The sequence below is a fragment of the Delftia sp. BGA-UO-ETr-SB1 genome, assembly GCF_059567865.1.
The window spans coordinates 724,636-779,085 of the sequence record NZ_JCAQOW010000005.1 but is presented as its reverse complement, the minus strand read 5'-3'; the positions used below and the strand labels follow the sequence as shown (position 1 = coordinate 779,085).

Sequence of the window (54,450 nt, the reverse complement as noted above, 5' to 3'; positions counted from 1 at the left end):
CCTGCAGCGCGTCCAGGTCGATGAGGTCGAACAGGTGCTTGAGCAGGCCCGGCAGGCTGGCGCGGAAGACCGGCGCGCCGACGATGAGGAAGTCGGCCTGCTCGATGGCCTCGATGGCCTGCAGCGTGGCCGGCGGCAGGTCGTTCTTGGACAGGGCCGCGCCCAGATGGGGCTGCAGGTCCAGCAGGTCGATGACCTGTGCCTGCAGCGGCAGCTCCTGGCCCAGGCGGGCATGCAGGGCGTCCAGCAGGACACGGGTGCGGGAGGGGCGGCTCAGGCTGCCATTGACGATGACAGTCTTCAGCGATCGGCTCATGGAAACTCCTTGGCGTGGGTTCCAGGAGGCAGCGCGGCATGCGGTTTGCGAAGACTGCCAGCCCGGACGAGGTGGGATGGATGCCTTCATTACAGGGCCGAACGCCGGTATGGCGAAAGAAACTTAACGCATTTGCTTATCGGTTTGGGTGCCTTGGCAAGTGCTTGTTTCTGAAAGGGATTTTGTGGCGCATGGCATGTGCTAATGCGTTCTGGCGATATGGGCACGGCCGCTGCGCCCGTCCCTGCGCAGCGCGGCCGCGCAAGGGCCTTCAGCCCGCCACGCCCGTCACGCCCACGTGCCAGTAGTAGATGGGGTCGGCGCCGTTGAGCAGGATGTCGCCCGCCGAGCGGGCCTTGTACAGCACGGGGTTGTGCGAGGCCAGGGTGCGCGCATTGCGCCAGTGGCGGTCCAGTGCCAGGTCTTCGGACAGGGCGCTGGAGCCGCCCACCTCGAACAGCCGCGCGGCCGCCTGCAGCACGGGATCGACCACGGCCACCTGGGCCTGGGCCGTGCGCAGCTCCAGGGCATGCAGCTGCTGCAGCGGCACCTCGCGCCCGGCCTCGCGCTCGCGCGCGATGCGGCCCAGTTCGGCGGCGACGTCGGCCACGGCCAGTCCTGCGATGTAGGCCGTGCCGGCCAGCTGGCCGACGATGTGCTGCACCAGCGGATCGTCCTTGGGCAGGGTGGCGCTGCCGTGGCTGAACACGCGGCGGCGCGCCTGCACATAGGCGATGGCATCGCGCTGCAAGGCCCGGGCAATGCCGGCCAGGGTGGCCAGGTGGGCCAGCTGGAAATAGGCCACCAGGGGCGTGGGCTGGGCGCGCGGGAAGCGGATCACGGCGTCGTCGGGCACGCGCACCTGGCTGAGCACGGTGGTGCCCGAGCCGGTCAGGCGCTGGCCAAAGCCGCGCCAGTCATCGAAGCGCTGCACGCCGGCCTCCGAGGTGGGCACGACGGCGTGCACGGTCTGGTCTTCCTTGCCCGGCTCCACCGCGCGCGCCACCACGGTCACCCAGTCGGCATACAGCGTGCCCGTGCTGTAGAACTTGCGCCCGTCCAGCCGCCACCAGCCGGGCTGCGTGTCGGGCACCAGGGTGGTCTGCAGCGTGCCCAGGGTGCCCGTGCCCACCTCGGTGGTGGCATTGCCGAACACGGCGCCGCGCGCGGCCAGCGGCAGCCAGCGGGCCTGGGTGGCGGCATCGCGGTCGATGAGCACGCGGTCCAGAAAGCCGAAGTGCGGGCGCAGGATCTGGGCGACGTTGGAGTCGGCCTCGGCCAGCTCGGTCCACAGCGCGAACAGCTGCTCCACGCTGGCGCCGACCCCGCCAAGGCGGCGCGGCACGCGCAGCGCGGTGAAGCCGCTGTCACGCAGCCAGGCGATGGGTTCATGGGCCAGGCTGCGCGTGCGTTCGCGCTCGGCCGCACCCTGGGCGATGCGGTCGAACACGGGGCGAAAGCGCGCCTGCAGGGATGGCAGCGAGGGCGCGTCGGGATCGGCGGGGCCGTCTGTGGTTGGGCCGGGCGCCGCGTAGGCTGCAGGCTCGGTGGCGCAGGGGAGGGTGGTGGTCATGGCTTTGCAAATTCAAAGGCCCGCCAACCCGGCCTGCCTGCAAGGCAGAGCCGGGCCACGGGCCGGTGGGAGGAGGGTGGCTAAGGACTTCAACGCCGCCAGCGCGCGGCGGCGTGGCTGGCGGGCAGGCGGTCGCCCTGGCCGAACAGGCGCTGGCGCAGCGTGGCGTCCTCGCCGTAGCTGGTGCGGTAGCGGCCCCGGTTCTGCAGCTCGGGCACGACCAGGCGGGCGAAGTCTTCCCAGGTCTCGGGCGCGACGATGCGGGTCAGGTTGAAGCCGTCGATCTCGCCCACATCGATCCAGCGCTCCAGCTCGTCGGCCACCTGGGACGGGTCGCCCACGATGGTGGCGTAGCGGCTGCCCAGCGTGAACTGCTCCAGCAGCTTGCGCCGCGTGGTCCAGCCCTGCTTCTGGGCGGCCTGGGCCGCCGACTGGATGGCGTTGGTGTTGCCGAAGGAGATGGGGTCGTCCAGCCCGTACTGCGCAAAGTCCACGCCGGTGCTGGCGGCAAAGTGGGCCAGCCCGCTTTCCGCGCTGGCATGGGCCAGGTAGTCGGCGTATTTCTCGCGCGCCTCGGCCTCGGTGCGGCCGGGCACCACGGCCACGCCGGCGTAGATCTTGATGTCCTCGGGACGCCGGCCCGCGTCCACGGCGGCCTGGCGCAGCTGGCGCGAGGCCTCGCGCGCGGCCTCGGGCGTGCGCGCGCCGATGAAGATGCCCTCGGCGTGCCGGCCCGCAAAGCGCAGCCCGCGCGGCGAGGTGCCGGCCTGGAACAGCACGGGCGTGCGCTGGGGCGAAGGCGCGCTCATGTGGATGGCGTTGGCGCGGTAGAACGGCCCCTCGTGCACCACCGGGTGCACCTTGCCGGGCAGGGCGTGGATGCGCCGCGCCTTGTCGGCGATCACGGCACCCTCTTCCCAGCTGCCTTCCCAGAGCTTGTAGGAAAGCTCCAGGAAGTCGTCGGCGCGGTCGTAGCGGCTGTCGTGCTCGGCCAGGCCGTCCTGGCCCAGGCCGCGCGCGCCGCTGTCCACATAGCCGGTGACGATGTTCCAGCCGATGCGGCCGTTGGTCAGCTGGTCCAGCGTGGTCACGTCGCGCGCGAAGGTATAGGGCTGGTGCGCGCCCACGGTGGCCGTGAGGCCGAAGCCGATGTGCCGCGTCACCGCCGCCATGGCCGAGACCAGCAGCCAGGGGTTGTTGACGGGCAGCTGTATGCCTTCGCGCAGGGTCAGGTCCACGCCGCCCTGGTAGACGTCGTAGTAGCCGACCACATCGGCGATGAAGATGCCGTCGAACAGGCCTTCCTCCAGCACCCTGGCGATGTGGGTCCAGTAGGCCAGCGTGCCGTACTCGGTGGAGCGGTCGCGCGGATGGGTCCACAGGCCGTGGTGTATGTGGCCCACGCAGTTCATGTTGAAGGCGTTGACGTGGATGTGGCGCTTGGCTTGCGTCATGGGGCGGGTCCTGCAGTCCGTTGCGTCAGTTCTTCAACCAGGCCAGGCGGTAGAGCTTCTGGTCGTTCAGGTAGAAGGCGTGGATGGTCTTGCGCACCACGTCGGAGTTTTTGTAGATGTCCAGGAAGCGGGCGATGCGCGGGTCGGCCGCGCGGTCGCTGCGGGCCACGAACTGGATGGCCCAGGAGTCGTCCTCGTAGCTGGTGTAGGCCAGGCCCTTGCTGGCATCGAAGGCCTTGGAGGCGATGATGAAATACGGAAATCCCTGGGCCAGGTCCACGTCGGGCGTGGTGCGGGCCAGCTGCGGGCCCTCGATCTCCACGAACTGCAGCTTCCTGGGGTTGGAGACGATGTCCGCCTGGGTGCCCAGCAGTCCGGTGTCGGGGCGCAGCGTGATCAGGCCCGCGTGCTGCAGCAGGCGCAGGCCGCGGCCCACGTTGACGGGGTCGCTGGCAATGGCCACCTTGGCGCCCGTGGGCAGGTCGGCCAGGGATTTGTGGCGCGTGGAGTACAGGCCCAGATAGGACAGGATGCCCGCCTGCACGCTGGTGAACTTGAAGCCCTTGCTGCGCGCTGCATTGGCCAGGTAGTTGCTGTTCTGGTAGTAGTTGAGGTCGATGTCGCCCGCGTCCAGCGCCACGTTGGGCGTGGCCCAGTCGGTGAATTCCACCACCTGCACGTCCAGGCCCTGCTTCTTGGCTTCCTTGGCGGCGGCTTCCACCGAGTCCGCGAAGATGCCCGGCACCACGCCGATCTTCAGGGGCGCGGCCAGGGCGCTGCCCGCGAGCAGGGCAGCGCCCAGGAAGGCGGCCAGCCGGGGCCAGAGGGTGGGGGAGGTCGTTGTCATCATTGCATTCCTGTGTCGTTGATAAAGGTCAGAGCGCGCCATGGCGCGGCGGGCGTATGCCGTTGAGCACGTAGTTGCCCACGGCGTGGTATTTCCAGCGCACGGGGTCGTGCAGGGTGTGGGTGCGCGCGTTGCGCCAGAAGCGGTCCAGGCCCTGTCCCGCCAGGGTGGAGGCCGTGCCTGCCAGCTCGAACAGCTTGCTGCCGGCCAGCAGGCTGGCGCTGGTGCTCAGCGCCTTGGCCTGGGCCACGGCCACCGAGGCGGCGGCCACGCTGTCGTCCGTGGGCGCACGCTGGGCGGCGTCCACGGCCAGGGCCGCGCGGGCCACCAGGGCATCGGCGGCGCGCAGGCGCACGTGGACATTGCCCAGTTGTTGCAGCAGCAGCGGGTCCTGCGTGGCGCTGGCCACGCCCGCGTCCACCCAGGGCCGCGCATGCTCGCGGATGAAGGGCAGGGCGGCCTGCAGCGCGCCGTGGCCAATGCCCGCGTCCAGGGCGGCATGGATGATCTGGGCAAAGGGGCCGATGGTGGTGGGTCGCTCGAAGGAACTGGTGAAGGGCACCACCCATTCGGGCTCCACGCGCACGCGGTCGAACTGCACCGAGCCGCTGCCTGTCACGCGCTGGCCGAAGCCGTCCCAGTCGTCGGTGACGGTGACGCCGGCCGCATCGCGCGGGATGAAGACCAGATACATGCGCTCGCCTTGCCCCGGCGCCTCTTCCTGCGCGCTGACCAGGGTGGGAATCCAGTGCGCGAACAGGGCGCCCGTGCAATAGAACTTGCGCCCCTGCACGAACCAGCCGCCGCTCTCGCGCAGCAGCCGGGTGCGGCGCTGGAAGTCGCGGTGGCCGATCTCGGCCAGCGCATTGCCCAGGCGTTCGCCGCGCAGCACACGGTCATAGAAGAAGGCCTTTTGCGCGGGCGATCCGCCCACGCGCAGCACTTCCAGCGAGTAGTAGTGGTTCTGCGGAATGTGGCCGAAGTTGCCATCGGCCGCCGCAATCAGGGCAATGGCCCGCGTCAGCGTGGCCGTGGACACGCCCGCGCCGCCGTACTCCCGGGGAATGGTGATGCCCCACAGGCCGCTCTGGCTGAACTGCTCCACCTCCTGCCAGGGCAGCAGGCGGTCGCGGTCGCGCGCCAGCGCGCCGGGGGCGATGAGGGCGGCAAAACTGCGGGCCGCTTCCAGGGCCTCGGCCTCGCTGCCGATGATGTGGGCGGGCCGGGCTGGAGGCGCTGCGGGAGCGGGCTGGCTGCCCGGTGTGGAGGCCAGGGCCTGCAGCTCTTGGGTCGATGTCTGTGTCATGGCGGTCAGTTCCACTGGTGGCGGCGCGGCAGGGCGCCGTTGAGCAGGTAGTTGCCCAGCAGGTGGTATTTCCAGCGCACGGGGTCGTGCAGCGTGTGCACGCGGGCGTTGCGCCAGTGGCGGTCCAGGCGGTGGGCAGCGCGGCTGGCCGAGGAGCCGGCCAGCGCGAACAGGTGCTCGCCGGCCTGCAGCGCGGCCTCGGTGGTGAGGATCTTGGCCTCGGCCACGGCCACCGAGGCCTGGGCGCTGGCCTGCTCGTCCACCGCGCCATCCGCCGCTGCAGCCAGCGCATCCAGCGTGCGCGCGGCCTCCAGCAGCACGGCATGGGCTGCGTCCACCTCGATCTGCAGCTGGCCGACCTCGTGGATGAGGTGGGGATCGTCGCTGGAGCGCGCCACGCCGGAGTCCATCCAGGGCCGGCTCTTGTCGCGCACGAAGTCCACCGCGTCGCGCAGCGCGCCCTGGGCAATGCCCGCGTCGATGGAGGCCTGGATCAGCTGCGACACCGGGCCGGACAGCGAGGGCGTGGCCTCGAACTGCCAGGCAGGCACCACGTCCTCGGGCTGTACCTGCACCTGGTCCAGCTGCACGCTGCCGCTGGCCGTGGTGCGCTGGCCGAAGGAATCCCAGTCGTCGAACACGGTCACGCCCGGCGCATCGCGCCGCACCCAGATCTGCACGATGCGGCCTTCCTCGTCCTGGGCGCGGAAGGGCACCCAGTGCGCGAAGGCCGAGCCCGTGGAGTAAAAGCGCGTGCCGCTGACGCGCAGGCCGCCTGCCGCATCGCGCGACAGGCGCGCCGTGGCCTCCAGCACATGGGCCGCGCGGCCCTTGCGCTCCGGCCCGGCATTGCCCAGGCGGTGGCCGGCCAGCACGTCGGCGAACCAGCGGCGCTTCTGGGGCTCGCTGCCCATGTCCCGCAGGTTCTGCAGCACGGCGAAATGGTTCTGCGGAATCTGGCCCAGCGAAGGGTCGGCCGCGCACAGCGTGACGAAGACCTGGGCCAGCGTCTCGTAGGAAGCGCCCAGGCCGCCGTAGGCGCGGGGCACGGTGATGGCGCCCAGCCCGCTGGCCGTGTGGCGCTCGATTCCCTGCCAGGGCAGGCGCCGCTCGTGGTCGCGGGCGGCTGCGTCCACGCGCCATTCATCGGCCAGGGCCTGGGCGGCCTGCAGGGCCTCGGCCTCGCTGGTGATGCGGTGCGGAGGGGAGGGCGGCAGGGGCAGGCGCCGCAGCGCCCCGCCCGGGGTGTGGTGTGTGTTGCCGGGCAAGGCTGCGCCCAGGGCATCCGGTGTGGTCATTCCGTGCCTCGTTGCTGAGTCGGTGGTGAGAGGGCCGCCAGGCGGCGGCCCCGGAGGGAAAGGCGTGGTGCCTGTTTTCAGCGTCAGCGGCTGCGCAGCCGGCGCACGTAGCGGTCGCCCAGCACCTGGACCACGGTGACCAGCGCGATCAGCACGGCAATCACCAGCAGCATCACCTGGGTGTCGAAGCGCTGGTAGCCGTAGCGGATGGCCAGGTCGCCCAGGCCGCCCGCGCCCACGGCGCCGGCCATGGCCGAGGAACTGATCAGCGCCACCAGGGTGATGGTGAAGCCGCCCACGATGCCGGGCAGGGCCTCGGGCAGGTAGACGTGGCGCACGATGTCCCACTTGCGGCAGCCCATGGCCTGGGCGGCTTCGATGAGGCCGGGATCGACCTCGCGCAGGCTGACCTCGACGATGCGCGCAAAGAACGGCGTGGCGCTGATGGCCAGCGGCACGATGGCCGCCCACACGCCGATGGTCGTGCCCGTCACCAGCCGCGTGAACGGGATCAGCGCCACCAGCAGCACGATGAAGGGCGTGGCACGGAAGCCGTTGATCACGCTGCCCAGCGCGCGGTGCGTGCGCGGCGAGGCCAGGAAGCCGCCGGGCGCGGTGACGATGAGCAGCACCGCCAGCGGAATGCCCGCCGCCAGCGCGATGCCGCCCGAGACGCCGACCATCATCAGCGTGTCGGCCAGCGCGTTGCCGTAGCGCTCAATGGGAATGGACAGATTCAGCGACATATCCGAGATCCTTGATGTCATGCGCAATGGCCGCCGGGCCCTGCGTCAATGTGTGCCAGTCATGCGCGGCCGTGCCGCCGCCCAGCGCGATCAGCAGCTGCCCCTGAGCATGGCCCTGGATGCGGTCCACGCCGCCATGCAGCAGGCGCACCCGGCCGCCCAGGGCCTGGGCGATGCGCGGGAAGTCGGGCTCCAGCCCGTCCTCGCCGCGGTAGGTCAGCTGCAGGATGCGTTCGTGGCGGCCTGCGGGCGCGGTGCTCAGCAGGCGCTGGCGCAGGTCGTCGGGCAGGCCGTGCTGCAGCGGTGCCAGCAGGGCGCGCGTGGCCGGGTGCTGCGGGTTGCCGAAGACCTTCCAGACCTCGCCCAGCTCGGCGATGCGGCCCTGCTCCAGCACCAGCACGCGGTCGGCGATCTCGCGGATCACGCTCATCTCGTGCGTGATCAGGACGATGGTGATGCCCAGCTTGCGGTTGATGGTGCGCAGCAGCTCCAGGATGGACTGCGTGGTCTCGGGGTCCAGGGCCGAGGTGGCCTCGTCGCACAGCAGGATCTCGGGGTCGGTGGCCAGGGCGCGGGCAATGCCCACGCGCTGCTTTTGTCCGCCCGACAGCCGGCTCGGATAGGTGCCAGCCTTCTCCTGCAGGCCCACCAGGGCCAGCAGCTCATTCACCCGTGCATCGATGCGTGCGCGCGGCAGGCCCGCCACCTGCAGGGGCAGGGCCACGTTGTCATGCACCGTCTTGGCCGACAGCAGGTTGAAGTGCTGGAAGATCATGCCGATGCGCCGGCGCAGCTGCACCAGTTGCGATTCGTCCAGCGTGCCGATGTCCACGCCGTCGACCCGCACCTGGCCGCTGCTGGGCTGCTCCAGCCGGTTGATGGTGCGCAGCAGGCTGGACTTGCCCGCGCCGCTGCGCCCGATGATGCCGAAGATGCTGCCCGGCGCGATCTCCAGGCTGATCGCGTCCAGCGCCTGTACGGGCCCGGCCGAAGACTGGTAGGTCTTGGCCACGCCGCTGAAGGCCACGGCGCCGGGTCCACGGATGGATTCCCGCGTGGTGCCGGCCGCTGCCGATGAGCGCCTGCCCGCGTCATGGGCCGGCCTGTCCGCCTCGTGGGCCGGCCTGTCCGCCAGGGGCTGCCTGGCTGCAATGCTGGTTGACATGGCTGAAGTCCTCCCCGTGCCGCTCAGGGCTTGACCCAGGCCAGGTTGTACAGGCGCTTGTCGTTGGAGAAGGCGCGCTGGGCCTCGGCCTTCACCGCATCGGAGTTCTGGTAGATGCGGATGAACTTCTGCACCACGGGGTCCTGCGTGCGGTTGGCCTTGACCACGAACTGGATGGAAAAGCGCGCATCCTCGATGCCCGAATATGCAAGCCCGCTGGACGGATCGAAGGCCTTGGCCGCCACGATGAAGTGCGGGTAGCCCTGGGCGATGTCCACGTCGCCCGTGATGCGCACCAGCTGAGGCCCCTCGACCTCGACGAAGCTGAGCTTCTTGGGGTTCTCGACGATGTCGTCCAGGCTGCCCAGGTAGCCCACGCCGGGCTTGAGCTTGATCAGCCCCACCTTCTGCAGCAAGAGCAGGCCGCGCCCCTGGTTCACGGGGTCGTTGGCAATGCCCACCTTGCCGCCCTGCGGCACCTGGGCGATGGCCTTGTGCTTGAGCGAGTACAGGCCCACGTTGGCCAGGATGCCCGTGCCCGCGCTGGCCAGCTTGTAGCCGTTCTTCTGGATGGCGTTGTCCAGGAAGGGCTGGTGCTGGAAGTAGTTGATGTCCAGGTCGCCCGAGTCCACGGCCACGTTGGGCGTGGTCCAGTCGGTGAACTCCACCACCTGCACATCGATGCCCTGGGCCTTGGCCTCCCTGGCGGCCACGGCCACCGAGTCGGCGTAGGCGCCGGGCACCACGCCGATGCGCAGCTTGTCGGCAGCGTGGGCGGAGAACAGGGCCAGGGCGGCCAGCGGGGCGATCAGGGCACGGGAAAGCTTCATCGGGATCTCCGGAAAAAAAGGTTCGAAAAAGACAGGAAGGGGCCGCGTCACGGCTTGCGCCACGGCAGGCTGTACAGCCTGTCGTTGGCGGCGAATGACTTATGGATCTGCGCCTGCACGGCGCCCGAGGTCTGGTAGATGCGCACGAACTGCGCAATGCGCGGGTCCCGGGCGTTGTCCTGGCGCGAGACGAAGCGGATGGCGTAGTACAGGTCGTCAATGCCCGAATACAGCAGCGCATTGCCGGCCACCTGCGGCCGCCCGGCGTTGACGAAGTGGGCCGGGTAGCCCTGGGCCAGGTCCACATCGTCCAGTGCGCGCACCAGCTGCGGCCCTTCGATCTCGACAAAGCGCAGCTTGCGCGGGTTGGACACGATGTCGTCCAGCCCCGCGCGCGGGCCCTTGCCTTCGCGCAGCTGGATCAGGCCGGCCTTCTCCAGCAGCAGCAGGCCGCGCCCCTGGTTGACGGGGTCGTTGGCCACGCCGACGCGCGCTCCCTCCTTCAGGTCGGCAAAGCGCTGGGTCTTGAGCGAGTACAGGCCGATGTTGGGCAGCAGGCCCGTGGCCACGCTGGTGAAGGCATAGCCGCGCTCGCGGATGGCGTTGTCCAGGAAGGCCTGGTGCTGGAAGTAGTTGAGGTCGATGTCGCCGGCCGCCAGCGCCGTGTTGGGCGTGGTCCAGTCGGTGAACTCGATGACCTGCACGTCCAGCCCCTGGGCGCGCGCCTCCTTGGCAGCGACCTCCACGGAGTCGGCCAGCGAGCCGGGCGTGACGCCTATCTTCAGTGCGGCGGCCGCCGCAAGGCCGGGCAGCGCCAGCGTGGCGGCGAGCGACCAGAGCAATGTGTTTCTGCGCGTGGGCAAGGCGTGGTTCCTCCAGCTCGGCCAGGCCCGGCGCCGGCGCCCACATGGCGCCTGCCGGCATGGCCTCTGAAGGCATTGCAACACCCGGCCCCGGCGCGCACCACGACGGAATTCACATTTCCTTATAGCGAGCCATGCGCGGCGCAAGGCATTGATCGCAAAGGAAATTTTGCACAGGCAAGATTGAGCTTATGCCCGCGCGAAATATGGCACCGTGCTGGCTGCGCAGGCTTGCGGCAGCCAGGGCGGCCTGCCGCGCTCCCAGGCTCAAGCGCCCTGTTGCGCCTTCATCCTCGTCCAGGCCTTGAAGAGGATGGACTGCAGGCTGGCACGCTCGCCCTCGTCCAGGTAGTCGACCAGGGACTCGCACATGCGCCAGAAGGCCGGCAGCGCGCGGGCCAGTACCTCGCGGCCCTGGTCGGTGAGCGCCAGGTCGAAGCTGCGGCGGTCTTCCTGGCTGAGGCTGCGCGCCAGCAGCGAGCGCTTTTCCAGCCAGTCCAGCAGGCCCGTCACCGACGAGCGCGTCACGCCGACGTAGCTGGCGATATAGGACGGCGTGACCACCGTGTCGCCCAGCAGCCCGCGCTCGGCCAGGCCGAAGATCATGAGCACGTCGAGCTTGCTCTCGGACAGGCCGAACGCCTGCAGCGATGCGTTGGCGCGCTGCTCCACATCGTCGGCCAGCCACAGCAGCAGCAGGCCCAGGCCGGCGGCCGGCGTGTCGGTGCCGGGCTGCGCGGTCTCGGCCATCAGGGCCAGGTGCGGGCGCAGCGCTTCGGGGGCGTTGGCGAGGGGGGTGGAATCGGGGGCCGGTGCGGCAGCGGTCTTGCGCGGACTCATGGGAGTGGATGGAAGCGGGTGAAGGCGCGTTGAAGGCGGGAGAAGAAAGGGCGGTTGATTTTACGGCTTTCATATATTACGCTTTGTGTATAGTACGTTAAGCGTATTATTTGGCGGCACACAAATCTGCAAGGACATCCCATGCCCATCAAAGTTCTGGAACTCCACCATGTCGGATTCGGCGTCAACCACGCCCAGGCCGACGCCATGCTCGACTTCTACCGCGAAGTGCTGAACCTGCCCCAGGACGCCGCGCGCTGGAAGATCCCCGGCATCTACGGCTCCTGGATCAACCTGCCCAACGGCAGCCAGTTGCACATCCTCGGCAGCGAGGGGCCGTCCCGCTATGCGCAGGGCCCGGGCAAGGACCCCGTGTCCAACCACATCGCGCTGGCCGTGGACGACATCCTCGGCGCCGAGCAGGAGCTGCTGGCGCGCGGCGTCGATTACTTCACGCTGGACAACGTGGCATCGCCCAGCCTCAAGCAGCTGTTCCTGCGCGACCCGGCCGGCAACCTGGTGGAACTGCACCAGTCCAATGCGCGCGCGCCCGGCATCGCCCAGGCCGAGCAGGACGCGGCGCGCGCCGGCAACGAGTGACGCGACGCCCTCCCTTTTTCCCTTCCCCTCCAGATTCCCATGTACTTTGAAATGCAATCGCTCAACAGCGAGCAGCGCAGCAACATCCTGCACTCCCTGGTTCTGCCCCGTCCCATCGCCTGGATCAGCTCGGTGGACGGGGACGGCACGGTCAACGTCGCGCCGTTTTCCTTCTTCAACGCCATGTCGGGCGATCCGCCGCTGCTGTGCGTGTGCATTGGCTCGCGCCAGGGCGTGCTCAAGGACACGGCGCGCAACATCGCGGCCACGGGCGAGTTCGTGGTGAACCTGGTGTCCGAGCCGCTGGCGCGCCGCATGGCGGTGACGGCCATAGAGTTCGGCGCGCAGGTGGACGAGTCGGCCCAGGCCGGCCTGGTCCTGGGCGATGCACGGCGGGTGAAGGCGCCGCGCATCGTGGACAGCCCTGCGTCCTTCGAGTGCCGCGTGCGCCAGATCATCGATATCGACGGCGTGCGCAGCCTGGTGCTGGCCGACGTGCTGGCCGCCCATGTCATGGACGCGGCCGTGGTCGATGGCGAGCTCATGTACTTCGACCCCGCGCCCATGGAGCTGATCGCGCGGCTGCAGAACCCCGGCTGGTATGGCCGCGTGGGCGATGCCTTCCAGATGCCCACGCCCTCTGTGGCGCAGTGGGATGCCATGCAGCGCCAGGGCGTGTCCGACAGCTACCTGGCCTGGGCCGACGATGGCCCCGCCGCGCGCTGAAGGGCCGCCCATGCTTGCGCAACACACCATAGACAGCTTGGCGGCCGAGCTGCACGCCAGCGAAAAAAGCCGCGTGCAGGTCCGGCACTTTTCCCGCCGCCATCCGGACATGACGGTGCAGGATGGCTACGCCATCTCGCGCGCCTGGATGCGGCTCAAGCGCGCCGAGGGCCGCACGGTCAGGGGCCACAAGATCGGCCTGACCTCGCGTGCCATGCAGCAGGCCGTGCAGATCACCGAGCCCGACTACGGCACCCTGCTGGACGACATGTTCTTCGAGCCCGGCGGCGACATTCCCTTTGCGCGCTTCATCGCTCCGCGCGTGGAGGTGGAGCTGGCCTTCGTGCTGGGCCGCACGCTCAAGGGGCCGGGCGTCACCCTGTGCGATGTGCTGGCCGCCACCGACTGGGTGGTGCCCGCCGTGGAAATCATCGACGCCCGCATCGAGCAGAAGGACCGCGATACCCAGGCCATGCGCACGGTGCGCGACACCATCGCCGACAACGCGGCCAATGCCGGCATCGTCATGGGCGGGCGGCCCGTGCGCCCCGACGCGGTGGATCTGCGCTGGGTGTCGGCGCTGCTGCAGCGCAACGGCGTGATCGAGGAGTCCGGCGTGGCGGCCGCCGTGCTCAACCATCCGGCCACGGGCGTGGCCTGGCTGGCCAACCGGCTCGCGCAATGGGATGAGCAGCTGGACGCAGGCCAGGTGGTGCTGGCCGGCTCGTTCACGCGGCCCGTCACGGCCCAGGCCGGCGACAGCTTCCATGTGGACTACGGGCCGCTGGGCTCCATTGCCTGGCGCTTTGCCTGAGCTTCGTTCGCAGTGCGGCGATGGTGTCGCCTGCGGCACAGTCCGCAGGCCCGGCGCGTCGCCGACAATGCAGCGGCGCCGCCCGCCACCGGTGCGCGGGCGGCGGCTGCAACACATGCACTACAGGATGGACAAGCAATGGAGATGAAGAACGCAAAGACGGCCGTGGTCACGGGCGGAGGAACCGGCGTGGGCAAGGCCGTGGCGCTGGCCCTGGCGGGCGCGGGCTACCAGGTGGTGGTGGCAGGCCGCCGCCAGGCGCCGCTGGATGAGACTTGCGCCGAGGCCCAGGCAAAGTACGGCGCGGGCGAGCGCATGCTGGGCATTGCCACCGATGTCAGCGATCCGGCTGCCGTGGAGCAGCTGTTCGCGCGCACGGTGCAGCGCTTCGGTCGCGTGGACCTGCTGTTCAACAACGCCGGCCGGGGCAATCCGCCCGGCTCCTTCCTGGACTGGACGCCCGAGCAGTGGCGCGAGGTGGTCGATGTCAACCTCAACGGCATGTTCTATTGCCTGCAGCAGGCGTTTCGCACCATGCGCGACCAGTCGCCACGCGGCGGCCGCATCATCAACAACGGCTCCATCTCCGCGCATGCGCCGCGCCCCAATTCCAGCGCCTACACGGCCACCAAGCATGCCGTCATGGGCCTGACCAAGACCGCTGCGCTCGACGGCCGTGCCTACGACATCGCCGTGGGCCAGATCGACATCGGCAATGCCATGACCGAGCTGGCATCGCGCATGGCCAAGGGCGTGCCCCAGGCCAATGGCGAGATCGCGGTGGAGCCGCTGATCGACGCGGATGTGGTGGGCCAGTCCGTGCTCTACATGGCCAGCCTGCCGTTGGAGGCCAATGTGCTGTTCCACACGGTGATGGCCACCAAGATGCCCTTCGTGGGCCGGGGCTGAAACGGCAAAGGCAGGCCCTCAGGCCTGCACGCGGCGGCTCGCCGTCTCGGACGGGAGCTCGCCGAAGCGGCTGCGGTACTGGGCCGCGAAGTGGCCCAGGTGCAGGAAGCCGTATTTCTGCGCCACGTCGCGCACGCCGGAGCCGGCTGCGACGCCCGGGCCCTTGGCTGCCTGGAGTTCGGCGCGCACCCGGTCCAGCCGCAGCTGGCGCAGGAAATCCATGGGCCCCATGCCCGCGTGCTGGCGGAAGGCGGCCTGCAGCGTGCGCGCGCTGCAGCCAGCCTCGCGGCAGACATCGGCCAGCGACAGGGGCTGGTCGGCATGGGCCTGCATGTACTCCTGCGCCTTGCGCACGCCGCGCGGCAGCAGGCTGCGCCGGCTGTCCCCGGCCAGTGCGCGGCTGTGGCTGTGCGTGGCCGACATCAGCAGGCTGGTCAGCAGGTATTCCTCCGCATGCTGGGCCAGCGCCTGCGTGGCCTGCAGGGCGTTGCCCGCATCCAGCGTGTGCCGCAGGCAGTCGATGAAATGCACCAGCGGTGCCAGCGCCGGCTGGTCCAGCGGCACGCCCAGATCGAACACCAGGGGCCGGCCTGCGGGCGCCTGCAGCAGCGCCTCCAGCCGCGCCACCAGGGCCGGGCGGGCCATGCGCACGATCAGGTGCGGGCTGTCGTCGGCCCAGCGCATGCACAGCGGCTCGGTCGGCGAGGGCAGGGAGGCCAGGCGCGGCGTGGCATCCACCTGCTGCGCGCCGCAGCGGATCTCGGCACTGCCGCGCAGGGGAATCTGCAGCAGGAAGAAGTCCCGCAGGTAGCCGGGCTCGATGTGCACGCCGGGACCGTACTGCACATAGTTGAGGCTGACGTTGCGGGAAAGCGGCGCGCTGTGGTGGCAGGCGTCCAGCTCGGCGCGCGGGCGCAGCATGCCCAGGCCATGCGGACAGAAGACGCGCGCCACGCTTTCGCGGGCCTCGTCCATGTCGTGGCTCTCGAAAAGCCGGTAGCGCTGCAGCGGCAGCGGCGTGTGCATGGCGTGTTCCATAGGCTGGGCAGAACGTAGCAAAAACCACCCGCTCCCACAATTCGGACCATTCCCCGGGAGCCAATTTCTGCGCGCCAGGGACAGCGCCTGCGCTTGCCGGATGCCTGCGCGGCCCGGCCCCCCGTAACGTGTGATGCACAGGCCAGCCCGGCCTGGCATCCACACGGGAGAACAAGCGTCATGTTCAAGGGACTCGAAGGCAAAAGCGCCATCGTCACCGGCGGCTCCACCCTGATAGGCGCCGGCGTGGTGCGTGCGCTGCACGCGGCCGGCGTAAAGGTGGTCATTGCCGACATCGATGCCGACAACGGCCAGGTGCTGGCCGATGCGCTGGGCGAGGGCGCGCTTTTCGTGCGCACCGACATCACCGACGACGCCCAGGTCGCCGCCTGCGTTCAGCAGGCATGCAGCCGGCACGGCGGCGTGCACATCCTGGTCAACCTGGCCTGCTCGTATGTAGACGAAGGCCTGCAGTCGCCGCGTGCCGACTGGCTGGCCTCGTTCAACGTGAACGTCGCCAGCGCCGTGGCCATGCTGCAGGCCGTGCACCCGCACATGGTGGCTGCCGGTGGCGGGGCCGTGGTGAACTTCACCAGCATCTCTTCGGAAGCGGCGCAGACGGGGCGCTGGCTCTACCCGGCCAGCAAGGCGGCCATGAAGCAGCTCACGCGCAGCATGGCCATGGACCTGGCGGCCGATGGCATCCGCGTCAACAGCGTCTGCCCGGGCTGGACCTGGTCGGCGGTGATGGACCGGCTCAGTGGCGGCGACCGCGCCAAGACCGACCGCGTGGCCGCGCCCTTTCACCTGCTGGGCCGCGTGGGCGATCCGCACGAGGTGGCGCAGGTGGTGCTGTTCCTGTGCTCGGACCATGCCAGCTTCGTGACCGGGGCCGACTACGCGGTGGACGGCGGCTACGGCGCCATGGGGCCCGAGCGCGCCGTGGCCGCCATTCCCCAATTGATGGACTAGCACGCAGTACGGACACGGAGCCGCAAGGAGACAGCCATGAAGAAAATCGCCATCGTCGGAGCCGGCCAGTCGGGCCTGCAACTGGGCCTGGGCCTGCTGGCCGCCGGCCATCAGGTCACGATACTGAGCAACCGCACGGCGCAGGACATCGCCCAGGGCCGGGTCATGTCCAGCCAGTGCATGTTCGACAGCGCGCTGCAGATAGAGCGCGGCCTGGGCCTGGACCACTGGTCGCGCGAATGCCCGGTGGTCGAGGGCATCGGCCTGTGCGTGCCGCATCCGGCGCAGCACGGCGGGAAAGCGGTCGACAAGGCCATCGACTGGGCGGCGCGTCTGAACGCGGGCGCGCAGTCCGTGGACCAGCGCCTGAAGATCCCCGCATGGATGGACGACTTCCGCCGCCAGGGCGGCGAGCTGGTGCTCAAGGATGCGGGCATCGCCGAGCTGGAGGAATGCACGCGCAGCCATGACCTGACCCTGGTCGCCAGCGGCAAGGGCGAGATATCGAGGCTGTTCGAGCGCGATACCCACCGCTCGCGCTTCGACCAGCCCCAGCGTGCGCTGGCACTGACCTATGTGACGGGCATGAAGCCGCGCGAGCCGTTCTCCGCCGTGTCCTTCAACCTGCTGCCGGGCGTGGGCGAGTATTTCGTGTTCCCGGCGCTGACGACCACGGGCCCCTGCGAGATCATGGTGTTCGAGGGCGTGCCCGGCGGCCCCATGGACTGCTGGGGCGATGTGAAGACACCGGAGCAGCACCTGGAGCGCAGCCGCTGGATCCTCGACACCTTCGTGCCCTGGGAGGCCGAGCGCTGCCGCGACATTGCGCTGACCGATGACAACGGCATCCTCGCGGGCCGCTTCGCCCCCACGGTGCGCAAGCCCGTGGCCACGCTGCCGTCGGGGCGCAAGGTGCTGGGCATGGGCGACGTGGTGGTGCTCAACGACCCCATCACAGGGCAGGGCTCCAACAACGCGGCCAAGTGCGCCGACACCTATCTGCGCAGCATCCTGGCGCGCGGCCATGGCGACGGCAATAGAGACGGCAATGGCGCATTCGACGCCGCCTGGATGCAGCAGACCTTCGACCGCTACTGGTTCGGCTATGCGCAATGGGTCACGCAGTGGACCAACATGCTGCTGGCGCCACCGCCACCCCATGTGCTCAAGCTGCTGGCCAGCGCGGGCACGCTGGCACCGCTGGCCAGCGCCTTTGCCAACGGCTTCGATGACCCGCGCACCTTCTTCCCCTGGTTCGCGGACGCGGGCGAGGCGGACCACTACATCGACAGCTGCGCGGCCATCGCCGCCATGGCAGCCGTCCCCGCCTAGCCGCAGAGGCCGCCATGAGCACATGCGACACCCCGGCCGCCGCCCCGGCCTGCTCCTTCGATCCGCGCGAGCTGCGCAAGGCATTCGGCCAGTTCACCACGGGCGTGACCGTCATCACCACGCGCGCGCCGGACGGGCGGCGCGTGGGCATGACGGCCAACTCGTTCTCCTCGGTCTCGCTGGACCCGCCGCTGGTGCTGTGGAGCCTGGCGCGCCAGGCGCCCAGCGTCTGCGATTTCCAGGGAGCCAGCCATTTCGCCATCCACGTGCTGGCTGCGGGCCAGCACCTTCTGTCGCGGCGCTTTTCCACGCCGCAGCAAGACAAGTTCGGCGGCCTGGACTGCGCGGAAGGCCCGGCCGGCGTGCCCCTGATCGATGGCGTGCTGGCCCGCTTCGTCTGCCGCAACATCCGGCAATACGAGGGCGGCGACCACCTCATCTTCATCGGCCAGGTCGAGCGCTGCGAACGCTTCGACGGCGAGCCCCTGGCCTTTCACGCGGGCTACTATCAGGTGACGGTGCGGCACCCCGAATGCGTATGACGGGCCATGAAAAAAGCGGCACCGCAGCTTTCCCCACCCTTTGAAACGGAGACAGACCCATGCAGCAGAAAGAACCCCCGGCAAGCCGCCATGTGCGCATCAACGCGCTGGACGGCAGCGGCAGCTTCAACGCCTACCTGGCCGTGCCGGCCTCGGGCAGCGGCCCCGGCCTGGTGCTGGCGCAGGAGATCTTCGGCGTCAACGCCACCATGCGCGAGGTGGCCGACTACTACGCCGAAGAAGGCTACGTGGTGCTGGTGCCCGACCTGTTCTGGCGCCAGCAGCCCGATGTGGAGCTGGGCTACACGCCGGCGGACTGGGAGCGCGCCTTCGGCTTCTACAAGGGATTCGACGAGGCCCTGGGCGTGCAGGACATCCAGGCCTGCCTGAACGCCCTGCGCCAGCGCCCCGAGGTCACGGACGGCAAGGCCGGCGTGCTGGGCTTTTGCCTGGGCGGCAAGCTGGCCTACCTGGCCGCCTGCCGCACCGATGCCGATGCGGTGGTCGGCTACTACGGCGTGGGCATCGAGGCGGCGCTGGACGAGGCCGAGCGCATCCGCTGCCCGCTCACCCTGCATGTGGCCGAGCTCGACGCCTTCTGCCCGCCCGAGGCGCGCCAGCGCATCGTCCAGGCGCTGGGCGGGCGTCCCGGCGTGGCCGTGCATGTCTATCCGGGCGTGGACCATGCCTTCGCGCGCAAGGGCGGCGACCATTTCCACCGCGCCTCGGCCCTGATGGCGCACGAGCGCAGCATTGCCACGCTCAAGTCCGCCATCGGCCCGCATTTCGACCTGGCCGCGCTGTGGGACAAGCACTGCGAGTACGAGTTCGCCACGCGCAACGTGGACGACACCATGGCCACCATGGTGGCCGAGCCCTATGTGAACCACATCCCGACCATGACCGGCGGCGTGGGCTTCAGGAACCTGCACGCCTTCTATACGAACCACTTCGTCAACAGCAATCCGCCCGACACGTCGCTGACCCCGATTTCACGCACCGTGGGCGCCTCGCAGGTGGTGGACGAGATGCTGTTCTGCTTCACGCACACCACCGAGATCCCGTGGATGCTGCCCGGCGTGCGGCCCACGGGACGGCGCGTGGAGATCCCGCTGCTGGCCGTGGTCAAGTTCCGGGGCGACAAGCTCTACCACGAGCACATCTACTGGGACCAGGCCAGCGTGCTGGTGCAGGTGGGCCTGCTGGACCCGGCGCTGCTGCCCGTGGCGGGCGTGGAGACGGCCCGCAAGCTGCTGGATGAGACACTGCCCTCCAACGAACTGCTCAAGCGTTGAGCGCGGCGCGGGCGCACGGGTTTCACCCTGCGCCTGCGGGCGGCCTGCAGGCCGCCAGGGCTCTCAGGGTTGCCACCAATGTTGATATGTCAACATTGGTGGATCATGCGGCCATCGCAATCGCCATCGCCGCCCGGTTCCCTCCGCCCAATGCCCCGCCCACGCACATCCACGATCCCTGCCGCCGATGCCGCCAGCGGCCCTGCACCGGACACGCAGGTCTGCAGCCAGACGCTGGCGCTGGAGGACTTCATCACCTTCCGCCTGGGCGCGCTGTCCAATGCGCTGCAGACCCAGGTGACGCGCCACTACATCGCACCGGCATCGCCCGTGGGGCTGACCGAGTGGCGGCTCATGGGCCAGATCCAGCGCCATGGCGAGCTGCATGCCAGCGCGCTGTCGCGCCTGAGCCTGATGGACAAGGCCCAGATCAGCCGCGCGCTGCAGCCGCTGATCGACCGGGGCTGGGTGCTGCGCCGCGCCGATCCGCAGCACGCGCGCCGCCACCTGCTGCAGCTGAGCGAAGCAGGGCAGGCGCTCTTCGACGAGGTGCTGTCCCGCGCCCGCCCCTACCAGGCGGCCCTGCTCAATGCCCTGACGGCCGATGAGCGCGCCATGCTGGACCGCATCCTGGACAAGCTGGGCCGTGCCTCCCAGGCGTTGGACCTGGGGCTGGATGCCTGATTTACCCACAAGCCACTGCACAACCCATCTCAAGACCCACCTCAGAACCCACCCCACGAGCCACACCATGAATTGCTCCATGCACCCTGATGAGCGGGCCGCCCGCATCGAACTGGCCGCCTGCTACCGCGTCTTCGCCATGCTGGGCTGGGACGAGCTGATCTACAACCACATCACGGTGCGCCTGCCCGACAGCGTGACGGGCGGTGAAAAGCAGTTCCTGATCAACCCCTTCGGCCTGCACTACGAAGAGGTCACGGCCAGCAACCTGGTGCGCATCAATGTGCGCGGCGAGGTGCTGGACGGCTCGCGGCATCCGGTGAATCCGGCTGGCTTCGTGGTGCATGCGGCCATCCACGACGGACTGCCGGGCGCGCACTGCGTGATGCACACGCACACCACATCGGGCATGGGCGTGGCCTGCCTGGAGCAGGGCCTGTCGCAAAGCAACTTCTACAGTGCCCAGCTGCACGGCATGGTGGCCTACCATGACTTCGAGGGCATCACCATCCATGCCGACGAAGGGCCGCGCCTGCTGGCCAGCATCGGCCGCCGCAAGGCCGTGATCCTGCGCAACCATGGCCTGCTCAGCTGGGGCAGCGACCTGCCCCAGGCCTTCGTGGTGCTGTGGACGCTGCAGCGTGCCTGCGACGTGCAGATGGCCACCCTGTCCATGGGTGCGCCGCGCATGGTCTCCGATGCCATGGCCCAGCGCTGCAACGAGGACTCGCTGACCTTCAACGACAGCCACGGCGGTGCCCGCGATGTGTTCGACCACCTGGTGCGCCGCGTGAACCGGCGTGACAGCAGCTATCTCGATCTTTGAACCCGGAGCTTCCCGCGCATGACCATGGAACAGACAAGCATTTCATTCGACAAGGCCTGCATCTTCGGCGCCGGTGCCATCGGCGGCTGGATGGGCGCGGCCCTGGCCCGCGCCGGCTGCCAGCTCAGCGCCGTGGCGCGCGGCGCTGCACTGCAGGCCCTGCGCACCCAGGGCCTGACCCTGGTGCACGGCGAGCAGCGCGAGCACTTCGCGCTGCGTGCCGAACAGGACCCGGCCGCCCTGGGCGTGCAGGACCTGGTCATCATCTCCGTCAAGGCGCCGGGCATGCCTGATGTGGCCGAGCGCATCGCCCCGCTGATCGGCCCGCAGACCGTGGTGCTCACGGCCATGAACGGCGTGCCCTGGTGGTTTCTGCAAGGCGGTGTCGATGCCAGCGTGCGCGGCAAGCAGCTGAAAGCCGTGGACCCCGACGGCCGCATTGCGCAAGCCATCCCGCTGGGCCAGGTGCTGGGCTCGGTGGTCCATGCCAGCTGCTCCAACGATGGGCCCGGCGTGGTGCGCCGCCACTTCGGCAACAGCCTCATCCTGGGCGAGCCCCTGGCCACAGGGCCCGGCCAGCCGCCCACGCCGCGCCTGGCGGCACTGGCCCAACTGCTGCAGCGTGGCGGCATCGAGGCCAAGGTCTCCGACAATATCCAGCGCGACGCCTGGTACAAGCTGTGGGGCAACATGACCGTCAACCCCGTCAGCGCGCTGACGGGCGCCACCTCGGACCGCATCCTGGGCGACGAGCTGGTGCGCGGCCTGATCACGCGCGTGATGCTGGAGGCCAAGGAGATCGGCGCGCGCATCGGCCTGCCCATCAACGAATCGCCCGAAGACCGCCATGCGGTCACGCTCAAGCTGGGCGCCTTCAAGACCTCCATGCTGCAGGACGTGGAAGCGGGCAAGCCCGTGGAACTCGACGCCCTGGTGGGCGCGGTGCGCGAAATGGGCCAGCTGTGCGGCGTGGATACGCCCTTCACGGATGCGCTGCTGGGCCTGGCGCGGCTGCAGGCGCGGCAAAAGGGGCTGATGGCCTGACGCCGCAAGGGCCAGTACCGGCCTGCAGCGCGCAACCGTAGACTACGCCTCCATGACTTCCGCCAAGAACCCCGCCTCGCCCTGGTCCACGCTGTGCGTGGTGGCCACCACCGTCCCCAGCGCCGAGGAGGCCGCCCATCTGGCGCGCAGCCTGGTGCAGCAGCAGGCCGCGGCCTGCGTGCAGGTGGAGCCCATCACCTCGCACTACGTGTGGGAGGGCGAGATGCACGCCACGCCCGAGTGGCGGCTGGTCTGCAAGACCCTGCCCGACGTGCTGGAGCGCCTGGCCCGGCTGCTGCGCGCCGGCCACAGCTACAGCGTGCCGCAGATCACCATGCGCACCGAGCGCTGCATGGCCGACTATGCGCAGTGGCTGCGCTCCCAGGTCTCGACCCGGGACGTGGCTGACGCTGCAGACATGGCCGCCGCGCCCCGCATCACTGCGGCGTGACGTTGGCGGCCTTGATCACGGGCACCCAGGTCGCTGTCTCCTTGCGGATCAGCTCGCCGAAGGCGCTGCCCGTGACCACCCACGGTTCGATCCCCTGCAGGTCCAGCTGCCTGACCACGGCCGGCGTGTTGAAGATCTCCTGAATATCCTTTTCCAGCTGCTTGAGCACGGCCGGCGGCGTCTTCTTTGGCGCCATCACGCCGTACCAGGACGAGATGGCAATGCCCGGCACGCCCGCCTGGGCCAGCGTGGGCACCTCGGGCAGGTACTTGCTGCGGGCCGGGTCGGTCACGGCCAGCGCACGCAGCTTGCCCGACTGCACATGCGGCAGCAGCGCGGGCACATTGCCCACGATCATTGGCACCGTGCCGCCCAGCACATCGTTGAGGCCGGGCGCCGTGCCCTTGTAGGCCACGTGCAGGATGTCGGCGCCGGTCTGCTGCTTGAACAGTTCACCGGCCAGATGCAGGCTGGAGCCCACGCCGGGCGAGGCATAGCTGATGGTGGCCGGCCTGGTCTTGGACAGGGCCACCAGCTCCTGCACCGTTTTGGCGGGCACGCCAGGGTGCACGGCGATCACATTGGCCGCCTTGGCCAGCGAGGCCACGGGCGCGAAGTCCGCCTCCACGCTGTAGCCGGGCCTGGTCAGCAGCGTGGGATTGATGGTCAGGTTGCCCTGGGGCACGACCAGCAGCGTATGGCCGTCCGGCGCGGCACGCTTGACCATGTCGATGCCGATATTGCCGTTGGCCCCGGGCTTGTTCTCCACTACCGAGGTCTGCTTGTAGCGCTCGGCCAATCCCGTGGACAGCAGGCGGGCCAGCGCATCGACCGGGCCGCCGGGCGGAAAGGGCGCGACGATGGTGAAAGGCTTGGCGGCCAGTTGCTGCTGCGCGGCGGCATCCTGGGCCAGGGCGCTCTGGCATGCGGCTGCGGCCAGCAGGGCGGCAGCGCCGAGCAAGGTGGGGGCTTTCATGGGGAACTCCGGGGAACAAGGCAAGGCAGGTACAAGCAAAAGAAATGCCTGAGGACTATTGATTGTTTCTTGTGTAAAACAACGTTCTTCTTATAAATCAATGCAAAGCATAAAACCTGCGGCTTGATTCGAATCAAGGGAAAACCCTTGCCTGCATGCCTGGGCCTTCGCTGCGCTCGCATGCCCATGAAAAAAGGAGCGCAGCGCGCTCCCGTAAGTCCACTCCAGAGAATGGGTCAAAGCGCATCAACAGGGGAGCTGATGCAGTCGATGCCGAGCCGCAGGACGACAGCGCCACGAGCAGGTCTTGCTGCCATCGCATGTCAGGCCTGTAGGCAAGTCACCACCAGACCCAACAGCATCAGGCCCATGCCGATCTTCTCTGCTCGACTGAAGCTTTCGCTGAACACGCGGCGCGAAACCAGGTAGCTGAAAACGACCTCGATCATTCCCAAGGTGCGCACAGGCGATGCTCCTTGCATGGCGTAGGCCGTGAACCAGGCAATTGAAGCGGCTGCACCCATGCAACCGGCGAGGAGCGAGATGCGCCAAGCTCGAAAAATAGGTGCCAGACCTTGAGCTGTGCGCAACTGAATCCAAAGTCCCATGCCGACGGTTTGCATCGACTGTGCGATCAGCACGCCCCAGGCGCCAGATAACCATGCCGTTTCGGCGCCAAGTGCCAGCGACCCTCCTCGAAATCCTACTGTTGCAACTGCAAAGCAGGAGCCGCAAGCCAGGCCATAAAGTGCCGATCGGTTGAGCCAGGCGGACAGTGAGAGCAACTGGTCGCGTGGCGGCAGGGACAGCAGCAGCATGCCGATTGTGGCTACGATCATTGCGGCCAACGCCAGCGGTGTTGGAAGTTCATGGAGAAAAACCGATGCGAACAGAGCTAGCTGCAGCACCTCTGTCTTTGTCAGAGTGACAGCCACGGCAAAGTTGCGCTCCTTCATCGCTAGCAGCAAAGCGACTGTTCCAGCCAATTGGAAAAAAGCGCCCAATGCAATCCAGCCAAGGTAAATCGGCGTGATCGAAGGTACAGCGTATGGCTTTGCTGGTACCAGATACAGCAGTGCCAGCCACAACATGGCAAAAGGTAGGCCATACAGAAAACGCACCAGCGTGGCCGATAGCGCGCCCAGCTCCTGTGTCAGGCTGCGCTGCGCTGTGTTTCGTACCGTTTGAGCGAGAGCGGCGAACAGGGTTATGGGAACCCATAACCAAGAAAAACCTTGAATGGATTCAAGCATGAATATGGAGGAGGTATGGGTAAATGGGGCGTAGAGTAAATTTTTACATTGCTGTGGATTATTTGGTAATGCGCAGCAATGCTCATTTGCTGATTAGAGAAATTTTGCTCTGTTGAAGATTTATTGAACGGTTGAAGACAGAGACTCGAGATAGAACATGAGGCCTGCGTAGAGCGTTTCTTCCGGGGTGCCTGCGCGAGGAGAGCTCGGCATCATCCAGGTGTCCTTGCTTCCATTTATCCGCATGCTGCGGAGAAAGCAGTATGTGGTCAATGCGTAGAATTTACGGTAATTTTCTTCGCCAATCCAATTGGATATTTCATGAATGCTACGAATTACCGGTATTTGATCCAGCATCTGCCGATGCTGATCATGCTTCGTGAGAAATAGTACGCTTTTCTCAAGTGGAACGATGTTGATGCTATCGCGAATCTCGGCCGCCAGCTCATGCCAGAAGGAAAATGCGAAACGCGAAAATCCAAAGTAAGGGTCGATGCCTTGAACAGAACCATCCGGATCGATGAAGCTGATTTCATTCAAAGTCTCGTCGTAGAGAACATTGCCAAAGTGAAAATTGCAGTGTGCACTTGTGCTGCTCGCCAGGAAAATTTCTTCCTCGGCATAAGCAAGAGCCCTTTCTACCACGGCACGACCACTTGGGATAATAATCTTTCCCTCAATAATTACAGGTTTGTCAAACAGGCTGTGCAATTGTTTTAAGGAATCCCATTCGTAGCGAATCTTTTGGTGTAGTTGATACGTTGACTCTATTGGTTGACTGCATTCAATTTTCACTGCTGTCTTTATGCTGTCCAGGGCATGTTTTATGATTTGGTTTTTATATTCTATGGATTTTGTTGCATCGAATACAAGGCTTGCCAGAGATGCACCAGACTTCTTTTCAAGAATATAAAAATGACGACCTCCAACCAATCCTGTGTGAAGAACTGGCACCATCAGTTTGGGATAAATTCCGTGAAGAGCTTGAATCTGTTGGACTTCTGTTTTGAGCTTCTCATTGAACTCGGCTGTATTGGCTGTTTTAAAAACGAATCCCGAATCAAGAATATCGACGCTGTGCGAGCTTGTCATTTCACATTCCTTAGAAAATGGTGCTGGAAAGACCTAATGCGATGTTGCGTGCAGCTGAAATAGCGAGGCTGGAGTAGCCTACGGTATTGTTGACAAAGGATTGAATTGTTAGTTGAGAAAGTCCTTGTGGCTCCAAATAGCTGGGTCGAGATAGCAGTAAATGGTGAGGGTCAGTAAGAATAGTGGCGCATCGATGGTCGTGTGCATAGGCTCTGCTTCCGAGTGGCATCGTGGTTCCTTGCGCGATGTATCTATATCTATCAAATAAATTATCGATTGATGCTTCAACAGCCTCGCGGGTCATCAAGCCTCGATCCTGAACGATGAATCGATTTATCTGAAAACCTGGCGCATGGACCGGCGCTCGCAGGGAGATGGTATTTACGAGAGGTGCCCAAGGCATAACCTTGGTTTGGCTTTGGGTGATTTGAGAGAAGCTAGGGCGTAAATTGTTCCGTGCATCTTGATCCCTGCCTTCGAAGGAACGGGTGCCTAGAACTCCGTTGGGAGTATCCGGGTGGATGATGTCCGTCTCCACTGCGAGGATGCTCTGGGCTGTAAGGCCAAGTGTTCGCAGCGTATCTATAACTATACGAAGAGACGCATGCATGCCATTGGTTTGGCATGAACCAAGACAATAAACACCATCAGTAATTACTCTGGTTTTTGCGGTTGGCAGATCTGAGGGTGAAAGATCTGCAAGACAGGTATATATACTTGGGAGATCATTTGCTTCCGCAACTCCTAGAATCGTGTGACATTTTCTTTTAAGCCACGAGACTACAGCGCTTTCTGCAGAAATGTCTGCTTTGCTCGTCGCGAGAAAAGCTATATCAAAGGAGGTTGATATTGTTGGAAACTCTTTGCGCAGATCACAGAACTCGAATTTGACTTCCCTGGATCCAATTTTCAGTGTTTTTTCATCGATTGCCTGTACAAGCGCATGTGCTCCAGGTTGAGCGAGGGCGAGGCGCGCAATAATTCCATCAATTGGCCGGAGGTGGGGATAGTTTTTGTGAACAGGTGGTGTGTTTGTTAGTACTGTTGTAATTGCAAAACCGTCTTTTTCCGGATTGTTCAAGAGCAGTAAATTTGAACCAATTTCTGCGCCTGCTCCAACAAGCATTGCCGTTTTCATGTCATTATCCTCCACGTTGTGATTTGGCGATATTTCTTTGGAAATCGTTTATTTTGTCTGGGTGATTGCGGGCTGTGTCTCAGTCGCGATAGATTTTTTGGCTGTAGATTGACTCGAAAATACGCTTAAGATGATTTTTCTTAAATGTGGAGATATTGAAGTTGATTTGCAGAGTGCGCACTTCTAGTAAGCAATTCGGGGAAAGAATTGCTTTTTCTCAAAAGCAAGCATGAGTGTGCTTGCTATAAAAAGATGATGCGGGGTCTTTATTATCTGATGCTATCTAAAAATAGCATGACTATAGATGGTGGCTTATCTTGCGTACCAATTTTGAAAGAGCGATTTCATAGGTCCCTGCGTATAGCCGCCAGCAGGCTTTTCGAAGAATTCCAGATATGCTGCTCGGCAAGGGCCTGGGCCTTCTTTGGGTCGCGATTGCGGATGGCGGCGAGGATGCCGCGTTTTTCTTCTGTGCTTTCTGAGGCCCGTGAGCTGTGAGAAAGTGAGAGTCTCCGCAGGCGTGCGAGGCGGCTCCTTTGTGAAGAAAGATAACTTGCCATCAGCGAATTTTGGGCTGCATCCAGGAGAACTTCGTAGAACTCTTCGATGGTCTCGATCTGAGCCCCGACATCGCCCGAAATCTGCGCTTCATTCATCGCTTTCACTGTGACATCCAGGCGCTCGATTTGCTCTATGGTGGCTCGCTCTGCGCACAGTGCCGCCACATAGCCTTCAACGGCTGCACGCATTTCAAAGATCTGGCGAATGCCGTCTTCATCGATAACGGCGACTATCGGGCCTTTATAGGGCTCCTTTGTGATCCACCCTTCTGCCTCCAATTGCCCCAGGGTTTCACGAACTATCGTTCTGCTCACATCAAGGAGATCGCACAGCTTGCGTTCTACCAAACGTGATCCAGGTGGAAGTTGGCCTTCCACAATGGCGCGCTTCAATTGCTCAAGTGCCAGCTGTCGGAGCGTTGGATTCACACGCTCTACGGCCATACTGCCTCGCGGAATTCCTATGTCTGTCTGTGTCTGTACCTGCTTTAGAGGCTTGCCGTTTCATGTCTGTTGGACTTTCTTGCGAATTGAGTGATGGTATACCAACATACAATCTTGGGTCAAGATATGGAAGGGTGTGAAAAATTGAGAGGCATCTGGTGGGGAAGGCAGCAGGAAGACAGTGACCAAGCCATCTCCGCCATCGATGGTTTGTCTCTGATTGGTTTGCAAGCCACATAAATTGGCCTGAATTTGCCATCCGCAGCCAGCAAGTAGCCTAATCGGCTGGTTTAAAACTCTTGTGTGCTTTTACGAGCCCGAAAAGTGGGGGTAGCAGAGCGGGAGAATATGCTTGGAATGATGCGCGGCACACGCCGTAGTTGGCATATCGAAGGCAGGTCGCACTGAAGAGTCTGTTGCCGAGTTTTCGCACACGCTACTCAGAGTGTGGGCACTCAACAAAGTTGGTGCGCTTGCCGAGGCATGGGCCGTGCGCTCACCCGCACGCAAAGCTGGAGCGACGGGAAAAATGCGTTCTCCACATCGGAGGCCAGAGTTGAGTGCGGTGGTGCACCGCAAGGCCTGCCAGCCGGCGTCAGTGAGGAAGAGCTAGGATTTCTGACCGTCCGAAGCAAGGACGGGCTTGTCGGTGCTACCGAGCACTGGCGGAAGTGCTGCTTTGACTGGCCGAAGAGATTCGTCAATTGCCCCGTGACGATGAGAGGCTGCTTCGGTGATTGAAGGGCATGCCCTTTCTGGTCTTTGCCGCGCCCACGCTGTCGGCTGTGGCGAAGTTACTGGGCTTTTGCGGCAAGTCACATGAGCTAACCCGGTAGGGCCTGGCCTGATCAGTCCCGAGGCGGTTGAGTGCGTCAGAGGTTGAGGCTGGAGAGCTCTTCGTTGAGCGGTCACTCCCCAATGGATGAGCCGGAGAGCGGCTTGAGCGCCAGCTCGCAATTCATCCATTCCGCCTTCCTGTGGCGCCTTTCGAGAAAACTCTGAACAGATTGTCAGGACAGCAGCGCCTGCGCGAATTCCCGGGCGTTGAAGGTTTCCAGGTCCTCGACCTTTTCGCCCACGCCGATGAAGTACACGGGGATCGGCCGTTCCTGGGCAATGGCAGCCAGCACGCCGCCCTTGGCCGTGCCGTCGAGCTTTGTGACGATCAGGCCCGTGAGCTGCAGCGCATCGTCAAAGGCGCGCACCTGGGCCAGCGCGTTCTGGCCGGTGTTGCCGTCGATGACCAGCAGCACCTCATGGGGCGCCGTGGCGTCGGCCTTGCTGACCACGCGGCGGATCTTGCGCAGCTCTTCCATCAGGTGCAGCTGGGTGGGCAGGCGGCCTGCCGTGTCCACCAGCACCACATCCTTCTTGCGCGCGCGGCCGGCGGTGACGGCGTCAAAGCTCACGGCCGCAGGATCGCCCCCTTCCTGGCTGACGATCTCCACCGTGTTGCGGTTGGCCCAGACGCCAAGCTGCTCGCGCGCGGCGGCGCGGAAGGTGTCGGCGGCGGCCAGCAGCACGCTCTGGCCTTCGTCGGCCAGGTGGCGGGTCAGCTTGCCGATGGAGGTGGTCTTGCCCGCGCCGTTGACGCCCGCCACCATGATCACGGTGGGCTGGTGCTCGCCGATGACCAGCGGCTTTTCCAGCGGGCGCAGCAGGTCGGCCAGGGCATCGGCCAGCAGCGCCTTGACGGCGGCGGGGTCGGTGGCCTTGGCCTCCTTGACGCGGCGGCGCAGGTCGGCGAGCAGGTGCTCGGTGGCCTTGACGCCGGTGTCGGCCATCAGCAGGGCGTCTTCCAGTTCCTCGTACAGCGCATCGTTGATCTGCGTGCCCGTGAAGACCGTGGCAATGCTGCTGCCGGTCTTGCGCAGGCCGGTCTTGAGGCGCTGCATCCAGTTCTGGCGGCTGGCACCTTCGGCCTCGGGCTTGGCCGTGGGCTCGGGCGCGGCAATGAAGTCCGCAGGCGCGATGGTGGACGCGGGTGCAGCAGCTGGGGCAGGCGGGGTCTCGGGGGGCGCGGCATCGCCCTTGCCGCCGCCAAAGGGCTTGCGCCACCAGGCACTGCCGGTGTCGGAGGCCGGCGCTGCAGGCGCGGCCGGTGGCAGGGCAGGGGGGCTGTCCTGCGGTGGGGTTGCGGGAATGCCGGCCTTTTCAGGCGCGGCGCTGCTGTCCGTCGGGGAAATCTCGGCGGCGGAGGGGGTGGGCTTTTTCTTGAAAAAACTGAACATCGGCAGGTTCTTAGAATCACAGCATTCTATGAAACATGCACTCACCCTCTTGGGCTTAATGGCCTGCATGGGCACCGGGGCTGCTTTGGCAGCCCCGGATGCATCCTCTTCCATCCCTTCATCGCTGCTGCAGACGGTGGCCAGCCAGGCCGCCGGCGGCACACGCACCGCCACTTCGGCACAGCAATTCACCTTGAAGAACGGCATGCAGCTCATCGTGCAGCCCGACCGGCGCGCGCCCACGGCCGTGCACATGGTCTGGGTGCGCGTGGGCTCCGTGGACGAGGTCGATGGCACCTCGGGCGTGGCCCACGCGCTCGAGCACATGATGTTCAAGGGCTCGCGCAAGGTGGCTCCCGGCGAGTTCTCGCGCCGCGTGGCCGCGCTGGGCGGCCAGGAGAACGCCTTCACCAGCCGCGACTACACGGGCTACTACCAGCAGATTCCGTCGAGCCGCCTGGAAGACGTGATGAAGCTCGAATCCGACCGCTTCGCCAACAACCACTGGCCCGACAGCGAGTTCAAGAAAGAGATCGAGGTCATCAAGGAAGAGCGCCGCATGCGCACCGAGGACCAGCCGCGCGCCGTGCTCATGGAGCAGTTGATGGCGGCGACCTTCGTGGCCTCGCCCTACCACCGCCCCGTGATCGGCTGGATGAGCGACCTGGACGCGCTGACGCCCGGCGACGTGCGCGACTTCCACGGCCGCTGGTATGTGCCCGGCAATGCCACCATCGTCATTGCCGGCGATGTGGACGTGGCCAAGGTCCGCGCCTGGGCCGAGAAGTACTACGGCAGCATTCCCGCACGCGCCCTGCCGGTGCGCAAGCCGCGCACCGAGCCCGCGCAGATCGGCATCCGCCGCATCGAGGTCAAGCAGCCGGCCGAGCAGGCCCTGGTGGCCCTGGCCTTCCGCGCGCCCTCGCTGACGCGCGTCAGCGACCTGCAGGCCGATGACCGGGATGCGCTGGCGCTGCTGGTTCTGTCGGCCGTGCTGGACGGCTATGACGGCGCCCGCCTGGAGCGGGCCCTGGTCCAGGGCGAAGGCCGCGTGGCCGACGGCGCGGGCAGCTCCATGTCCCTCATGGGCCGTGGCCCCGGCCTGTTCATGCTGACGGGCGTGCCCGCCACGGGCAAGACCGCCGCCGAGGTCGAGGCGGCGTTGCGCGCCGAAGTGGCCAAGGTCGCCAAGGATGGTGTGGAGCCCGCCGAGCTGGAGCGCGTGAAGACGCAGTGGATGGCCTCCAATGTCTACGAGCGCGATTCGGTCATGGGCCAGGCCCAGAGCCTGGGCAATTACTGGATACAGGGCATGCCGCTGGATGCGGAAGACCAGCTGCTGACCCAGCTGCGCACCATCACGCCCGATGACGTCAAGCGTGTGGCTGCCAAGTACTTTGGCGATGACCAGCTCACGGTGGGCATCCTGGTGCCGCAACCCCTGCCCGAAGGCGGCAAGCCCCGTCGCCCCGATGCGGGTGCCGGCATCGGCGGACCCCTGCATTGATGCCCCCGAAGCACGCTGGAGTGAAGATGAAGAACATGAAAAAAATGGTGGCCAGCACGGTGCTGGCAGGCGTGGGCATGGGCTTTGGTGCCACGTCCGCATGGGCCCTGCTGCCCATCCAGCAATGGACCCAGCCCAGCGGGGCGCAGGTCTGGCTGGTGGACAGCCCGGGCATTCCCATGGTCGATGTGCAGATGGACTTCGATGCCGGCAGCCGGCGCGATCCCGCCAACCAGGTCGGCCTGGCCAGCGCCGTGGCGCTGATGGCCTCCAAGGGCGTGACCGCCCAGGGCGATGCGCCTGCGCTGGACGAGAACGGCCTGGGCCAGGCCTGGGCCGATCTGGGTGCCAGCTTTGGCGCCCAGGCGGGCCGCGACAGCTTCAGCTACGGGCTGCGCTCACTGACCGAGCCTGCGCTGCTGCAGCGCGCCGTGGCGCTGGCGTCGCGCCAGATCGCCAACCCCAGCTGGCCGCAGGACGTGTGGCTGCGCGAGCGCGAGCGCTGGACTGCGGCCATCAAGGAATCGGACACGCGCCCCGGCACGGTGGCCGGCAAGGCCCTGAGCCAGGGCGTGTTCGGCACCCATCCCTACGGCGCACGCGCCACGGGCGAGAGCCTCGCGCACATCGACCTGTCCGACATGCAGTCCTTCCACCTCCGCCTGATCGCGGCCTGCCGCGCCAAGGTCAGCATCGTCGGTGCGGTCAGCCGTGAACAGGCCGATCAGCTGGTGCAGCAACTGCTGGCTCCGCTGCAGGCGGCGCAGGGCCAGGACGCCAGTGCCTGCGCGCCTCTGCCCGACGTGCCCAAGGTGCAGGCGCTCAAGGCGCCGGTCAACGAGAACATCCCCTTCGCCTCGGCCCAGGCGCAGGTGCTGATCGCCCAGCCGGGCATTGCACGCAACAGCCCGGACTTCATGGCCGTGCTGGTGGGCAATCACATCCTGGGCGGCGGCGGCTTCACCTCGCGGCTGACCGAGGAAGTGCGCGAAAAGCGCGGCCTGAGCTACAGCGTCTACAGCGATTTCTCGCCGGGTCTGGACGCAGGCGCCTTCACGATCGCCCTGCAGACGCGCCCCGACCAGGCAGCCGAGGCCCTGAAGGTGTCGCAGGACACGCTGCGCCGCTTCGTGGCCGAAGGCCCGACCGAGAAGGAGCTCAAGGCCGCCAAGGACAACCTGATCGGCGGCTTTGCGCTGCGCATCGACAGCAACCGCAAGCTGCTGGGCAATGTATCCAACATCGCCTGGAACGGCTTGCCGCTGGACTACCTGGAGCACTGGACCGAGCGCGTGCAGGCGCTCACCGTGCGTGATGTGCGCGAGGCCATGCAGCGCATGCTGCAGCCCGAGCGCATGGTGACCGTCGTCGTGGGAGGCAAACAATGAGCCGCAACAGCATCAAAATTCATACCCCTGCCGGCAAGCGCTGGCTGGAAAAGGCCACGGCCGAGGCCGCAGCACCCAAGGCAGCTGCCGCAGCACCTGCTGCCGCCAAGGTGAAAGCCGGACGGCCGGCGCCGGTGGGCGCGGGCGAGGTCCGCATCATCGGCGGCCAATGGCGCCGCACGCGGCTGCCCGTGGCGCAGCACCCGGGCCTGCGGCCCACGCCGGATCGCGTGCGCGAGACCCTGTTCAACTGGCTGGGCCAGGATCTGACGGGCTGGCTTTGCCTGGATGCCTTCGCGGGCACGGGTGCGCTGGGCTTCGAGGCCGCATCGCGCGGCGCGACCAATGTGCTGATGAACGAGCAGGACGCCACTCTGGTCCAGCAGTTGCAGCGCCTGCGCGAGCGCCTGGACGCCCAGTCCGTGCGCGTGCTGCGCGGCGATGGCATCGGCTGCCTGCGCCAGGTGGCGCCGGGCACGCTGGACCTGGTGCTGATCGATCCGCCCTTCGACCATGCCGATCTGTTCGAGCCTGCGCTGAAGGCCGCCGCGCAGGCGGTGTCCGCCACGGGCTATGTCTATCTGGAGGCGCCCCAGGCCTGGACCGAGGAGCAACTGGCCGAGGCCGGTGGCCTGCAGTTGTTCCGCCATCTGAAGGCGGGCGCCGTCCACGCCCACCTGCTGCGCAAGGCACCGCAGGACGAGTAAAGGGCGCTGTGGCGGCCGCGTTCCCTGGCAGGAGCGCGGCGGTCGCACAGCCGACCGGCCATGCTGCAGCGCAATGCATAATGCGCCATCCGTGCCGGACAGGGCACGCGCAGCCAATGAAAGCGACCGCCATGAGCCACGACGTGATTGCCGTCTATCCCGGAACTTTCGATCCGATCACGCTGGGTCATGAAGACGTGGTGCGCCGCGCGACCCAGCTGTTCAGCCACGTCATCGTCGCCGTGGCGGCGGGCCACCACAAGAAGACCATGTTCAATCTTGAGGAGCGCATGCAGATGGTGCGCGAGGCCGTGTCCATCTATCCCCATGTCCAGGTCGAGAGCTTTCATGGCCTGCTGCGCGACTTCGTGGTCGAGCGCGGCGGCAAGGCCATGGTGCGCGGCCTGCGTGCGGTCACCGACTTCGACTACGAGTTCCAGCTCGCCGGCATGAACCGCACGCTGATGCCCGAGGTGGAGACCGTCTTCCTCACGCCCAGCGACCGCTACCAGTTCATCAGCAGCACCTTCGTGCGCGAGATCGCCACGCTGGATGGCGAGATCGACAAGTTCGTCTCTCCCAGCGTGCGTACCCGCCTTCTGCAGAAGGTACAGGCCAATCGTGGGTCGTGATCGCACGACCTGGTCGCACGCCTTGATCCCGCTTCCTGATGGCCTGACCGCCTGGCTGTCCTGAGGCCCGGCAAGGGCGGCCAGGACCCTCTCGCAGTTCCTTCTTAGAAGGCAGCCTGCCGCGTGGCGCTCGCATTCACGGCGGCGTGCACGAATTCCAGCTTGCGCCTGGCCCCGGCCGAAAGGGCGAACGGATAGGCATCGCCGTGGCCCAGGCTGCGGTTGAGGCTGTTGGTCAGCAGCGTCAGCGGCACCCACTGGTCCAGCATGGTGCCGAAGTCCGGCCGTGCCTGGACCGCGAAAGGGTCCTGCACGCACAGCGCGGGCTGCGTGCCCGAACCTGTACTTGTCCCTGAGCCTCCAGGCATGGTGATGCAGGTGCCATAGCTGGCCGCAGTCTCCAGCAGATCCACCATGTGCAGGTAATGGGCCCAGCTTTCGGCCCAGTCTTCCCACGGGTGGGAGGTGGCATAGGCGCTGACGAAGTTGTCGCGCCACTGCTCATCCATCGGGTCGCGCGCATAGTAGTTCTGCAGGGCCTGACCATAGTCCTGGCGCTCGTCGCCGAACAGGCGGCGGAATTCCTCGATACGGCCCGCGCCCACCACCAGCCTGTCCCAGAAGAAGTGGCCGGATTCATGGCGCAGATGGCCCACCAGCGTCCGGTAGGGCTCGTGCAGGGCCTGGCGGCGCCGGGCACGCTCGGCATCGTCGGCCTCCACCACGTTCAGCGTGATGGTGCCGTTGGCGTGGCCGGTCATCACGGGCGCCTGCCCCGGCAGGTCGGCCAGCAGCTCGAAGCGCGGCCCATCCTCTCCAGGCCGGGGACCCAGGCCCAGGCGGGCGAGCGTGTAGAACAGCTGGCGCTTGGCGGCCTCGATCCGGGTCCAGCGCAGTGCATTGGACGGGTCTGACAGATCGGGCAGCCAGCGTGTCTGGCGGCAGGACTCGCACAGCGCATGGGGATCGTCTGCGGGCAGGGCGAAGTTGCACTGTCCCACGGGACCCCGGTGGCTGCACATCTTGTAGAGCCGGCCTGGCGGCTTGCCGCTCGTCAGCGAGGACAGGCTTTCCCACAGCACGCTGTCCCGCGTGCCGGAAACCGGGCGCAGGCAGGCCACATGCAGTCGCTCGGGCAGGAAGGCCAGGGTGGCGCCGCAGTGCACGCATTGAACGCTGTCGAAGAAGACCGGGTGGCCACAGGCATCGCAGTTGAAGACTCGCATGTCGGTCACTTTACGCCGTATGTCCGGCGCACGGTGGAAAGGGGTCGTACCTGCCGTCGGCTGCAATGGTCGGCAATCCTCGCGGCGGACCGTGCGGCAGTTGGAGCCCTGGATGAAAAAAGGCCGGAAGTCTCCGGCCTTGTACTTGGATCAGCCCCCACAGGGGCCTGCATCAGGGACGAACCACGATGCTGTTGCGCACTTCACGCACGTTCTTGGTGGTGCGGGCGATCTCGGCGGCGCGGGCCTTTTCCGATTCGGACTTGGCAAAGCCCGACAGCTGCACCGTGCCGTTCAGGGTCTCGACGCTGATGGAAGTGGCCGAGACACTCTTGTCTTCTGCCATCTTGGCCTTCACCGCAGTGGTGATGCCGGCGTCATCCACATACGAACCCACGGACTGCTGGTCGCGGGCCACGGAGCAGGCGGTGGTACCGAGCACGGTGGCACCGGCGACGAGAGCGAAAGCGATGGCACGGGTGTACTTTTGCATGATCAGTTCTTTCCTGGACAAGAAGATTGAGAGTAACGGTACTCGAGGGAACTCAGGGGACTCGGCGGCAGCTCACTTGCGCGAGCGGGAACTCATGAAGAACGCGGTGGCCAGGGCAGCGCCCGTGGCTGCAGCCAGCAGAATGGAGCGGCCAGGCTGCTCGATGACGTAGCGCGTGGTGGCCTCGGTGGCCGATTGCAGCTGGCGGCGGGCGCGGTCGGAGCTGTCGGCGCAGAAGTTGATGCCGCGTGTGGCCAGTTCCTGGGCACGTGCCGCGAGGTCATCGATGACGGGGTTCAGTTCACGCTCGATGGACTGGACACCTTCCTCGGCCTTGTCCAGCGCATTCGCTGCAGTGCGGCGTGTCGTGTTGACGGCTTCCTTGGCGGCATCCGCGACATCCTGGGCAACGTCCTTGGCGGTATCGGCGGCTTTGTTCACGGCTTTCTCGGCTTGGCTCATTGGTTCTATCTCCTCAAAACTGGCATGAATGCGAAAGGCGGTCGGGCTGCCGGGCTGGCTGCCCGCAGGACGCGGGCTTGGGCTGGCAGGGGGCTGAAGGCGGCGCCGCCGCTACTTCTTGATCAGGCTCATCACAAAGGTGACGACAGCCATGATCACGAAAATATAGAACAGGATCTTGGCGATGCCTACAGCACCTGCCGCAATACCACCAAAACCGAATATGGCGGCTACCAGGGCGATGACGAAGAACACGATGGCGTAGTGCAGCATGTAAAACTCCTTGGGTTGTTCGTTTCCAAGAAACGGCACGGGGCGGATGGGCCAAGTGCTGTTTGCATGGGTTCGACTGTACTGAGCCGCCAAAGGTGTATCTGACGGTGGCCGGCGTGGCATGGCGTCAGGGTTAGGCGGGGGGGCAGTGTAGGAATGCTCCGGCTGCACAGGGCTTGCAGCCGCTGCCGGCTGCAGCCATTCGGGGGCGCGCATGGAAAATGGCCCCCACGCTACCCTTGCTGCGCAAGGTCCGCTGCCCCCCGAGGGGGCTGCTTTTTATCTTGGGGCGGCCCGGCGATGAAAAAAGCCCCTGGCGCGTGGGCGCGCAGGGGCTTTTGCATGGCGGGTGCTGCCGCTTCAGGCGGTGGCGACCGTACCGGCGCTTTTGTCCGTGGAGATCGGCGCCAGCGGGATGACGGCGGAGATCGCCGTGCCCTTGCCCAGTTCGGACGAGACGGTCAGACGGCCGCCTGCGGCCTCCACGCGGTGGCGCATGCCGGCCAGCCCGTGGGAGTTGGGGCGCATGGCCGAGGTCTCGAAGCCTTCGCCGTCGTCCTGGATCTGCACCGTCACATAGGTCGGATAGTTGTGCACGGAGACCAGGACATGGCTGGCCTTGGCATATTTGCCGATGTTGGTCAGCGACTCCTGGACGATGCGGTAGACCGTGAGCTGGGTGGATTCCGGCAGCTCCACCTGCTCCAGGTTGGCCGTGACTTCGATGCCGCTGCGCTCGCCGAACTCGCGCGCCAGGATTTCCAGCGCCGTCGTCAGGCCCAGGTTGGAAAGGGAAGAGGGGCGCAGGTCCTCAATGATGCGGCGCTTGAGGGCGATGCCGCTGTTGAGCGTCTCCACCAGATGGCTGACGCGTTCGCCCACGTCCGGCGCGCTGAGGTCGATCTTGGATTTGAGGCGCGCCACGTCGAGCTTGGCCGCCGTCAGCAGCGAGCCCAGCTCGTCGTGCAGTTCGCGTGCCAGGTGTCCGCGCTCGTCCTCGCGCACCTGCTGCAAGTGGTTGGCCAGTTCCGTCAGCGTGGCCGTGCGCTCGCGCACCAGGGCTTCGAGGCGGTTGCGCTCGTCGCGCTGGATCTCCTGCTCGCGCTGGTGGGCCTGCTGCAGCGCGTGCGCCTGGCGCAGGTACATGAAAAAGCCCAGCACGCCCAGGGCCGTGACCGTGGCGATGCCTATGCGTGACAGCGACAGCGTGTGCTCGATGTCCTGCAGGTTCTTGGCCGAGCGCTGGTCTATGCCTGACAGCAGCTTGCCCGTGTAGTCGCGGATGGCGTCCATGTTCTCCATGCCCACGTCGGTGAACATGACGAAGCGCCAGGCCTCCTCGTTGCCCTGGCGGTACAGGCGCAGGCTGAGTTCCATCTCGCTCATCTTGCGTTCGACCTGGCGCGCCAGCGGCGTGAAGATCGCCAGCTCCTGCGGGTCGTAGATGAAGATCTGGCGCAGCTCGTCCATGTTGTAGTTGATGGCCGTGATCGCCTTGCTGTAGGGCTCCAGGTAGCGCTCCTCGCCCGTGAGCAGGTAGCCGCGCAGGCCGGTCTCCGCATCCAGCATCAGCCGCAGCAGCTGGCTGATCTCCGAGCGGGTGTTCTGGGTCTGGGTCATGGCCTCCAGCGCCTTGGTGGAGCGCTTGTAGCTGGCCTCGTTAATGCTCACCAGCAGCACGGCCGCGACGATGGCGAATGCCAGGCTGATCGCAATTCTTCGGAAATTTATCCAACGCATAAGCATCCTCTCACCTACAAGATCTTCGCCGATATTCTGCATAATTCGTGTTATCGGCTGCCGGGGCAGTTCCTGCGCCGGCCGTTACCATATATTGTTTGCACGACCAGCGATCCCGCTGGTCCCCCGAAAAAGAGGTATTCATGATCAGAATTGGCATTGTGGACGACCATGCAATTGTGCGCTCGGGCCTGCGTCAGTTTCTCTCGGAACACGTGGACCTGCGTGTAGTCGGTGAGGCCGCCAATGGCCGCGAGGCCATCGATCTGGTGCGTGCCCACGAGATCGACGTGCTGTTGATGGACCTGTCCATGCCGGGCCAAAGCGGTATCGACGCGCTGGCCATGCTGCGCGCCAAGGCGCCGGACATGGGCATCCTGATCCTGAGCGGCTATCCCGAGGAGCACTACGCGATCAACCTGATCCGCCAGGGCGCCAGCGGCTACCTGAACAAGGAGTGCGATCCCCAGGAGATTGCCGAAGCGATCCGCACCGTGGCCCTGGGCCGCCGCTACCTGACGCCGGCCGTGGCCGACCTGCTGGCCCAGCAGCTCAACCGCAAGGATGACGCGCCAGCGCATGAACAGCTGTCCGAGCGTGAGTTCCAGGTCTTCCTCAAGCTCGCGCGTGGCGAAACCGCAGGTGATATTGCAAAGTCGCTTTCACTGAGCGTAAAGACGGTCAGCACCTATCGCACGCGACTCATGGAGAAAATGGGATTGTCTTCCAACAGCGATCTGACGTATTACGCACTGAAGAACAGGCTGATCGATTGATTTTCAGTCAATAGAAAATACGGGCTGCACGATTATCAAGTCGTGCAGCCTTTTTCTTTGGTGAAAAATCAAATGCAGTGCTTTGGGTTCAGGCTGTTTTGAGTTGGTTGAGTGACGCCGCATCGATATTCATGCAATAGTCCATGAGTGCGTCGATTTCATTGGACTTGTCGAAGACGGCATCCACGCCGAGCTGGGCACAGCGGCTGCGGATGTCGGGGGTGGCATAGTTGCTGAGCACCACGATCTTCTGGTGCGGCTGGCGCTCGCGGCAGGCGGTGAGCACACCCAGGCCGCTGCCCTGGCGCAGGAACAGGTCGACGATGGCGAGATCCCATGCGTCGGGGTTCTGCTGAAGCCAGTCCGTCCCCGCGCTCTCCGTCTCCGCGATGCCCACGGCCTCGACATCGGCCAGTTCTTCGAGCGTGGCGATCAGGTTCTCGCGGATCGTAGGGTTGTCTTCAACAAGATAGGTGCGCAATTTCACGGCTGTATCCAATAGGGACGCGGATGGCAATCGGAGTCCGGTGGAGCCCGGCCTCCATTGTCCTGCGCGACAGCGGGCGATTGTGCCAGTGAGGGATCGGCGTCGGGGTCAGCCGATTCCTACGCCTTGTTACCGCAAACGGGACATTCCGGTACACGAGTGGTTTGCATGCTACTCCAATCCAGGCTGCGGCTGTCGAACATGGTCAGGCGGTTTGTTGCAGGCGTGCCAAATCCCGCGATCAGCTTGAGGGCTTCCGCCGCCTGCAGCGTGCCCATGACGCCCACCACGGGCGCGAAGACGCCCATGGTCGAGCACTGCACTTCCTCGAACTGCGCATCGGGCGGGAACACGCAGGCATAGCAGGCGCAGTTCTCGTCGCGCGGGTCCATGACCATGAGCTGGCCGTCCAGCCGGATGGCCGCCCCCGCCACCAGGGGCACCTTGTGCCGCACGCAGGCCGCGTTGATCATGTGGCGCGTGCGGTAGTTGTCCGTGCAGTCCAGCACCAGGCTGGCCTGCGGCACGAGCTCGTCGAGCAGCGCGTCGTCGGCGCGCTGCTGGCGGCAGTCGATGCGGATGCCGGGGTTGATGGCGTGCACGGCCGTGCGTATGGATTCCACCTTGGGCTGGCCCACGCGGTCCGTGGTGTGGGCGATCTGGCGCTGCAGGTTGGTCATGTCCACCGCATCGTCGTCCACCAGGGTGATGCGGCCTATGCCGGCCGAGCCCAGGTACAGCGCGGCGGGCGCGCCCAGGCCGCCTGCGCCGATGATGAGCACATGCGCTGCCAGGATGCGCTCCTGGCCCTCGATGCCGATTTCGTCGAGAAGGATGTGGCGCGAGTAGCGCAGCAGTTGATCGTCGTTCATTCGCGTCTCCAGACGTGAAAAAGCCGGGCGCAAGGCCCGGCTTGGTGCAGGCGCGGACCCGCTCCGCGCCGCGCTGTCAGTTTTCCTTCTTCTCGGGCTCGCGCTCGGTCAGGGTCTTGCTGACCATGACGGGCTGGCCCTTGAGGCGGTTGAGCGCCTGCTGCAGCTGGAAGTCCTTTTCGGTGCCGAACTCGGGCAGGCGGCGTTCGGCCGGCGGCTTCTTGGCTTCTTCTTCCAGGCGCTTGCGGGCTTCCTCGCGGGCCTTCTCGCGCACCTCGTCCTTGACCTCGGCACCCTGTCCGCTGGACAGGTGCTTTTCCAGGTCGGCCTCACGCATGCGCAGGGCCGCGAACAGGTCACCTTCGGGCGTCTCATCCACCATCACGTCGGGCACGATGCCCTTGGCCTGGATGGACTTGCCGCTGGGCGTGTAGTAGCGCGCCGTGGTCAGCTTCAGGCCCGTATCGGGGCCCAGGGGGCGCACGGTCTGCACGGAGCCCTTGCCGAAGGTCTGGCTGCCCATGATGATGGCGCGCTTGTGGTCCTGCAGTGCGCCGGCCACGATCTCGCTGGCCGAGGCCGAGCCTTCGTTGACCAGCACCACCAGCGGCAGCTTCTTGAGCGAGGCGGGCAGGCGCTGCAGCGGGTCACCCATGCCGCGGCGGGCATAGAAGCTGGGCGATGCCTTGTAGGTTTCCTTGCTCTCGGCCAGTTGGCCGTTGGTGGAGACCACGGTCACATCCGGCGGCAGGAAGGCTGCCGAGATGGCGACGGCAGCGTCCAGCAGGCCGCCCGGGTCGTTGCGCAGGTCCAGCACCAGGCCCTTCATGTTGGGGTCCTGCTTGTACAGTTCCTCGACCTTGCGCACGAAGTCGTCCACCGTGCGTTCCTGGAACTGGCTCAGGCGGATCCAGCCGTAGCCGGGCTCGATCACCTTGCCCTTGACGGACTGCGTCTTGATTTCCTCGCGCGTGATGGTCACGGGGAAGCTGCGGCTTTCATCCTTGCGCAGGATGGTCAGCTGCACCTTGGTGTTGGGCTCGCCGCGCATGCGCTTGACGGCGTCGTTGAGCGACAGGCCCTTGACGGCCGTGTCGTCGATCTTGGTGATCAGGTCGCCGGTCTTGAGGCCGGCGCGGAAGGCGGGGGAGCCTTCGATGGGCGAGACGACCTTGATCAGGCCGTCTTCCTGCGTGATCTCGATGCCCACGCCGACGAAGCGGCCCGAGGTGCCCTCGCGGAATTCCTTGTAGGACTTCTTGTCGAAGTACTGCGAATGCGGATCAAGGCTGGACACCATGCCGGAGATGGCATCGGTGATCAGCTTCTTGTCATCGACCGACTCGACATAGTCGGTCTTGATCAGGCCGAAGACGGCGGACAGCTGCTGGATTTCCTCCAGCGGCAGCGGGGTCATGGCACCGCGGGCCACGGTCTGCAAGGAAACCGTGGTCAGTGCTCCGGCGATTACGCCTACGGAAACCCAGCCGGCAATTTTGATTTTCTGGCCCATATCACCCCTTTAACCGCGTCAATATACACCCGCTTGGAAAGGCAAGCGCCCGCGTGGTTCCCTAAAAACGGCGCAGCAAGCGCAATTTCCGCAGCAGGCGCTCACCTCAAGCGGGCCCGGCTCAGGCCTTGCCCTGTGCGGCCACGGCGGCTGCAGCCTTGGCGGCAGCTTCTGCATCGCCCAGGTAATAGTGGCGAATGGGCTTGAGATTGGCATCCAGCTCATAGACCAGCGGAATGCCATTGGGCACGTTGACGCCGACGATGGCGTCATCCGAGATGCCGTCCAGGTACTTGATCAGCGCGCGGATGGAGTTGCCGTGGGCCGCGACCACGACGCGCTTGCCGGACAGGATGGCGGGCGCGATGGACTCGTTCCAGAACGGCAGTACGCGGGCCACCGTGTCCTTCAGGCATTCGGTCAGCGGCACCTGGCTGGGGTCCAGCTGTGCGTAGCGCACGTCGCTGCGCTCGCTGCGCGGGTCTTGCGGCTCCAGGGCCGGCGGGGGCGTGTCGTAGCTGCGGCGCCACACCAGCACCTGGGCGTCTCCGTACTGCTTGGCCATGTCCGCCTTGTTCAGGCCCTGCAGGCCGCCGTAGTGGCGCTCGTTCAGGCGCCAGCTGTGCTGCACGGGCAGCCAGGTGCGGTCCATTTCGTCCAGCGTGTGCCACAGCGTGCGCGTGGCGCGCTTGAGCACGCTGGTGTAGGCTAGGTCGAAGTCATAGCCTTCGGCCTTGAGCAGGCGGCCGGCGTTCTTGGCCTGCTCGACGCCGGTGGCGGTCAGGTCCACATCGGTCCAGCCGGTGAAGCGGTTTTCGAGGTTCCAGGTGGATTCACCGTGGCGGATCAGCACGAGCTTGTACATGGCGGCTTTCTAAGTCTCTCGATGCGACAAAGCTGGGCTGTCGCGGGGGCAAAAGCCAGCATTCTAGAATTGACAGGTTTGCCAACCCAAGGAATGACGTGAAATTCATCATCGATAACTGGTATTTGATCCTGATCGCGCTGGCTTCCGGCGTGATGCTGCTGCTGCCCCTGGTGCGCGGCGCAGGCGGCGGCTCGCTGACGGCGGCGCAGGCCGTGCAACTGATCAACCGCCAAAAGGCCGTGGTCATCGATGTCTGCGAGCCCGAAGAGTACGCGGCCGCCCATGCCAACGGCGCCAAGAATGTGCCGCTGAGCCAGTTCGAGGAAAAGCTGCCCACCACCGTGAAGAACAAGGCGCTGCCGCTGGTGCTGATCTGCACCAAGGGCAACCGCGCCTCCCGTGCCGAAGGCATTGCGAAGAAGCTGGGCTACGAAAAGGCCCAGGCCCTGGCCGGTGGCCTGAAGGCCTGGCGCGATGCCGGCATGCCGGTTGAAAAGGCCTGAGGCGCCCCCATCTGACGGCGATGGAAGCCGCTGCTCCGCGCCCCGGGCGCCAGCCGGCGGCACGCCGCAAACTCGAAGAAAGACGCACATGCAAGCCGTGAAGATGTACACCACCGCTGTCTGCCCCTATTGCATCCGGGCCAAGCAGATCCTCAAGTCCAAGGGCGTGGAGCAGATCGAAGAGATCCGCATCGACACCGATCCGGCCGCGCGCGACGTGATGATGCAGAGCACGGGCCGCCGCACGGTGCCCCAGATCTTCATCGGCGACCACCATGTGGGCGGCTGCGACGACCTGATGGCGCTGGATGCCGACGGCGGTCTGGTGCCTCTGCTGCAAAGCTGAAACACGGGCACTGCATAATGCTGGCCCAGGTGCCCGCTGCGCAAGCTCTTGGCAGCGGGCATTTTGTTGGTGATTTTTTTGATGCCCTGGTCACCGCACCAGGGTTTTTTGCCCAGAAAGACTGATTCCATGGCCGAACAGGACACTCCCGTCTTCCAGATCCAGCGCGTCTACCTCAAGGACCTGTCGCTGGAGCAGCCCAATTCGCCCGCCATCCTGCTGGAGCAGGAGCAGCCCAGCGTGGACATCCAGCTTGGCGTCGAGGCGACTCCCGTGGCCGAAGGCATCTACGAAGTGGCCGTGACCGCCACCGTGCAGACCAAGATCCAGGACAAGACCGTTTTCCTGGTCGAGGCCAAGCAGGCCGGCATCTTCGAGATCCGCAACGTGCCCGAAGACCAGATGGGTGGCGTGATCGGCATTGCCTGCCCCCAGATCATCTATCCCTACCTGCGCGGCAACGTGGCTGACGTGGTCACGCGCGCCGGCTTCCCGCCCGTGCACCTGGCCGAGATCAACTTCCAGGCCATGTACGAGCAGCAGCAGGCAGCCGCCCAGGCGGACGGCAACTCGCTGCCGCAGTAAGCCGGTCCATTCCCGGACGATGTGATTTGCGCCCAGGCGCGTCGCATCGCTGTGGTACAAGAAAAGAGGCCCGAGGGCCTCTTTTTTTCATCAACGTCGCTTCTTCAACGTCGAGCAGATATGAACATAGTGGTGATTGGCGCAGGCGCCTGGGGCACGGCGCTGGCGATGAGCGCGGCCTCGCGCGGTGACGGGCGTGTCGTGACCCTTTGGGCGCGCGACGCCGCCCAGGCGCAGGCCATGCACGGCAGCGGCGAGAACGCACGCTACCTGCCGGGCGTGGCGCTGCCTGCCGCGCTGCAGGTGGTGCATGGCGAGATCGACGGCCATCTGGCGGCCGCCGACCTGATCGTGATCGGCACGCCCATGGCTGCCCTGCGCGAATGGCTGGGCCGGCTGCAGCATGTGCCCGCACCCGTGGCCTGGCTGTGCAAGGGCTTCGAGGCCGTGCCCGCAGGCGCTTCGGCCGCCGCCCATGGACTGATGGCGCACGAGGTCTGCGCCGAGGTGGCGCCCGATCTGCTGTGCGGCGTGTTCAGCGGCCCCAGCTTCGCGGCCGAGGTGGCACGCCACCAGCCCACGGCCCTGGTGGCTGCCAGCCGGCATGCCCAGGTCAATGACGCCCTGGTGGCCGCCTTCCACGGCGGCGCCATGCGCGTCTATGCCAATGCCGACATCGTGGGCGTGGAAGTGGGCGGCGCCGTGAAGAACGTGCTGGCCATTGCCACCGGCCTGTGCGACGGCCTGCAGCTGGGCCTGAACGCCCGCGCCGCGCTGATCACGCGCGGCCTGGCCGAGATGACGCGACTGGGCCTGGCCCTGGGCGCGCGCACCGAGACCTTCATGGGCCTGTCGGGCCTGGGCGATCTGGTGCTGACGGCCACGGGCGACCTGTCGCGCAACCGCAAGGTGGGCCTGCTGCTGGCCCAGGGCCGCACGCTGGAGCAGGCCGTGGCCTCGCTGGGCCATGTGGCCGAGGGCGTGTACAGCGCACGCACCGTGCTGGCGCGCGCGCGGCTGCTGAATGTGGAGATGCCCATCACCGAAACCGTGGTCGAGCTGCTGGACGGCCGGCTGCAGGCGGCCGAGGCCGTGCAGCACCTGATGGCGCGCGATCCACGCGGCGAGTGATTCTTCGGTGTCCATGAAAAATGGCCCACACGCTTCCCTTGCTGCGCAAGGTCCACTGCCCCCCGAGGGGGCCGCTTTTCATCTTGGGGCGGCCCGGCGATGAAAAAGCCCCGGGGCTGGAAGGCCCTGGGGCTTTTTTGCGTCAGAAATCCTGGCGCCTGGCGCGCTACATGCCCAGTTACAGGCCCAGTTACAGGCCCAGTTACAGGCCCAGTTACAGGCCCAGCTCCAGGCCCAGCAGTTCCTCCACCGTCTGGCGGCGGCGGATCAGGCGGCTGCTGTCGCCATCGACCAGCACCTCGGCGGCCAGCGGGCGCGTGTTGTAGTTGCTGGACATGGAGCTGCCATAGGCGCCCGTGTCATGGATGACCAGCAGGTCGCCCACCGAGGCGCCTGCCAGCGCGCGCGGCAGCACCACGCCGCCGTCGCCCTGGGTGAACACGTCGCCCGATTCGCACAGCGGGCCGGCGACCACGGCATCGCGCAGGGGCATGGCCTGGCCGTCGCAGCGCAGCACTTCCATGCCGTGCCAGCTGCCGTACATGGAGGGGCGCATCAGTTCGTTGAAGCCCGTGTCGACCAGCACGAAATGGTTGCTGCCCGCGTTCTTGGTGGCGCGCACCTGGCCCAGCAGCACGCCCGACTCGGCCACCAGGAAGCGGCCGGGTTCGATCTCCAGGCCCAGCGCGTGGCCCACGATGGCCTCGGCGTCCTTGCGTGCCGCATCCCACAGGCCGTGGTAGTGGGCGGTGTCGATGGTGGCGTCGCCATCGCGGTAGGGAATGGACAGGCCGCCGCCGGCCGAGATGGCCTGCAGGTCATGGCCTGCCTGGCGGGTGGCGCGCACCAGCTCGACCATGGCGCCGCAGACCTGCTGCAGGTGGCCGTAATCCACGCCCGAGCCGATGTGCATGTGCAGGCCGGCCAGCTTCAGGCCGCCGTCGCGGATGGCCTGCAGCGCCGCCAGCAGGTCGCTGTGCCAGATGCCGTGCTTGCTGTGCTCGCCACCCGTGTTGGTCTTGTTGCTGTGGCCGTGGCCGAAGCCGGGGTTGATGCGCAGCCACACGGGATGGCCGGGCGAGGCCTGGGCCAGCTGGTGCAGCATGTCGATGGAGCCGGCGTTCACGGGCACCTTGTGCTCGGCCACGCAGGCCAGCGTGGCCTCGTCCATCACGTCGGCGGTGAACACGATGTCGCTGTGCAGGTCGTCGCCATGGCCGGCCGCGTAGCCGGCGGCCAGCGCGCGCAGGATTTCGCCGCGCGATACCGCGTCCACCTTCACGCCCTGCTCGCGCATCAGCCGCAGGATGTGGATGTTGGAGCAGGCCTTCTGTGCAAAGCGGATGGTGTCGAAGGCCTTGAGCTGGGCGATGCGCGAGCGGATGGTGGCGGCGTCATAGACCCACAGCGGCGTGCCGTGCTGGTCGGCCAGGGCCCAGAGCTGGGCGGGCGAGAAGGGATTGGACATGGTGTCTCTTTCAGGGGAACTGCAGCGCATGATGGCGGATGGCGGTCATTCAGTCCAATGCTTGTTCTTATGGTGTCTATTTGATTTGGATATGCTTTGGCCATGCAAGACCCCGCGCTGCCGCACACGTCTCCCGAGCCCCGCATCTCCCACCGCCACCTGGAGGTGTTTCGCGCGCTCATGCTCAGCGGCAGCGCCACGGCGGCGGCGCAGATGCTGTTCAGCTCCCAGCCCACCGTCAGCCGCGAATTGGCGCGGATGGAGAGCCTGCTGGGCTATGCCCTGTTCGAGCGTGCCCAGGGCCGGCTGCGGCCCACGGCACGCGCCCTGTCGCTGTGGGCCGAGGTGCAGCGCAGCTGGCAGGGGCTGGACCGGGTGGTGGAGCATGCGCTGGCCCTGGGGCGGCCGCACCAGGCGCGCATCAACGTGCTGTGCCTGCCTGCCCTCAGCCATGCGCTGCTGCCCGCAGCGCTGGCGCGCCTGCACGCAGAGCACGGCCCCGTGGCCGTCAGCGTGGCCACGCAGGAGGCGCCGCTGCTGCAGGAGTGGATGGCCGCCCAGCGCTACGACCTGGGCCTGGCCGAGCTGGCCGAGGCGCCTCCGGGCACGCGCGCCCTTGCGCTGCCCGCCATGGACGAGGTGGCCGTGCTGCCCGCAGGCCATGCGCTGGCCGCAAGGCCGGTGCTGGAGGTGGCTGACTTTGCCGGGGAAAGCTTTGTCAGCCTGGCGCGCGACGATCCCTATCGCCAGCAGATAGATGCCGTGTTCGAGCAGGCCGGCGTGCAGCGCCAGCTGCACCTGGAGACCCACAGCGCTGTGGCGGTCTGTGCCATGGTCCAGCACGGTCTGGGCGTGGCCATCGTCAATCCGCTGACGGCGCGTGCCTGCGCCGGGCCGCAGCTGGTGGTGCGGCCGCTGGCGTTTTCCATTCCCTTCCAGGTCCATGCGCTGCTGCCGCTGCACCGGCCGGCCGTGGCCGAGGTGCAGTGGCTGGTGGACGCGCTCGCCGCCGAGGTGGCCGCGGTCGGCTGAGGGCAGAGGGCGGGGTGCGGTATCAGCGCGCCGCGCTGTCCAGGCCGGGAGCCTTGTCTGCAGCGGGCTCGGGTGGCAGACCCCACTCCATCCAGTCGTCGCCAAAGATCTCCACCGGGTGCTGTGTGCGGTCCGATCCGTTGCCGCAGGCCAGCTCGTCGCGGGCGCAGTAGCGGTCACAACCCCAGCAGGTGCGCTCGGGATGGGCGGGGTGGATGGGGAATTTCTTGGCCATGGCATCCAGCTTGGACCGCCATGGCCGCCAGGGTTTTGCGCTGGATCAGAACTCCAGGTTGTCGATCAGGCGCGTCTTGCCCAGGCGCGCAGCGCCCAGGGCCACCAGTGGTGCACCGGCCAGTTGCGCGCCCTCGGCGGGGGGCTGCAGGTCACGGCGCAGGCGCACGGTCAGGTAGTCGGGCTCCCAACCCTGGGCGGCCAGGGATTGCATGGCCCAGGCTTCCAGTTCGGCCAGCGGCGCCTGGCCCGCACGCGCGGCATCGGCCAGTTGCTTGAGCGCCAGCGACAGCGCCATGGCCTGCTGCCGCTCGTCGTCGCTCAGGTAGCCGTTGCGCGAACTCAGCGCCAGGCCGTCGTCGGCGCGCGCCGTGTCGCCGGCCACGATGTTCACGGGCAGGGCGAACTGCTCGACCATGCGGCGGATCACCATCAACTGCTGGTAGTCCTTTTTGCCGAACACGGCCGTTCCGCCGCCGCTGGCGAAGAATACGGCCGAGAACAGCTTCATCACCACGGTGCACACGCCCGTGAAGAAGCCGGGGCGGAAATGGCCTTCGAGGATGTCGGCCAACTGCGCGTCGGGCTGGATCTTGAAGGTCTGCGGCTCGGGGTAGAGATCGGCTTCGCGCGGGGCGAACAGCAGGTCGCAGCCTTCGGCCTCCAGCTTGGCGCAGTCGGCCTCCCAGGTGCGCGGATAGCTGTCGAAATCCTCGTGCGGCAGGAACTGCAGGCGGTTCACGAAGATGCTGGCCACGGCAATGTCGCCGTGCTGGCGCGCGGCGCGCACCAGGGACAGGTGGCCGTCGTGCAGATTGCCCATGGTGGGCACGAAGGCGGGGCGGCCCTTGCTCGACAGGATGGCGCGCAGGTCGGCGATGGAGTGGACGATTTGCATGGGAAAACGGGGGAACGGGAAGCGGGAAGCGGAAAGCGGAAAAACGGATCGTGCAGCCTGCCGGACTACCAGGCGTGCTTGCTGTCGTCGGGGAAGCTGCCGTTCTTCACGGCATGCACATAGGCCTCGAATGCGCCCTTGACGCTGCCCGCATCGGCCATGAAGTTGTGCACGAAGCGGGCCATCTTGCCCAGGTTCACGCCCAGCATGTCGTGCAGCACGAGGACCTGGCCGGCCGTGCCGCTGCCCGCGCCGATGCCGATGGTGTGGCAGTGCGGCAGCTCGGCCGTGAGTTCTCGCGACAGCTGTGCCGGCACCATCTCCAGCACCAGCATGGAGGCGCCTGCATCCTGCAGTTCTAGCGCATGGCGGCGCAGCGTGGCCGCGCCCTCGTCGCTCTTGCCCTGGACGCGGTAGCCGCCCAGCGCATGCACGGTCTGCGGCGTCAGGCCCAGGTGGGCGCAGACGGGCACGCCGCGCTCGACCAGGAACTGCACGGTGGGCGCGGTCCAGCCGCCGCCTTCGAGCTTGACCATATGGGCGCCGGCCTGCATCAGCTCGCAGGCGCTGCGCATGGCCTGCTCGCGGCTTTCTGCATAGCTGCCATAGGGCATGTCGGCGATCAGCCAGGCCGTGCCCTGCACGCGGTGCAGGCCGCGCGCCACGCTGGCGGTGTGGTAGCACATGTCCTGCAGCGACACGCCCACGGTGCTGTGCAGGCCCTGGCAGACCATGCCCAGCGAATCGCCCACCAAAATGCACTCCACGCCGGCCGCATCGGCCACGGCCGCGAAGGTGGCGTCATAGGCGGTGACCATGGTGATCTTCTCGCCGGCCTCGCGCATCTGCGCCAGGCGCGGAAGGCTCACGGGGCGGCGCTGGGGCAGCGGCGAGGCGGGAGGGATGGTGCCGTAGGGCGTGCCGGCGGTGACGGGTGCTTGGGTCATGGGGCGCTCGGAGGGGGATGGAATTGCCGCGAGTCTATGCGATGCGCGCGGGGGGCACCTGTCCCTGAGCTGTCCTTTGCTTTTCCGTCACCTTTCGGGCAGGCCACGCCATCGGCGCCACAGCGGAGACAGCAGGGCCACGAGCATGGCCGTGCTGGCTGCCACGGCAGGCGCGCCCATCAGCAGGTCCAGCCAGTGCTGGGTATCCGTCCAGGGGCCTGCGCTGCCGGTGGGTTGGGGCAACAGCAGTGCGGACCACTTGGACCAGGCGGCGGCGAGCCATATCAGGGCCAGCGACATGCCCAGGGCCAGCAGCACCGCGCCTGCCCAGGGGCGCTTGAGCACACGGATGCGCAGCCAGGCGACCGATATCAGCGCGGCTGGAAACAGCCCCAGCACATAGAGGTTGGTGATTCCCAGCATCCCGGCCAGCACGCTGCCAAGCAAGGTCAGGACCAGGCATGCGCCCCAGGCCACCAGCTGCATGGCAGGCATCAGGCGCACCAGCACCAGGGCCAAGGCGAGGAAAAAGCCAGCGCTGGCGGCCGCCAGCAACTGGGACATCCTTGGCCATTCGTCGTCGCGGGACCTGTCAGCGCGCCGCAGATGGCTTTCCTGGTAGGCCGGCAGGGCCAAGCCGTAGCGCGCGTGCTTCCATTGCACATGCTGCAGCGGGCTCCACCGGCTGTCGAACATCTCCAGCAGCATGAGCCACTCACGGTTGCTCTGGGCCAGATAGGTACCGAAGCATTTGCGCGGATCCGGCTCCAGATCCAAAGGCCTGCTGCGACCCAGGGCTGGTTTGCAGTTGGAGTTCTGCGCTCTGGATGCCTTCTCGCCATTCCCTGGTTCCGGGTTCGCGGCCAGGTAGGCGCGCCATTCCTCGGCCAGGGGGGATTGCAGCGCGCTGCGGTAGCTGGCCAGCAGGTGCTCCGCCTCGTCCTGGGCGGAGCTGGCAGACTGGCGCACATAGCCTCTGGCCTGCAATGGCTGGCCGTAGCGCTCGAGTGTCGCGGCAATCGCGGCATGGTCTCCGCGCATCAACCAGACCAGGGCCTGGATGCTCGGGTACTTCGCCGGATCGACCTCTTCCTCGCGCAGCACACGTATCCATTCCACGAGCATGGCCGCCTGGCGTGGCGCGACAAGCGCCTCCAGGGCTGCGACTTGCTCGACAGTCTGGATCTGTGCACTGACATCCGTGTCCGACCATTGGCGCTGCATCCGCATTTCATAGATGGGCGAAAAGGCGATCGCAGGCGCGAACAACAGCGATAGGAACAAGGCTCCCCACAGGTACTCCCAGCACAGGCCCCAGCGGCCCACGGGGGCGTGTTCGCGCCAGCGGTTGTGGATGCGCACGCGCAGCAACCACCACAGCGCCAGGCCGATCGCCACGATCCAGGCCACGACGAAGCCGATGTCCAGTGCCAATTGCTCGGGCGTTTGCCGGGCCGTGGACGCAACGCCGGGCAGGGAGCCCATCCAGCGCGCGGGTTCGGCCATCCATTGCATCCAGATGCCCAGCACCAGCACGCACCACAGCAGCGCCAGCGGCAGATACCAGTGCAGGCGCAGCTGCCACAGCAGGGGGCAGCGCATCAGCACCCATTGGTCCCAGCGGTTCGTCATATCGGAAAAACGTGGCATGGCTCAGTCCCTCACGAACAGGCGGCGGGTGGATGCGGTGATGTCGCGGAAATAGCGCACGGGCATCTCTGCCTGCACGGCCTGTGTCAGGAACTGCGCTGCCGTGAACGGCACGTGAAAACTCACGATGTGGGTCTGGCCGCTGAGCTGGTGCGTATGGGATGGCAGCCGGTCCAGCCAGGGTTTCAGTTGCGCCATGGCCCAGCCGGTCTCGAACTCGATGGCACAGCCTTCCATGGCGGCAAAGCTCTGCTGAACGCTGCGTGGCTGGCCTTGCTCCAGGAACAGCACCTGGTCGGCCACCTTTTCCACTTCGTACAGCTGCTGTGAACTCAGCACCAGGGCCATGGGTTGCCAGGGCGAGCGCGCCAGCGACTGCAGATCGGTCAGCAGGGTCTGCTGGGCGTTGATGTCCAGATTGGCCAGCGGCTCGTCCAGCAGCAGCACGCGCGGCCGGCAGAGCAGGGCGCGCGCCAGCTCGAAGCGCATCTTGTAGCCCGAGGACAGCTGTTTCCACTGGTGGCCCCGGAAGGCGCGCAGCCCCAGCTGCGCGATGACCAGCTGTACCAGGCAGATGTTGCGTTGGCCCACGGCGCCATGGCTGCGCGCGGCGAATTGCAGATGGTCCATCAGGCGCCCGCCCCAGACGGCCGGGCGCTGGGGGATATAGGCGAGCTGGGTGCGCAGCAGATAGGCATCGGCGGCGGGAACGCCCCAGTCCAGCTGCCCCGCGTCGGGCGCCAGATCGGCGGCCAGCAGGCGCAGCAAGGTGGTCTTGCCGTTGCCGTTCTCGCCCACCAGTCCCAGGATGGTGCCGGGCTCCACGGCCACATCCACCGGCCCCAGCGCAAAGCCGCCGCGCCGGTAGCGCTTGACCAGTTGCCGACCCTGTACACGGTACGCGCGGTGCGCACGGTGCGCGCGGTGAGGTGCGGAATCGGCCTGCAGCGCCTGGCCCGGGGCATGGGCGGCATGCAGGGCATCGAAGGCCTGCTGCACCAGCGCGCGGCGTGGCTCTGCGCCGGAATCGGCCGCAAGGCCATCCCAGGCGTCCAGCGCAGTCAGCAGGCTCTGCTGCACGGCGGTTTCGGCCGGCAGGGCGGCGTCTATGAGTGCACGCCACGCGCCATGCCATTGCTGGCTGGCGATCGCCTGTTCCACGGATTGCGCCCAGGCCGCCACGGTGGCCTGCGGGCGCGCGGGTGGTCGTGCCGATTCGATGCTCGATTCCATGAAGCCCTCCCTTTTTTCTGTGCTGCGCGGTGCGGCCATCCGGGGAGCCGGACAGTGCGATTCCCGGCGCGCGACGAGTCTATGCGATCCCGCTATGCTGTACTTCCCGCGACGGACGACAGGGCCCGCACAGGCCCTGCGGATGCGCTTCAACGGTGTTGCACCATGTCCGGTTCCTTACAGACATCTCCGCTTCTTCCCGCCGTGGCCTGGCAGGGCCTGCGCCAGGTCCATGTGCTGCAAAGCCTGACCGACGAGCGACTGGCCGAACTGGCGGCGCAATGCCGCTGGCAGCATCTGGCGCTGCACCAGACGCTGGAGGGCGCGTACACCGATCAGCGTCTCTACATGCTCGTGCAGGGCGGCTTGCGCGTCAGCAGCTATGCCCCCAACGGGCGCGGGCTCACGCTGGGCGAGATTGCCCAGGGCGTGTTCTTCGGCGGCCTGCCGCAGCAGCAGGTGGGCTGCACGGCCATGCCCCTGGTGGTCGAGGCAGGCGTCCCCAGCCTGATTGCCTCGCTGGCCCATGAGGATGTGGAAGCCCTGCTCATGAACGAGCCCCAGGTCCTGCGCGCCTTCATCGGCCGGCTCAGCGACCTGGCCGTGGCGCTGGCGCGCCGCATGGTGGATCTGGGAACGCTGTCGGTGCGCAGCCGCCTGCATACCCAGTTGCTGGAACGTGCCGAGCGCGCGGGCATCGACCAGGGGCAGGCCCTGCTGGTGCCCGCACCCCGGCAGACCGACCTGGCCCTGATGCTGGGCTCCAGCCGCGAGGAAGTGGCGCGCGAGATGTCGCGCCTGGTGCGCCTGGGCCTGCTGCGGCGCGAAGGCCGCAACCTGCGCATCTGCCATGTCGAAGGCCTGCGCGTGCTGCTTGAGGAAGCGCGCTGAGCCTTTTCTGCCGCGGCTGTTTCAAGCCGCGAAAAACACTGTTTCAGGAACGCGTGAATTCGCCCTCTGTCGAGGGGAGCACGGGTGAAAAGGCAGCGGGCCGCCCGGGCCGGATGCGAAAACACGTGAGAAAACGCACAGACGAAGAATGCTGCAGCGCCGCATAGTACGTCCATGCCGTGAGGAAATGAATGCCGAGCGGCCTTTTGAAAGGATCTGACATGCGTACCCTCTCCGCTGCACTGGCCGCCCTGACCCTGGGCCTCGCCGGCACTGCAATGGCCCAAGAAGCCGTTTCCCCCTCGTCCTCCGCCACCGCAGGCCTGAGCCGCGCCGAAGTGCTGGCCGACCTCGAAATGTGGCACCAGGCGGGCATGACCTACCTGCCCTCGCCTTCGGCTGACCGCGACATCAGCTACAACT

Annotated in this window: 57 protein-coding genes (2 of these 57 cut by a window edge); 24 read left to right on the top strand and 33 right to left on the bottom strand. The window is 66.4% G+C overall.

Features of this window, described 5'->3' with window-relative positions; all coding sequences use genetic code 11:
* The 11 genes from msuE to AC57B5_RS13645 form a co-directional block, all read right to left on the bottom strand.
* Positions 1 to 316: the 5' portion of an FMN reductase gene (msuE, locus tag AC57B5_RS13695; protein ID WP_496399739.1), read on the bottom strand. 314 nt of this gene lie to the left of the window's left edge; 316 of the gene's 630 nt are visible here — the first part of the coding sequence; the start codon lies at positions 314 to 316; the stop codon falls past the left edge of the window.
* A 271-nt stretch (positions 317 to 587) separates the two neighbouring features.
* Entirely contained in the window at positions 588 to 1,889 is a 1,302-nt protein-coding gene (locus AC57B5_RS13690) for an acyl-CoA dehydrogenase family protein (protein WP_496399738.1), read from the bottom strand.
* 89 nt (positions 1,890 to 1,978) lie between these two features.
* The gene (locus AC57B5_RS13685; protein ID WP_013803957.1) at positions 1,979 to 3,343 is read right to left on the bottom strand and encodes an LLM class flavin-dependent oxidoreductase; all 1,365 of its coding nucleotides are present in this window, start codon (positions 3,341 to 3,343) and stop codon (positions 1,979 to 1,981) included.
* 25 nt (positions 3,344 to 3,368) lie between these two features.
* Positions 3,369 to 4,193, bottom strand: coding sequence for a MetQ/NlpA family ABC transporter substrate-binding protein (locus tag AC57B5_RS13680; protein WP_012203704.1), 825 nt, complete (start codon positions 4,191 to 4,193; stop codon positions 3,369 to 3,371).
* A gap of 25 nt (positions 4,194 to 4,218) precedes the next feature.
* Positions 4,219 to 5,496, bottom strand: a complete 1,278-nt coding sequence (locus tag AC57B5_RS13675; protein WP_063328001.1) for an SfnB family sulfur acquisition oxidoreductase — start codon at positions 5,494 to 5,496, stop codon at positions 4,219 to 4,221.
* A 5-nt stretch (positions 5,497 to 5,501) separates the two neighbouring features.
* Entirely contained in the window at positions 5,502 to 6,794 is a 1,293-nt protein-coding gene (locus tag AC57B5_RS13670) for an SfnB family sulfur acquisition oxidoreductase (protein WP_496399737.1), read from the bottom strand.
* A gap of 83 nt (positions 6,795 to 6,877) precedes the next feature.
* Positions 6,878 to 7,540 carry a methionine ABC transporter permease gene (locus AC57B5_RS13665; RefSeq protein WP_012203707.1) on the bottom strand — a complete coding sequence of 221 codons (663 nt, stop codon included), beginning with the start codon at positions 7,538 to 7,540 and terminating at the stop codon, positions 6,878 to 6,880.
* Positions 7,512 to 8,705, bottom strand: a complete 1,194-nt coding sequence (locus tag AC57B5_RS13660; RefSeq protein ID WP_496399736.1) for a methionine ABC transporter ATP-binding protein — start codon at positions 8,703 to 8,705, stop codon at positions 7,512 to 7,514. The genes AC57B5_RS13665 and AC57B5_RS13660 overlap by 29 nt, the downstream gene beginning before the upstream one ends.
* Before the next feature lie 23 nt (positions 8,706 to 8,728).
* Entirely contained in the window at positions 8,729 to 9,535 is an 807-nt protein-coding gene (locus AC57B5_RS13655; protein ID WP_016449092.1) for a MetQ/NlpA family ABC transporter substrate-binding protein, read from the bottom strand.
* Between the two features lie 47 nt (positions 9,536 to 9,582).
* Positions 9,583 to 10,398 (bottom strand): MetQ/NlpA family ABC transporter substrate-binding protein, encoded by an 816-nt coding sequence (locus tag AC57B5_RS13650; protein WP_034390727.1) that lies wholly within the window; start codon positions 10,396 to 10,398, stop codon positions 9,583 to 9,585.
* A 267-nt stretch (positions 10,399 to 10,665) separates the two neighbouring features.
* Positions 10,666 to 11,238, bottom strand: a complete 573-nt coding sequence (locus AC57B5_RS13645) for a MarR family winged helix-turn-helix transcriptional regulator (protein ID WP_016454129.1) — start codon at positions 11,236 to 11,238, stop codon at positions 10,666 to 10,668.
* A 141-nt stretch (positions 11,239 to 11,379) separates the two neighbouring features.
* On the opposite strand from AC57B5_RS13645, the gene AC57B5_RS13640 reads away from it, so the two are divergent.
* The 4 genes from AC57B5_RS13640 (at position 11,380) to AC57B5_RS13625 (ending at position 14,287) form a co-directional block, all read left to right on the top strand.
* Positions 11,380 to 11,838 carry a VOC family protein gene (locus AC57B5_RS13640; RefSeq protein ID WP_017404212.1) on the top strand — a complete coding sequence of 153 codons (459 nt, stop codon included), beginning with the start codon at positions 11,380 to 11,382 and terminating at the stop codon, positions 11,836 to 11,838.
* Positions 11,839 to 11,877: 39 nt separating this feature from the next.
* Positions 11,878 to 12,564: a flavin reductase family protein gene (locus tag AC57B5_RS13635; RefSeq protein WP_374006022.1), complete on the top strand. Its 687-nt coding sequence runs from the start codon at positions 11,878 to 11,880 to the stop codon at positions 12,562 to 12,564.
* Between the two features lie 10 nt (positions 12,565 to 12,574).
* Positions 12,575 to 13,378, top strand: a complete 804-nt coding sequence (hpaH, locus tag AC57B5_RS13630) for a 2-oxo-hept-4-ene-1,7-dioate hydratase (protein WP_026062081.1) — start codon at positions 12,575 to 12,577, stop codon at positions 13,376 to 13,378.
* Positions 13,379 to 13,516: 138 nt separating this feature from the next.
* A complete protein-coding gene (locus tag AC57B5_RS13625) occupies positions 13,517 to 14,287 on the top strand; it encodes an SDR family oxidoreductase (protein ID WP_013803947.1) in 771 nt (256 codons plus the stop codon).
* Positions 14,288 to 14,305: 18 nt separating this feature from the next.
* On the opposite strand, the gene AC57B5_RS13620 is transcribed toward AC57B5_RS13625, so the two are convergent.
* Positions 14,306 to 15,313 carry an AraC family transcriptional regulator gene (locus AC57B5_RS13620; protein ID WP_269197370.1) on the bottom strand — a complete coding sequence of 336 codons (1,008 nt, stop codon included), beginning with the start codon at positions 15,311 to 15,313 and terminating at the stop codon, positions 14,306 to 14,308.
* 192 nt (positions 15,314 to 15,505) lie between these two features.
* Between AC57B5_RS13620 and AC57B5_RS13615 the strand changes: the two genes are divergently transcribed.
* The 8 genes from AC57B5_RS13615 to cutA all read left to right on the top strand — a co-directional run bounded on the left by AC57B5_RS13615 (position 15,506) and on the right by cutA (position 22,471).
* On the top strand, positions 15,506 to 16,297 hold the full coding sequence (locus AC57B5_RS13615; protein ID WP_012203717.1) for an SDR family oxidoreductase: 792 nt from the start codon (positions 15,506 to 15,508) through the stop codon (positions 16,295 to 16,297).
* A 36-nt stretch (positions 16,298 to 16,333) separates the two neighbouring features.
* Positions 16,334 to 17,629 (top strand): styrene monooxygenase/indole monooxygenase family protein, encoded by a 1,296-nt coding sequence (locus AC57B5_RS13610; RefSeq protein WP_496399735.1) that lies wholly within the window; start codon positions 16,334 to 16,336, stop codon positions 17,627 to 17,629.
* 14 nt (positions 17,630 to 17,643) lie between these two features.
* Positions 17,644 to 18,171, top strand: a complete 528-nt coding sequence (locus AC57B5_RS13605) for a flavin reductase family protein (protein WP_496399734.1) — start codon at positions 17,644 to 17,646, stop codon at positions 18,169 to 18,171.
* A 59-nt stretch (positions 18,172 to 18,230) separates the two neighbouring features.
* The gene (locus tag AC57B5_RS13600) at positions 18,231 to 19,466 is read left to right on the top strand and encodes a dienelactone hydrolase family protein (RefSeq protein ID WP_496399733.1); all 1,236 of its coding nucleotides are present in this window, start codon (positions 18,231 to 18,233) and stop codon (positions 19,464 to 19,466) included.
* 150 nt (positions 19,467 to 19,616) lie between these two features.
* Positions 19,617 to 20,150 carry a MarR family winged helix-turn-helix transcriptional regulator gene (locus tag AC57B5_RS13595; protein WP_496399732.1) on the top strand — a complete coding sequence of 178 codons (534 nt, stop codon included), beginning with the start codon at positions 19,617 to 19,619 and terminating at the stop codon, positions 20,148 to 20,150.
* Positions 20,143 to 20,976 (top strand): class II aldolase/adducin family protein, encoded by an 834-nt coding sequence (locus AC57B5_RS13590; protein WP_269197365.1) that lies wholly within the window; start codon positions 20,143 to 20,145, stop codon positions 20,974 to 20,976. Before AC57B5_RS13595 ends, AC57B5_RS13590 begins: the two co-directional genes overlap by 8 nt.
* 18 nt (positions 20,977 to 20,994) lie before the next feature.
* Complete coding sequence (locus AC57B5_RS13585) at positions 20,995 to 22,020, top strand: 2-dehydropantoate 2-reductase (protein ID WP_496399731.1); 1,026 nt, start codon at positions 20,995 to 20,997, stop codon at positions 22,018 to 22,020.
* Positions 22,021 to 22,072: 52 nt separating this feature from the next.
* Positions 22,073 to 22,471, top strand: coding sequence for a divalent-cation tolerance protein CutA (cutA, locus tag AC57B5_RS13580; protein WP_065346176.1), 399 nt, complete (start codon positions 22,073 to 22,075; stop codon positions 22,469 to 22,471).
* On the opposite strand, the gene AC57B5_RS13575 is transcribed toward cutA, so the two are convergent.
* The 6 genes from AC57B5_RS13575 to ftsY all read right to left on the bottom strand — a co-directional run bounded on the left by AC57B5_RS13575 (position 22,458) and on the right by ftsY (position 30,165).
* The gene (locus AC57B5_RS13575; RefSeq protein ID WP_496399730.1) at positions 22,458 to 23,447 is read right to left on the bottom strand and encodes a Bug family tripartite tricarboxylate transporter substrate binding protein; all 990 of its coding nucleotides are present in this window, start codon (positions 23,445 to 23,447) and stop codon (positions 22,458 to 22,460) included. The two genes, cutA and AC57B5_RS13575, sit on opposite strands and share 14 nt — an antisense overlap.
* A gap of 323 nt (positions 23,448 to 23,770) precedes the next feature.
* Positions 23,771 to 24,700, bottom strand: coding sequence for a DMT family transporter (locus tag AC57B5_RS13570; protein WP_065346174.1), 930 nt, complete (start codon positions 24,698 to 24,700; stop codon positions 23,771 to 23,773).
* A 120-nt stretch (positions 24,701 to 24,820) separates the two neighbouring features.
* A complete protein-coding gene (locus AC57B5_RS13565; protein WP_496399729.1) occupies positions 24,821 to 25,792 on the bottom strand; it encodes an aminoglycoside phosphotransferase family protein in 972 nt (323 codons plus the stop codon).
* Positions 25,793 to 25,802: 10 nt separating this feature from the next.
* Positions 25,803 to 26,930 (bottom strand): hypothetical protein, encoded by a 1,128-nt coding sequence (locus AC57B5_RS13560; protein ID WP_496399728.1) that lies wholly within the window; start codon positions 26,928 to 26,930, stop codon positions 25,803 to 25,805.
* Positions 26,931 to 27,274: 344 nt separating this feature from the next.
* On the bottom strand, positions 27,275 to 27,934 hold the full coding sequence (locus AC57B5_RS13555; RefSeq protein WP_496399727.1) for a GntR family transcriptional regulator: 660 nt from the start codon (positions 27,932 to 27,934) through the stop codon (positions 27,275 to 27,277).
* 1,010 nt (positions 27,935 to 28,944) lie between these two features.
* Positions 28,945 to 30,165, bottom strand: coding sequence for a signal recognition particle-docking protein FtsY (gene ftsY, locus AC57B5_RS13550; RefSeq protein ID WP_496399726.1), 1,221 nt, complete (start codon positions 30,163 to 30,165; stop codon positions 28,945 to 28,947).
* Positions 30,166 to 30,193: 28 nt separating this feature from the next.
* On the opposite strand from ftsY, the gene AC57B5_RS13545 reads away from it, so the two are divergent.
* The 4 genes from AC57B5_RS13545 (at position 30,194) to coaD (ending at position 34,399) form a co-directional block, all read left to right on the top strand.
* Positions 30,194 to 31,672, top strand: coding sequence for a M16 family metallopeptidase (locus AC57B5_RS13545; protein WP_333905700.1), 1,479 nt, complete (start codon positions 30,194 to 30,196; stop codon positions 31,670 to 31,672).
* A 26-nt stretch (positions 31,673 to 31,698) separates the two neighbouring features.
* Positions 31,699 to 33,060, top strand: a complete 1,362-nt coding sequence (locus AC57B5_RS13540) for a M16 family metallopeptidase (RefSeq protein WP_496399725.1) — start codon at positions 31,699 to 31,701, stop codon at positions 33,058 to 33,060.
* Entirely contained in the window at positions 33,057 to 33,767 is a 711-nt protein-coding gene (gene rsmD, locus AC57B5_RS13535; RefSeq protein ID WP_496399724.1) for a 16S rRNA (guanine(966)-N(2))-methyltransferase RsmD, read from the top strand. The genes AC57B5_RS13540 and rsmD overlap by 4 nt, the downstream gene beginning before the upstream one ends.
* A 131-nt stretch (positions 33,768 to 33,898) precedes the next feature.
* A complete protein-coding gene (gene coaD / locus AC57B5_RS13530; RefSeq protein WP_013803934.1) occupies positions 33,899 to 34,399 on the top strand; it encodes a pantetheine-phosphate adenylyltransferase in 501 nt (166 codons plus the stop codon).
* A gap of 104 nt (positions 34,400 to 34,503) precedes the next feature.
* On the opposite strand, the gene AC57B5_RS13525 is transcribed toward coaD, so the two are convergent.
* The 5 genes from AC57B5_RS13525 to AC57B5_RS13505 all read right to left on the bottom strand — a co-directional run bounded on the left by AC57B5_RS13525 (position 34,504) and on the right by AC57B5_RS13505 (position 38,593).
* Entirely contained in the window at positions 34,504 to 35,625 is a 1,122-nt protein-coding gene (locus AC57B5_RS13525; RefSeq protein ID WP_496400114.1) for a zinc-binding metallopeptidase family protein, read from the bottom strand.
* Positions 35,626 to 35,797: 172 nt separating this feature from the next.
* Positions 35,798 to 36,118 carry a BON domain-containing protein gene (locus AC57B5_RS13520; protein WP_013803932.1) on the bottom strand — a complete coding sequence of 107 codons (321 nt, stop codon included), beginning with the start codon at positions 36,116 to 36,118 and terminating at the stop codon, positions 35,798 to 35,800.
* 72 nt (positions 36,119 to 36,190) lie between these two features.
* Positions 36,191 to 36,580, bottom strand: a complete 390-nt coding sequence (locus tag AC57B5_RS13515) for a hypothetical protein (RefSeq protein WP_013803931.1) — start codon at positions 36,578 to 36,580, stop codon at positions 36,191 to 36,193.
* Positions 36,581 to 36,691: 111 nt separating this feature from the next.
* On the bottom strand, positions 36,692 to 36,853 hold the full coding sequence (locus AC57B5_RS13510; RefSeq protein WP_013803930.1) for a DUF1328 domain-containing protein: 162 nt from the start codon (positions 36,851 to 36,853) through the stop codon (positions 36,692 to 36,694).
* Positions 36,854 to 37,213: 360 nt separating this feature from the next.
* Positions 37,214 to 38,593, bottom strand: coding sequence for a sensor histidine kinase (locus AC57B5_RS13505; RefSeq protein ID WP_013803929.1), 1,380 nt, complete (start codon positions 38,591 to 38,593; stop codon positions 37,214 to 37,216).
* Positions 38,594 to 38,736: 143 nt separating this feature from the next.
* On the opposite strand from AC57B5_RS13505, the gene AC57B5_RS13500 reads away from it, so the two are divergent.
* Positions 38,737 to 39,369 (top strand): response regulator, encoded by a 633-nt coding sequence (locus tag AC57B5_RS13500; RefSeq protein WP_012203736.1) that lies wholly within the window; start codon positions 38,737 to 38,739, stop codon positions 39,367 to 39,369.
* A gap of 88 nt (positions 39,370 to 39,457) precedes the next feature.
* Here the strand turns inward: AC57B5_RS13500 and AC57B5_RS13495 are convergent, their stop codons facing one another.
* The 4 genes from AC57B5_RS13495 to gpmA all read right to left on the bottom strand — a co-directional run bounded on the left by AC57B5_RS13495 (position 39,458) and on the right by gpmA (position 43,106).
* A complete protein-coding gene (locus AC57B5_RS13495) occupies positions 39,458 to 39,856 on the bottom strand; it encodes a response regulator (RefSeq protein WP_013803928.1) in 399 nt (132 codons plus the stop codon).
* A 119-nt stretch (positions 39,857 to 39,975) separates the two neighbouring features.
* Positions 39,976 to 40,728, bottom strand: coding sequence for a HesA/MoeB/ThiF family protein (locus tag AC57B5_RS13490; protein WP_012203738.1), 753 nt, complete (start codon positions 40,726 to 40,728; stop codon positions 39,976 to 39,978).
* Between the two features lie 76 nt (positions 40,729 to 40,804).
* The gene (locus AC57B5_RS13485; protein WP_013803927.1) at positions 40,805 to 42,241 is read right to left on the bottom strand and encodes a S41 family peptidase; all 1,437 of its coding nucleotides are present in this window, start codon (positions 42,239 to 42,241) and stop codon (positions 40,805 to 40,807) included.
* Between the two features lie 121 nt (positions 42,242 to 42,362).
* The gene (gene gpmA / locus AC57B5_RS13480) at positions 42,363 to 43,106 is read right to left on the bottom strand and encodes a 2,3-diphosphoglycerate-dependent phosphoglycerate mutase (protein ID WP_012203740.1); all 744 of its coding nucleotides are present in this window, start codon (positions 43,104 to 43,106) and stop codon (positions 42,363 to 42,365) included.
* A gap of 98 nt (positions 43,107 to 43,204) precedes the next feature.
* Between gpmA and AC57B5_RS13475 the strand changes: the two genes are divergently transcribed.
* From AC57B5_RS13475 to AC57B5_RS13460, 4 genes are all read left to right on the top strand, one after another.
* A complete protein-coding gene (locus tag AC57B5_RS13475) occupies positions 43,205 to 43,612 on the top strand; it encodes a rhodanese-like domain-containing protein (RefSeq protein ID WP_013803926.1) in 408 nt (135 codons plus the stop codon).
* Positions 43,613 to 43,700: 88 nt separating this feature from the next.
* Positions 43,701 to 43,958 carry a glutaredoxin 3 gene (gene grxC / locus AC57B5_RS13470; RefSeq protein WP_034390758.1) on the top strand — a complete coding sequence of 86 codons (258 nt, stop codon included), beginning with the start codon at positions 43,701 to 43,703 and terminating at the stop codon, positions 43,956 to 43,958.
* Positions 43,959 to 44,087: 129 nt separating this feature from the next.
* Complete coding sequence (gene secB, locus AC57B5_RS13465; protein ID WP_013803924.1) at positions 44,088 to 44,543, top strand: protein-export chaperone SecB; 456 nt, start codon at positions 44,088 to 44,090, stop codon at positions 44,541 to 44,543.
* Between the two features lie 120 nt (positions 44,544 to 44,663).
* Positions 44,664 to 45,674 carry an NAD(P)H-dependent glycerol-3-phosphate dehydrogenase gene (locus AC57B5_RS13460; RefSeq protein WP_496399723.1) on the top strand — a complete coding sequence of 337 codons (1,011 nt, stop codon included), beginning with the start codon at positions 44,664 to 44,666 and terminating at the stop codon, positions 45,672 to 45,674.
* Between the two features lie 214 nt (positions 45,675 to 45,888).
* On the opposite strand, the gene lysA is transcribed toward AC57B5_RS13460, so the two are convergent.
* Complete coding sequence (gene lysA, locus AC57B5_RS13455; RefSeq protein WP_496399722.1) at positions 45,889 to 47,142, bottom strand: diaminopimelate decarboxylase; 1,254 nt, start codon at positions 47,140 to 47,142, stop codon at positions 45,889 to 45,891.
* A 102-nt stretch (positions 47,143 to 47,244) separates the two neighbouring features.
* Here lysA and AC57B5_RS13450 point away from each other — a divergent pair, with 102 nt between their 5' ends.
* The gene (locus tag AC57B5_RS13450) at positions 47,245 to 48,174 is read left to right on the top strand and encodes a LysR family transcriptional regulator (protein WP_013803921.1); all 930 of its coding nucleotides are present in this window, start codon (positions 47,245 to 47,247) and stop codon (positions 48,172 to 48,174) included.
* A gap of 22 nt (positions 48,175 to 48,196) precedes the next feature.
* Here AC57B5_RS13450 and AC57B5_RS13445 read toward each other — a convergent pair whose 3' ends face one another.
* From AC57B5_RS13445 to AC57B5_RS13425, 5 genes are all read right to left on the bottom strand, one after another.
* Entirely contained in the window at positions 48,197 to 48,409 is a 213-nt protein-coding gene (locus AC57B5_RS13445; protein WP_013803920.1) for a DUF3079 domain-containing protein, read from the bottom strand.
* A 45-nt stretch (positions 48,410 to 48,454) separates the two neighbouring features.
* Positions 48,455 to 49,306, bottom strand: a complete 852-nt coding sequence (gene panC, locus AC57B5_RS13440) for a pantoate--beta-alanine ligase (protein WP_012203748.1) — start codon at positions 49,304 to 49,306, stop codon at positions 48,455 to 48,457.
* A gap of 65 nt (positions 49,307 to 49,371) precedes the next feature.
* On the bottom strand, positions 49,372 to 50,253 hold the full coding sequence (gene panB, locus AC57B5_RS13435) for a 3-methyl-2-oxobutanoate hydroxymethyltransferase (RefSeq protein WP_012203749.1): 882 nt from the start codon (positions 50,251 to 50,253) through the stop codon (positions 49,372 to 49,374).
* An 87-nt stretch (positions 50,254 to 50,340) separates the two neighbouring features.
* A complete protein-coding gene (locus tag AC57B5_RS13430; protein WP_496399721.1) occupies positions 50,341 to 51,903 on the bottom strand; it encodes a hypothetical protein in 1,563 nt (520 codons plus the stop codon).
* A 3-nt stretch (positions 51,904 to 51,906) separates the two neighbouring features.
* Positions 51,907 to 53,136 carry an ATP-binding cassette domain-containing protein gene (locus tag AC57B5_RS13425; protein ID WP_496399720.1) on the bottom strand — a complete coding sequence of 410 codons (1,230 nt, stop codon included), beginning with the start codon at positions 53,134 to 53,136 and terminating at the stop codon, positions 51,907 to 51,909.
* A 165-nt stretch (positions 53,137 to 53,301) separates the two neighbouring features.
* Between AC57B5_RS13425 and AC57B5_RS13420 the strand changes: the two genes are divergently transcribed.
* A complete protein-coding gene (locus AC57B5_RS13420) occupies positions 53,302 to 54,027 on the top strand; it encodes a Crp/Fnr family transcriptional regulator (protein ID WP_496399719.1) in 726 nt (241 codons plus the stop codon).
* 221 nt (positions 54,028 to 54,248) lie between these two features.
* On the top strand, positions 54,249 to 54,450 hold the 5' portion of the coding sequence (locus tag AC57B5_RS13415) for a DUF4148 domain-containing protein (RefSeq protein ID WP_013803916.1). The gene runs 110 nt beyond the window's last position; only the first 202 of its 312 coding nucleotides appear in the window; it begins with the start codon at positions 54,249 to 54,251; its stop codon lies beyond the right edge, outside the window.

Bases quoted from the DNA above. Each gene is read 5' to 3' on its own strand.
- AC57B5_RS13615 (WP_012203717.1), top strand. From the start codon at position 15,506: ATGTTCAAGGGACTCGAAGGCAAAAGCGCCATCGTCACCGGCGGCTCC.
- AC57B5_RS13635 (WP_374006022.1), top strand. From the start codon at position 11,878: ATGTACTTTGAAATGCAATCGCTCAACAGCGAGCAGCGCAGCAACATC.
- AC57B5_RS13545 (WP_333905700.1), top strand. From the start codon at position 30,194: ATGAAACATGCACTCACCCTCTTGGGCTTAATGGCCTGCATGGGCACC.
- AC57B5_RS13690 (WP_496399738.1), bottom strand. From the start codon at position 1,889: ATGACCACCACCCTCCCCTGCGCCACCGAGCCTGCAGCCTACGCGGCG.
- AC57B5_RS13645 (WP_016454129.1), bottom strand. From the start codon at position 11,238: ATGAGTCCGCGCAAGACCGCTGCCGCACCGGCCCCCGATTCCACCCCC.
- AC57B5_RS13660 (WP_496399736.1), bottom strand. From the start codon at position 8,705: ATGTCAACCAGCATTGCAGCCAGGCAGCCCCTGGCGGACAGGCCGGCC.
- AC57B5_RS13460 (WP_496399723.1), top strand. From the start codon at position 44,664: ATGAACATAGTGGTGATTGGCGCAGGCGCCTGGGGCACGGCGCTGGCG.
- AC57B5_RS13420 (WP_496399719.1), top strand. From the start codon at position 53,302: ATGTCCGGTTCCTTACAGACATCTCCGCTTCTTCCCGCCGTGGCCTGG.
- AC57B5_RS13605 (WP_496399734.1), top strand. From the start codon at position 17,644: ATGAGCACATGCGACACCCCGGCCGCCGCCCCGGCCTGCTCCTTCGAT.
- rsmD (WP_496399724.1), top strand. From the start codon at position 33,057: ATGAGCCGCAACAGCATCAAAATTCATACCCCTGCCGGCAAGCGCTGG.
- AC57B5_RS13445 (WP_013803920.1), bottom strand. From the start codon at position 48,409: ATGGCCAAGAAATTCCCCATCCACCCCGCCCATCCCGAGCGCACCTGC.
- AC57B5_RS13575 (WP_496399730.1), bottom strand. From the start codon at position 23,447: ATGAAAGCCCCCACCTTGCTCGGCGCTGCCGCCCTGCTGGCCGCAGCC.
- AC57B5_RS13570 (WP_065346174.1), bottom strand. From the start codon at position 24,700: ATGCTTGAATCCATTCAAGGTTTTTCTTGGTTATGGGTTCCCATAACC.
- AC57B5_RS13600 (WP_496399733.1), top strand. From the start codon at position 18,231: ATGCAGCAGAAAGAACCCCCGGCAAGCCGCCATGTGCGCATCAACGCG.
- grxC (WP_034390758.1), top strand. From the start codon at position 43,701: ATGCAAGCCGTGAAGATGTACACCACCGCTGTCTGCCCCTATTGCATC.
- AC57B5_RS13620 (WP_269197370.1), bottom strand. From the start codon at position 15,313: ATGCACACGCCGCTGCCGCTGCAGCGCTACCGGCTTTTCGAGAGCCAC.
- ftsY (WP_496399726.1), bottom strand. From the start codon at position 30,165: ATGTTCAGTTTTTTCAAGAAAAAGCCCACCCCCTCCGCCGCCGAGATT.
- AC57B5_RS13500 (WP_012203736.1), top strand. From the start codon at position 38,737: ATGATCAGAATTGGCATTGTGGACGACCATGCAATTGTGCGCTCGGGC.
- gpmA (WP_012203740.1), bottom strand. From the start codon at position 43,106: ATGTACAAGCTCGTGCTGATCCGCCACGGTGAATCCACCTGGAACCTC.
- AC57B5_RS13610 (WP_496399735.1), top strand. From the start codon at position 16,334: ATGAAGAAAATCGCCATCGTCGGAGCCGGCCAGTCGGGCCTGCAACTG.
- AC57B5_RS13515 (WP_013803931.1), bottom strand. From the start codon at position 36,580: ATGAGCCAAGCCGAGAAAGCCGTGAACAAAGCCGCCGATACCGCCAAG.
- AC57B5_RS13640 (WP_017404212.1), top strand. From the start codon at position 11,380: ATGCCCATCAAAGTTCTGGAACTCCACCATGTCGGATTCGGCGTCAAC.
- AC57B5_RS13670 (WP_496399737.1), bottom strand. From the start codon at position 6,794: ATGACCACACCGGATGCCCTGGGCGCAGCCTTGCCCGGCAACACACAC.
- cutA (WP_065346176.1), top strand. From the start codon at position 22,073: ATGACTTCCGCCAAGAACCCCGCCTCGCCCTGGTCCACGCTGTGCGTG.
- AC57B5_RS13450 (WP_013803921.1), top strand. From the start codon at position 47,245: ATGCAAGACCCCGCGCTGCCGCACACGTCTCCCGAGCCCCGCATCTCC.
- AC57B5_RS13590 (WP_269197365.1), top strand. From the start codon at position 20,143: ATGCCTGATTTACCCACAAGCCACTGCACAACCCATCTCAAGACCCAC.
- AC57B5_RS13655 (WP_016449092.1), bottom strand. From the start codon at position 9,535: ATGAAGCTTTCCCGTGCCCTGATCGCCCCGCTGGCCGCCCTGGCCCTG.
- AC57B5_RS13680 (WP_012203704.1), bottom strand. From the start codon at position 4,193: ATGATGACAACGACCTCCCCCACCCTCTGGCCCCGGCTGGCCGCCTTC.
- AC57B5_RS13505 (WP_013803929.1), bottom strand. From the start codon at position 38,593: ATGCGTTGGATAAATTTCCGAAGAATTGCGATCAGCCTGGCATTCGCC.
- AC57B5_RS13525 (WP_496400114.1), bottom strand. From the start codon at position 35,625: ATGCGAGTCTTCAACTGCGATGCCTGTGGCCACCCGGTCTTCTTCGAC.
- AC57B5_RS13665 (WP_012203707.1), bottom strand. From the start codon at position 7,540: ATGTCGCTGAATCTGTCCATTCCCATTGAGCGCTACGGCAACGCGCTG.
- panC (WP_012203748.1), bottom strand. From the start codon at position 49,306: ATGCAAATCGTCCACTCCATCGCCGACCTGCGCGCCATCCTGTCGAGC.
- coaD (WP_013803934.1), top strand. From the start codon at position 33,899: ATGAGCCACGACGTGATTGCCGTCTATCCCGGAACTTTCGATCCGATC.
- AC57B5_RS13625 (WP_013803947.1), top strand. From the start codon at position 13,517: ATGGAGATGAAGAACGCAAAGACGGCCGTGGTCACGGGCGGAGGAACC.
- AC57B5_RS13485 (WP_013803927.1), bottom strand. From the start codon at position 42,241: ATGGGCCAGAAAATCAAAATTGCCGGCTGGGTTTCCGTAGGCGTAATC.
- lysA (WP_496399722.1), bottom strand. From the start codon at position 47,142: ATGTCCAATCCCTTCTCGCCCGCCCAGCTCTGGGCCCTGGCCGACCAG.
- AC57B5_RS13540 (WP_496399725.1), top strand. From the start codon at position 31,699: ATGAAGAACATGAAAAAAATGGTGGCCAGCACGGTGCTGGCAGGCGTG.
- AC57B5_RS13585 (WP_496399731.1), top strand. From the start codon at position 20,995: ATGACCATGGAACAGACAAGCATTTCATTCGACAAGGCCTGCATCTTC.
- AC57B5_RS13425 (WP_496399720.1), bottom strand. From the start codon at position 53,136: ATGGAATCGAGCATCGAATCGGCACGACCACCCGCGCGCCCGCAGGCC.
- hpaH (WP_026062081.1), top strand. From the start codon at position 12,575: ATGCTTGCGCAACACACCATAGACAGCTTGGCGGCCGAGCTGCACGCC.
- panB (WP_012203749.1), bottom strand. From the start codon at position 50,253: ATGACCCAAGCACCCGTCACCGCCGGCACGCCCTACGGCACCATCCCT.
- AC57B5_RS13520 (WP_013803932.1), bottom strand. From the start codon at position 36,118: ATGCAAAAGTACACCCGTGCCATCGCTTTCGCTCTCGTCGCCGGTGCC.
- AC57B5_RS13565 (WP_496399729.1), bottom strand. From the start codon at position 25,792: ATGACAAGCTCGCACAGCGTCGATATTCTTGATTCGGGATTCGTTTTT.
- secB (WP_013803924.1), top strand. From the start codon at position 44,088: ATGGCCGAACAGGACACTCCCGTCTTCCAGATCCAGCGCGTCTACCTC.
- AC57B5_RS13555 (WP_496399727.1), bottom strand. From the start codon at position 27,934: ATGGCCGTAGAGCGTGTGAATCCAACGCTCCGACAGCTGGCACTTGAG.
- AC57B5_RS13430 (WP_496399721.1), bottom strand. From the start codon at position 51,903: ATGCCACGTTTTTCCGATATGACGAACCGCTGGGACCAATGGGTGCTG.
- AC57B5_RS13490 (WP_012203738.1), bottom strand. From the start codon at position 40,728: ATGAACGACGATCAACTGCTGCGCTACTCGCGCCACATCCTTCTCGAC.
- AC57B5_RS13685 (WP_013803957.1), bottom strand. From the start codon at position 3,343: ATGACGCAAGCCAAGCGCCACATCCACGTCAACGCCTTCAACATGAAC.
- AC57B5_RS13510 (WP_013803930.1), bottom strand. From the start codon at position 36,853: ATGCTGCACTACGCCATCGTGTTCTTCGTCATCGCCCTGGTAGCCGCC.
- AC57B5_RS13675 (WP_063328001.1), bottom strand. From the start codon at position 5,496: ATGACACAGACATCGACCCAAGAGCTGCAGGCCCTGGCCTCCACACCG.
- AC57B5_RS13560 (WP_496399728.1), bottom strand. From the start codon at position 26,930: ATGAAAACGGCAATGCTTGTTGGAGCAGGCGCAGAAATTGGTTCAAAT.
- AC57B5_RS13595 (WP_496399732.1), top strand. From the start codon at position 19,617: ATGCCCCGCCCACGCACATCCACGATCCCTGCCGCCGATGCCGCCAGC.